Origin of the sequence: Pseudacidovorax intermedius, from assembly GCF_001476815.1 — a bacterium.
Taxonomy (GTDB): Bacteria; Pseudomonadota; Gammaproteobacteria; order Burkholderiales; family Burkholderiaceae_C; genus Xenophilus; species Xenophilus intermedius_A.
Genome location: NZ_LDSL01000108.1, coordinates 1 through 55,146 on the forward strand (window position 1 = coordinate 1; position 55,146 = coordinate 55,146).

A 55,146-nucleotide genomic window follows, 5' to 3' on the forward strand; every position below is an offset into this window, starting at 1 on the left:
CGTCGGCGCGGGCCGGGTCTTCCGCGGCCCGCTTCCGCCGGGCCGCGATGGGAGCATCGGCCGCGGACAGAGCCTGGCGCATGCGCTCGAGGTCGGCGTTGACGGCGTCCACGGACGGCAGCGTTGCGCCGGGGCCTTCCACGACCAGCACGTCGGCCGACACATAGACGTGGTCAGCGGGGGCGTCGTCGCCGGCTTCCACGAACTTGCCCAGGGCCCAGGCCGGGGCCTTGTCCTCGAACTGCACCACGTCGCCGACCTTCGCGCCGGCGACGACGCCCCCGCTGACCACGTGTATGTGTCGGCCGACGTGCTGGTCGTGGAAGGCTCCGGCGCAACGCTGCCGTCCGTGGACGCCGTCAACGCCGACCTCGAGCGCATGCGCGAGGCTATGTCCGCGGCCGATGCTGCCATCGAGGCCTGGCGGAAGCGGGCCGAGGAAGAGCAGGCCCGCGCCGACGAACTCGCCGAGAAGCTGCGGGCTGCGGAGGCCGCCCGCGACGCTGCCATGCAGGACGCCGACGCGCTGCGCGCCCAGCTGAAGCCGCCGGAAGGTGGCGCCGACCGCGCCGCGCTGGAGGCCGAAGCCACCGCGCTGGGCGTGCAGTTCCGCAGCAACATCAGCGACGAGACGCTGGCGGCCCGCATCGCCGAAGCCAAGGCCGCGAAGTGATCACAGCCACCCAGGCGCAGCAGTACCTGTCGGAAGCCCTGGGCATCTCGGTGCCCGGGTTTCTGGTGGAGGCCGCTGTCGCCAAGGTGGCCACGGCCGAGCCGGCCATGATCCTGGCGGGCTACAGCGATCAGGACCGGCAACTGGTGCAGGTTTACGCGGTCGCACTGATCGCCGCGGCCGGCGCGCCGCGGCGCATCGCATCGCAGGGAGCGCCTTCGGGCGCGTCCCGCTCCTTCAAGAACTTCGATGACGGCCTGACCCAGCTGCGCCGCTCTCTCGCCGCCCTGGACAAGGCCGGAACAGTCGCGGCTCTCGTAGGGCCGGACCCCGCCTCCGGCACGCTATTCCTTGTGGTGTGATCCGGGGATCAGGCCCGCGGTGGCCCGTAGTGCCACTCTCGATGGCAGTTTGGGCACAAAGCAATCGTGTTCTCCACTTCGTCGGTGCCGTTCTCGCTGAGCGGTAAAACGTGATGGACCTCAAGATACGGATCGCCATTCGACCTTCGAATGAATGGCGCCTTGGCTCCGCATCCCCCACAAACGCCATTGGCCAAATACAAGCGCTCGGCGATGACGTCAGGGTTGCGGTCGTACTGCACTGACTGGACGACGATCTTGCGCGGCACTTTTTCGGCTTGGGCAAGGCGAGATCTTCGCTCCTCCACAGCTGAGGCAAGCGAACGTTGCGTCTCTGCCTCCTGTTTCATCCGCAGCCTGCTCAGTTCGCAATAGTCCAACTGGAAGGCTCGCGGGGTTGCCTGCCGGTAGGGATAGCTAAGGTCGTTGCTGGGTTCAGGGTCCAGGGTTAGCCATATCGCCCCCGGATCTGTTTCCTCATCAATATCAGTGATCGTGAACAGGTGTTCCGGTGCACATTGCCTCAGCGGCTCCGACTTTAGAAATCCCACCTTCCGCATTGGTAGGCGCTTCGCTAAATAGAGCAAGTTGATCAACTTTGCTCGATTGGCTTCGACTCTGCCTTCCCAGACTCGAGGTACAGAGTAACGAAACTTCTTGTGCAGCTCGTCCCAAAGTACACCATGCTCAAAGAGCGCGATGGCAAAAATGCTCGCGCCCCCTTTTTCCGCCTCAGCTTTGCTGCAGTCGAATCCACCCCAGCGGGCATCATGAAGCTTTACGCCAAATATTTCGAAGGCAGCTCGATGAGGAGTATCAAATATCTTGTCGTGAGCGTTTGCTGAAGGTGGCATGCAGGCTGCGAGGCGTAAATTGGGGGGTCCCTAGCATAGCGGCCATGTCCTCCGCCGCATCTTGGTCCTACACCGCCGCCGCCACGCTCTGGCCGCTGCTCGGCCGCGACGACTGGACGGGCGCCGCAACTTACGGCGCACCCCAAGTCATCGCCTGCGACTACTCGGCAGAGGTCATGCGCATGACTGACGCCAAGGGCGAAGAATTCATATCCCGGCAGCAGATCTTCACCGAGCGCGCCGGCGTGGAGCCGGGAGACATGATCCTGATCGGCGTCTCGGTCAGCCTGGACCCCATCACAGCCGGCGCGGCCGAGGTGCGCGCCGTCACGCGGTGGGGCGATACGCTCGACCGCCAGGCCGACGATTACCGCATCTCCACCTGATGCCTCCCTAGCATGCCTCGGCATGGCTACGAAGGTCGTCAACAAGCTGCCCCAATTCGTCACGCGCACCGAGCAGCGTGGCGCGCGCGGTGTCGCGCAGGCGCTCGTGCTAGGGGCTGCCGAGGCATCCGTGATGACGCCCATCGACACCTCCAACCTGCTGAACTCGCAGTATCGCGACGTCAGCAAGCACGGCAAGGCCATCGTCGGCCGGGTGGGCTACACGGCCGAACACGCGCTGCCGGTCCACGATCCTGAGCACAAGCAGCAGTTCCGGCGCGCGACGGCAAAGAAAGAGTTCCTGAAGAAGGGCTTCGAGAAAGCCGAGCCCAACATCCGCGGCGTCATCACCGGGGCGATCCGCGTATGACGTCGCCAGTCGATTCTCTGCGCGCGTTCGTGCAGCTTCTACTGCCGGGTTGGCGCCTGCAGTTTGGCAAGTGGACGGACGGCACGAAGACCGACCGATACGCCGTGATCAAGCCCATGGCGGGCCTGCCCATCGAACTGGTCCGCCGGCCGCAGTTCTCGCTGATTCTGATTGCTGGCTTGAACGATCCCGCGACCCTACCCAATGAAGCGGCTGAAGCGGTCATCCAGGCCATGCTCGCAGACACCGAAGACCCCATGTTCATGCAGCCGGGCGAGCCGGTTCCCTGGTTCACCGACGACGGCCGCCCCGTCGCCGAGATTTCCATTCAAACCATCACTGACTGAGGACCACCACCATGGGCAAGTACATCGGGAAGAGCTTCGCGTTCGAGTTCGCCATCGCGGCCGAGAACTCGGTGCCCACCGCACTGACCTACGTCCCGCTCGGCGCGATGCGCGACAAGAGCATCAAGTTCAGCTGGGACACCGCGGACGCCACGGCCGACGACTCGCCGGCGGCGACGAAGGAGCAGATCGCCACCTTCAAGTCCGTTGAGATCTCGGGCTCGGGCGTCAGTCGCGGCACCGAGCGGCCCAACCAGGACACGCTCGAGGCGCACATCAACACGCCCAGCGCCGTCACCGGCGGCCAGCCCTGCGTCTGGCTGCGCCTGACCCACCCGTCGGGCAAGCGCTACTACGGCTACTTCATGGTGTCGGAGTTCAGCACCGACGCCCCCTACGCCGACGTCATCACCTGGTCGATGACCGCCAACAGCAACGGCGCCGTCACCATCACCCCGTAAGGAGCAGCACCATGGCAGTAATCGCCCCCATCGACGGCCGGCAGAACGGCAAGTTCCTGGCAACTGGCCAGACCCTCACGGCCAGCGACTCGCTAACGGTCAATCCGGACCGCAAGCAGCTGCTGGTCTTGACCAACGGCACGGCCAGCACCATCACGGCAACCCTGCTGGGCTCCACCGCGACGGCCGCGGATCTGCCGGGCTATGGCGGCTCGGTCAGCCTGTCCGCGGGCTATCCCATCGCGGTGGCGGCCAACACCGCCCAGGCCGTCGAGCTGGCGGACATTGCCCTGTTCCTGCAGGGCAACGTCACCATCACCGGCGGCACCGGCCTGAACGCCAAGCTGTTCGAGCTCTGATGCTGGTTGAGCACGGCTACGTGCGCGCGGAGGCGCCGGACGGGACGGTCTACACGTTCTGCCCGTCCTTCGCCCGCGTGGCCGCGCTCGATTCGCCAGCCGGCATCGTGGCGCTTTTCGTGGCCCTGCACGGGCCCGGGGCCGCGGACGTGGCCCGCTACGTCCTGGCCGTGCTGTGTGAGCAGGACGATCCCACGCCCCTGATCGGCTGCCTGGAGGCGGAAGAGGGCGCCGTGCTGCGCCAGGTCGACGGCGCCATGCCAGCGGCGGAGCAGGTCATCCTGGCGCGCCACCTGATGCAGCACGGGATCTGCGGCACCGCCGCGCCGGGCCAGGGCGGCGGCGAGTACAGCCAGACCTTCGACGCCGCCGAATTCGTCTCCGCCGCGCGCGTCCACCTGGGGCTGCCGGCCACCGACGCCGAAGCCCTGTCCATGACCGAGCTGCAGCACCTGATGCGCCTCAAGTTCCCTGACCCGAAGGCCGGCGAGGTGCCAGACGAAGGAGAGTACGAGGCCACGATGGCGCTGGTGAGGGGGAAGAATGGCTGAGCAGGTCGGTGGGATCTACTACGACGTCCGCCTGGAGACGGGGCAGCTGCTGCGTGATCAGCAGCAGGTCCAGCGCTCGCTGAAGGCGACCGGTGACGCGGGCGACAAGCTGGCGGCCAACTTCAATGCCATCGCGCTGGCGGCGAAGCTGCTGGCCGCGGCGCTGGCCGCCGTGAAGGCGGCAGAGGCGGCCGACGAGATGCGCCTGCTGAGCGCGCGCGTGGAGGTGGCAGCCGGCAGCGTCGAGAAGGGCACCCAGGCGATGAACCGCCTGGTGCAGATCAGCCGCACCACGCAGACGGCCGTCGAGGGCAACGTCGATGTCTTCAACCGGCTGAACCAGTCGCTCATCCAGATGGGCGGCACGCAGAACGACACGCTGAACCTGGTCGACTTGCTGGCCAAGGCCATCCGGGTGTCCGGCGCTTCGGCGGTCGAGGCCAAGAATGCCATGCTGCAATTCGGCCAGGCGCTCGGCTCGGGCAAGCTGCAGGGCGACGAACTGCGCTCGCTGCTCGAGAACGCACCGTACCTGATGCGGCAGCTGGCCGACGGCATCGGCAAGCCCGTGGGCGAGTTGAAGAAGCTGGGCGAGCAGGGCAAGCTGACTGCCGATGTGGTCGTGGCCGCCCTCACGAAGTCGGCCGAGCGCATCAATGCGGACTTCGCCAAGTTCCCGCAGACGGTGAGCGGGGCCTTCCAACTGGTCCAGGACGCCGCGGCACGCCTGAACCAGAAGATGGACGACGCGAGCGGCAAAAGCGCGGCGCTGGCTGGCGCTGCGCAGGGGCTGTCGCAGGTGCTGGACAACCTCACCGGTCAGATGGCTGGCGTCACGACCGAGGCCGACAAGCTGGGCCGGAACAAGGCCATTCAAGGGTGGTCCGAAGAGACGAAGCTCTTCCTCAGCTACGTGGTCGACGCGCTGGACGTGACGTGGCAGGCGGTCTCCGTCTTCGGCCGGAACGTGCTCTTTGCGTTTCAGGGCGTGGGCTCGGAGATCGGGGCTGTCGCCGCGCAATTGAACTTGCTGCAGGAGGCGGCCAAGGGAGGCCGCAGCATCACTGACCCCTTCGGCACCAAGGCGGCCTGGAAGGCCTTCAACAGCCCGGAGTATCAGGCGATCACTGACGCCGTGCGCGAGGACGGCGAGCGCCGGCGCAAGATCATGGATGCCGAGGACGCCAAGACCCTGGCCAGGACGGAGCTGGCGGGCGAACGGATGCGCCGCGAGTGGGCCCAGCAGGCAAAGGAGCAGCGCGGCTTCACGCCGACGGGCGATGCGCCGTCAAAGCTCAAGGCACCGAAGGACGAAGACGAGGCCCGCAAGCTGGCGGCCAAGACGGCGGCGGCCCAGGCCTATTACCAGGGGCTCGTGGCCGAGAACGCCCAAGCGCTGGCCAAGATCAATGCCGAAGAGCAGAAGGCCCTTGAAGAAAACAAGCGCCGGGCCGCCGAGGACAAGAACAACCAGGAGATCTACGCGAAGGCCCGCGTCGAGATCCAGAAGAAGTACGCGCGCGAGCGGGCCAAGCTCGAAGAGCAGACGCTGCGGCAGGTCGCCGACCTGCAGATCGAACTGACCCGCGACGCCGACCAGAAGGTCGCCATGATCGAGGCGGAGGCGCTGCGGCGTGCCGATGCATCCGAGCGGTTGGGCATCGCCACTGCGTCAGAGGCTGAGCGTGCGCGCACCAAGGCCAAGGCGCAGGCGCAGCTTGAGCGCGAGAAGCTGAGCGACCGCGAGGCGCAAGCATCCGCCGACCTCGCCATCACCGCTGCCACTGACGAGCTGACGAAGATCGACCTGATGCGGCAGGAGGCAATCCGCAAGGCCCAGGCCGACTATCAGCAGGGGGCCATTACTCGGAAGGAAATGGAGCTGCGCGAAGCCAAGGCATCGGTGGACGCGCAGATTGCAATTCGGCAGCAGCTGGCCAGCCTCAACCCGCTGGCCCAATTGGAGAGGGAGTACCAGCAGAAGCTAAGCCTCGTCCAGTATTACGAGCAGCAGATGGCCCAGGCCGGCGTGGATGGCGCCACCTTTGCCGAGCAGAAGAAGACGGAGCTGGCCAGTCAGTTCAGGCAGCAGCGCCAAGCGCTGATCGAGGCCGAATTCGTCGCCCAAGGCGCTGCCAATCAGTTCCTTATGGGCTCGCTGAACAGCCTGGCCGGCACTGCTTCTTCGGCCATCACGGGACTGTTGAACGGAACCATGTCGGCTTCGGATGCCATGAGGAACCTTGGCAATGTGGTGCTGAATGAAGCAGTCTCGGCGCTGGTGCAGGTTGGCCTGCAGTACATCAAGAATGCCCTGCTGGCAAAGACGGCCGACGCAGCCATGCTGGCAACGAAGGCGGCCAATGCAGCGGCATACACGGGCGCTGTGAGCGCGCAGGTTGCCGTGACCTCGTCGCTCGCCGCAGCCAGTGCCTTTGCTTCGACAGCAGCCATTCCGATCACAGGCCCTGGCTTGGCGCCGGCCGCTGCGGCTGCCGCCGGTGCTGCTGCGGCGGCGCTGGGCGCTCCCGCTATCGCCATGGCTCCGCTGGCCGGCGCTCGCCGTTATGGCGGCAGCGTGTCGGCGAACTCGCTGTACCGAGTCAACGAGGATGGCAGGCCGGAGATGTACACCGCCGGTAATGGCTCGCAGTACCTGCTACCCGCCAGGGGCGGCAGCGTCACGCCTTCCGATCAAGTGGGTGGCGGCATCACTGTGAACGTGATGAATGCGCCAGCGGGCACGAATCCGCAGGTCACGGTGAACGACCGCGAGGTCTGGATCGACCTTGCGGCCAAAGCGGCCGAAGCCAGGGTTGCCGAGGGGTTTGCAAGTAACACGGGCCCGGCCTGGACCGCCTTGCGGTCCAGCAGCAACGTTCGGTCTGGTGGCTTGAGCTAGCGCCTCGGCTGGTCCGAAACAGGCGCTACCGGGCCTGCGCTGGCGCCGCGGCCGGTCCCGGTCTCCGTCGCCGAGCTAGTGGTGTCGACTAGCCGCTCAGCGGCGTCAAAGCGCAGCGTCATGGTGTTGCTGCGGGAATCGGCTCCGCCTGCAAAAGCGCCCACGACGGGAATGAAGGTTGCTGGGCGCACGGCAACCTCGGCGAAGCTGTAGATCACCATGGAAGTGCCGTCCCCCATGCGCATCTGCATGGTGGGCTTGCCCAGGGCCTGCAGCACTTCGGCCTTTGTCGTCACGCCCCTCTGGAAGTGCGCAACTTGGTCGTCAGTGACGCGCACGCCTGAGGCGGCGCACCCTGCCAGGGCAGCAGCGGCCAGGGCTGCGATCAATAGTCTCATGGTGTCAGATTAGGGAAGTGATCTTGCGGGCGCTTGCGAGCGCGTTCCGAGCATCTTGGCCTGAAACCTTCGCACGAAGGCGGTAGTCGGCTTTTACACGCTGCCCATGAAGAGCTCCGAGGAACTTTCCTCGCTCGCGGGACTTTGTTTGAATTGCTGCGTCCAGGGTGGCGGCTGGATTGGATAGTTGATGTGCAAGTTTCTCGTGAAGGCCTCGGCAGTTTCCGGGGTCCCCAGGCTCCGCGAGCAACGTGTGCCAGTCCAGCGAGTCGTGATAGGCCGCGTAGTAGGCTCGACTGACGCCATTCCTGCTGACCGCTTCTACTCCCCCTGTGTTGCCGCAAACTTGAGCGGCGAGGGCCAAGAGGTCGCTCGGACTAATTGGCATCAGCTGTCTCTAAGGAGCCGTCCTCATGCAGCGCGCCGTAGAACGACACGTTGATGGGGAGCCGGTCCAAATCGGCTTCTACCAGCAGGGATATGAGTTCGCCTGTCATGTCAGCGGCATCTTCCGGGGAAACAGCAATGCGGAACTGCACCCAGTGGCAGTCCATTTCTTCATCGAAGAGCAGCCGGGGTGAGCGATCAAGCCAGAAAAGCCGTCGCTGCCGGAGCATTTCACCCGCTAGGTCAAGAACCCGAGCGTATTCCGAATCCGGAATCCCAAATTCAAACGCCTTATGAGCCATCATCTTGACATCCTCGATTTGATCAATCGCAGAAAGATCGATATTCATTTTTGCTGCTGATGCCAAAGCCTTCTGCAGCACAGAGAATGCACCAGAACTCGCGACGCCAGTTAAAAACAGATACCAATCAAGATTGTGAGTCTCAAAATCTTTGATTAGCGTTTGGACTCGGCTAAACATTCCCCAATTGTGATACGCAGCAATTCGTCCATTGAGAATGGAGTCCCAATGGGCGCCGGCGGTCTCTGCACGTGTGATGAGGCGTTCGAAATATTCGAAATCGCCGGTTAGGTGAACAACCTCGGCCATCCTTAGAAGCGAGGCACTGCGAGCGCCGCCGCCTCGCGTTCCGGGCTCTAGTCGATCCATCCATTCCATGATCAGTGGATCGCCAGCATCCAAGTAGCGGGCGACCGACCGAACGAAGGCGATCAGCTCGGACTCGATCTCGTCGGCGACGAGTTTGGGTATGCGTGCAGGCATGGTGGTACCCGCCGAGTGTAGGCCCGGTACCTGCCGCAGCAGGTCAATCCGTTTTCCCTCACCTGAGCGCGCGATCAGGCGCGGCGGCTGCGTGCATGTGGGGCGCTGGCGGCCGGGGTGGGGCGGCCCCGCTCCCTAGTATCCATCCGGTGCCCGTCGCCTACCCGCCAGACCTGCCCCCGATGCAGCGCGCCTCGAAGAGCCGCAGCCAGCCTGCGGCCTTCACCGTGGCCGAGCCCCGCCGCGGCTACGGCTACCGCCAGGCGGTGGGCACTGACACGCCGGTCATCTGGGACTGCATCTTCCGGTTTCGAGCGCAGGATGCGGTGCGCTTCCAGCTCTGGTTCACCGTGCAGCTGCAGCGCGGCCTTCTGGAGTTCACCATGCCGATCCTCACGGAATTCGGCCTGCTGGACCATGTCTGCCAGTTCCTGCCCGACGGCCTGCTGGACGCCACGGAGGAGGGGGGCGTCTGGACGTTCAAGGCCAGCATCATGGCCAGGGCTCAGGTGGTGCCCGACGCCTACACCGAGGCGGCCGACCTGATCATCGGCCTGCCCGACTGGCTGACCTGGGCCGAGATCCTGGACCTGTCCATTGCCGCGGTGCCGGAGGCCTGATGGACCGCGCCGAGTTCTGGAGCACGAAGAGCCCGCTGCCAGTCTTCGAGGCGGTGGTGTTCGAACACCCGGCCTTCGACCAGACCTTCTACCTGGTGGCGAACCAGTTCGAGGAGGTGGTGCTGGGCGGCGTGGCCCACATCCCCACGCCGATGACCGTGAAGCCGCCCGACCAGACCGGCGACGCCACGGCGAAGCTGTCCATCGCCTTCCCGCGCGCCGTGGTTGGCCGGGAGTTCAAGCGCAAGCTGGGGCTGGTCCGCGCGTCCGGCTCGCGCGAGCCCATCGTGGTCCGCTACCGCGTGTTCCTCGGCGAGACGGACGCGCCGAAGGTGACCTGGAACCTGTTCGCCGCCGATGGCCAGGGCATCACCTTCTCACCCGACACGGTGCAGGTGAACGCGACGGCGGACAACCCGATGCGGCGGCTGGCGGGCCCGATCTACGACCCGGCCTTGTTCACCGGCCTGCAACTGGTATGACGCCCGAGCAGTTCGCCGCCCGCGCCGTCGGTGTGCCCTGGGTGCGCTGGCGCTCCGACTGGCAGGCCATGGACTGCTTCGGCCTCATTGTGCTCTACCACCGCCACGTCCTCAGCATCGAGCTGGGCGAGGTGCCCCAGACCGACATCGCGGCCGGCTTCGCCGCGGCGCCGGGCTGGCGCGAATGCGGCCGCGGCGCCGGCGCCACCTGCTTCATGGCCTGGCGCGACGGCGCGCCGCAGCACTGCGGCGTCCTGCTGCCGGGCGACATGCTCCTGCACGCCGAGGCCAACGAGATCCATCCGCCGGGCAGCGTTCGCGTCACGCGCCTGGCCGTCGCCGAGCGCGCCTACGGCCTGCTGCGCTTCTACCGCTACCACCCGCCATGCTGACCATCTGCCACGACCCGGCCGGCGCGCTCGGCCGCGACCGCTACGCCCTGGACTGCACCGCCAGCCTGCAGGAGAACATCCAGCGGCACCTGCGCTCCGGCGCCGACTGCCGGCTGCTGATCAACGGCCAGGAGGTCGACCCCGCCACGGATCCGCGCCTGGACCTGCCGCCGCACGCGGCCGACGAGGTAGTGGTGGTGCGCCGGCCCGGCTTCGGCATCGACGCAATCTACTACCTGTATGCCGCCTATGCGGTGCTGACGGTCTACAGCATCGCCGCGGCGCGCCGCGCCCAGGGATCGGCCAATGCGTCGCCCACGGGCAGCGACAGCCCCAACAACTCACTGACGGCGCAGACCAACATTGCCCGGGCCTACCAGGCCATTCCCGACGTCCACGGCTACCGCCGCTGCTGGCCTGACCTGATCCAGCCCAGCATCGTGGAGTACATCGACAACATCAAGTACATCACCGAGTGGCTGTGCGTCTCGCGCGGCCGCGGCGACATCAGCGACGTGCGCTACGCAGAATCGCCCATCGGCGACATCGCCGGCGCGAGCTACGAGATCTTCGGGCCGGTGGGCGGCGGCATCCACCCCGAGAACGGCACCACGACGCTGCTGGACGTGCTGGAGACCTACGCCAGCGACGAGGTGAACGGGCAGGAGATGGCGCCGTCGGTGCCGTTTACGACCGTGGGCGGCGGCGCCACCATCACGGCCGAGGACGGGGCCACGACCTTCAGGGTGGCCATCACCGACAACCCGCCGCTGGCTGACCTGAAGAGCCTGGCGCCGACCGGCACGGCCCGTGTGCGGTTCACCATCACGCCGGCCGACACCGGCGCGGGCACGCCGGCCGTGCTGTTCGACCAGATCTGCACGGTGCTGGGGTACGTGGTCAGCGATGGCATCTGCACCTTTACCTTCTCGAGCGAGCCCTGGGACACCGGCGGCGAGACGTTCGAGGAGGTGCGCGAGGTGAACATTGCGCCCCAGGCGTCGCACTACTCGCCCATCGGGCCCTTCACGCTGCCGGTTCCCTGCGACCGCATCCGCTGGAACACGGTGTTCCTGCGAGGGCTCAAGGGCCTGATCAAGATCCGGGCCGAGTGGTGGGCCATCGACGGCGCCGGCGCGGAGATCCCCGGCACGCGGCAGAGCCAGGACCAGGACTTCACCCACAACACCTACGACCAGCGGTTCTACACCACCACGGTTGTGCCGGCGGCCGGCTTCCAGCGCTATCGGGTGCAGTTCACACGCATCACCGAGGAATTCGGGGAGGGCGGGGTGAACGTGGCCAAGCTCGAAGAGCTGTACGCCATGAAGCACTACCCCAGCAAGGTGCTGCCGGGCGTGACGGTGATCAGGGTGACGACGAAGGCCACGACCGAGGCCACGGGCTTCAGCGACCGGAAGTTCAACTGCCGCTGGTTGCGGCACTGCCGCGTGCTCTTCGACAACGTGAACATCGGGCCCACGCGGAACTTCGCCCGGTCCATGGCGCACATGTGGACGCTGGCCGGGAACGACCTGGCTGAGCTGGACGTGGACAGGCTGAACGCCATCAACGTGCAGTTGGGCGAAACATCGCCGCTCCTGCGCTTTGACGCCAGCCTGGACGACGCCGAGATGAGCCTGGGCGAGCGGATGCAGATGGCCGCCGACGCGGCGCGGTGCACGGTGTGGCGCGACGGCACGCGGTGGACCGTGACGCGCGACCAGGCGCGCAGCTACCCCGAGCTGCAGTTGGACTACCGCAACCTTGCCGCCGGCGGCGACGGCGCCATCAGCTACGCCGCGCACATGCCCGCGTCGAATGACGGCGTGGAGCTCGAATACGTGGACGAGGCGACGCAGGCCAAGAAGAGCTACGTGCGCCTCACCATCGCCGACGGCAGCGTGAGCTTCGGCGAGAGCCGCAACGCGCTCAAGGTGAAGCTGCCGGCTTGCACCACCTACGCCCAGGCGCTGAACCGGGCGCAGTTGGAGGCGCGAAAGCTGCTGTTCCAGCGAGTCACCGTGAGCGACAAGGCCATGAACGATGCGGGCGTGCTGGGCCTGGGCAGCCTGGTGCGTTGGGTGGACCCGGCCGACTTCGCTGGTGACGACGGCCTGCAGGCGGGCGAGGTCATGGCCATCGCCGGCAACGTCATCCGCACGAGCGAGCCGCTGGACTGGAAGGGCTTCGCGTCCGGCCGCATGCTCTTCACCGGCGCGAACGGGCGGCGTTTGGGCGCGCCCGTGGTGTGCACGCCGGTGGCGGGAGGCGTGCAGCTGGCCAGCGTGCCGGCCGGCCTGTACGTGCGCAGCGAGACGCGGCAGCTGGGCAGCCGCTATGCCTTCGCCGTCGGCCTGACCGAGGGCGAGATGGAGGCGGCCGGGCTGTACGTGTGCACGTCGATCCGGCCGGACGGGAAGGGCAACATGGATCTGGCGCTGGCGGAATACGACGACCGCATCTACGCCGACGACTGACCCGCGCCTTCCTAGCATCCCTGTGCAGTCCATCACACCGACTGCACATGGTCACGCCTACCCTAACCCCTATTCCAAGCCAGAAGCCGCAGGACCTTCAATTCAACGTCGAAGCGTTGGACAAGATGGTCAATTCGGACGATCTATCGTTTGTGGATCGCTTCGGCACGGAGCGCCAGACCATTGCAGGATATGAGGGATCGCTGCAGGCTGCTGTGACCTCTGTCGATGGTCAGGCGTCTGCAGCATCCGCTCAGATCGCATCTACCGCGAGCGCGGCCAGCACCTCCGTGACATCCACCGCAGCGGCAGTCAATGCCTCTCTGACCTCGGCTGCCGCCACAGCCAGCTCGCAGATCTCGGGCAAGGTGGCTGCTGTCAACACGACTGCCACACAGGCCCAAAGCGACATTGAAGGCAAGGTCGAGAACATCGATGCCATCGTGGTGGGGGCGACGGCCACCATAGCGCGCAATCTCGGCAGTTACGCATCGGCTCCGACCCAGCGGCCCAACGGCTCGCCCCTGCAGGTCGGGGACTTCTACTTCAACACGACGCTCGGTCAGGCCTTCATGTGGAACAGCGCAGCGTGGGCCTCGCTGATCGCGGCGGACACGGCCGCACTGGCCAGCGACACCGGCGCGACCATGGTGGGCACGAAGGCGCCGGGGACTGGTTCCGTTGGCCGCACCCTGGCCTCGATTGCGTCGGAGCGCCTGAGCATCCTGGACAAAGGTGGCGAGCCAACCGGCGTTGGTTCTTCGCAAATCGCCTATGAGGTTGCGACGAGCCAGTCACTGTACACGTGGACGCCCCCGGGCTTGTTCAAGCTGCCCAGCGGCCTCACCGACACGCGCGGCAGTTACCTCGATGGCCCCGGCGTGTACTACAAGCCCATCACCGGCGGCAAGCAGCGACTGAACAACACCGGCGACCGCCATCAGTGGGTCTTTGGGCGTGAGTACCTGGCGCCTTGGCACAAGTTGCTCATGCAGCAGATGCTCGCGCCGACGATGCAGCCGGCCGTGCTGTGCTCGGGCGACTCAACCACGTACGGCATCGGCGGCAACGGCGTCGACGAGGCGTACGCCATCTGGACGCTGCTCAAGAAGTACGGCCGCGCCAAGGGCCTGATCCCATCCATGGGGATGACGGTCTACAACGGGGGCCACCCGGGCATGAACACCGAGCAGTGGCGCGTCGGCGTGCTGCCGGGCGACCTGACGCTGCCCTGGCAGCTTGCCGTGCTCCGGTGGGGCATCAACGACCCCGGCTGGCTCATCAACGGCACGCCGCCGCTGCTCGACGCCGGGCAGGACTACGTGTCGCCGGACGGTTACCGCCGCCGCAATGCCAACGACACGATCGCTTCGCTGCGTGCGGCTCTCGCGACCATCCGGGCCGCCCGCCCCCTGCCCAACCTCAGCATCGTCATCATGGCGCCGAGCACGACGTTCGACACGCCGAACGCCCGCGACGCGCTGTACTACGAGGAGCTCATCCCCGGCCTGAAGAAGGCGGCCCGCGACTTCCACTGCTGCTTCATCGACACGTACCACTACCTGCAGGACTCCGAGCCCGCCGCAGGCCTGTGGATGGACAACCCGTTTGGCGACGGCCGGGCCATCCACCCGCACAACGAGATGAACGCCCAGATCGTGGACGTCCTGGGCAAGGTGGTGTTCCCCGACGGCCTCCAGGCCGCCGCGGGCAACAACCTCGTGCGCAACATCGGGGGCGTCGAACAGAACGGCGACGGAAACGCGCTGCCGAGCGCCTACGACTACGGCGTGACCCTCGGGCGGGCGCTGAACAACTTCCCGGTCAACGGCGCCCACATGACGGTCCGCACCCAGGACGAAATCGTCATGCAGACGGTGATGCCGTTTCTCGACGCAGACATGGGCTTGTTCTACACGCGCATGGGGCGGGCCGCTTCGCTGGCGGGCCAGCCTGTCGCCTGGGGGCCCTGGATCTCGTCGAGCGACAGCAGGCAGATCAACGTGACGCCGCCGAGCGACGGCAGCCTGGAGCAGCCACCCGGCGCTGGCGACGACAAGATGCGGGTAGCTTCGTCGGGCAACGCCAGCATCACGCAGGGCTACCTCCAGGTGCCGCTGGGCGCCTCCGCCTCTTTCACCGCGGGAACAATCTTCGGCAACGTGCCGGCCGGGTGGCGGGCCCCGCGCGACGGGCTGCAGGTCATCAATGGCTGCTACAGCTGGGACGGCGGCGACACCCCTGCCGCGTTCAAGCCGCTGCTGGCGGCCCTGCGCCCGAACGGCGACCTGGTCTTGCTGACCCCGACCGTCGGTGCCGTCAAGCGCATCTACGTCTACGCCACGTGGTCGCGCTTGGCCTGACGGTCGATTCAGAACAGGAAATCCCGTGAACGACAACACTGCATCGAGTCTCTTCGTGAACGAATCGCCCTACGAATATGTGCCGCTTGCCGCGCTGGCCGAGGGCGACCAGGTCGCGGTGATGGGTGACATCTTCGAGATCACGTCGCTCGGCGAATCGCCCACGGCCCGCCACATTCGCGCGGGCACGCTCCCGGCCGAGTTGGCGGCGACGTGGGCGCCTTCCACCGCTACGGGTATGCGCTTTGCGCGCCTCAAGGTCAAGGTGACCATCACGACGGACGCTGCTGCTGCAGACAGCGAGGCGTGATGGCTGAACCCACTACCACCGCAGCGGAGGCTTGATGGAACTGCCTGAACTCCCCGACGGCTGGCCGACGAAGCTGGCGGGCCTCGCTGGCAGCTTCGTCAGCATGGGCTTCGTCAAGGGCACCGTGCCCGCGCGCATCTTCATGGCCATCAGCGGCGCGCTGCTCAGCTTCTACTGCTCACCCTTCGTCTCGGCGCAGACGGGGCTGCCGGAGGGCGGCACGGGCTTCCTGGTGGGGCTGTTCGGCATGGCCGTGGTCAGCAAGCTCTGGGAATCCATGTCGACGTGGGAGGTGCAAGAGCTCTGGCAGATCGCAATGGCCTGGCTGCGCCGCCTCACAGGCACGCGGAAGGAGGACCAATGAACCCCGTCTTCGATTCGATGTGGATTGCGCTCGTCGCGGTGTGCTGGTTGATCGTCGCCATGGGCGCTTTCATCGCCGTTTTCTCACCGCGCATCAACGACACGCTGACCGAGCGCGTGTGCCTGGGCTTCGTGTGCGTGTGCGCGGTGGCCACTGCCTGGCGGGTCTATGAGACCGAGTACATGACCCTGGGCTTTCGCTTCACCTCCGTCTGCCTGGCCGCCTACGTCCTGTCGATCTTCTGGAAACACCGCCCCGCGGCCTGGAGGCGCAAGTCATGACGAACGAGACGATGCAGTCCGGCGAGGCCTGCCATGCGCTGAACCACCACTATGAGGCATGCCGGCTGTTGGCCTACCCCGACCCAGCATCCCCGCTGTTCGCCGCGCTGCGCCGCGGCGGCATTGATCCGTACAACCTCCGGACCGTACCGGCGGCCTACGCGAACCTGAGCGGCGCGCCCTGGACCATCGGCTGGGGCGACACGCTCGAGGTGCGCCCGGGTTTGGTGATCACGCAGGCCGAGGCCGACGGCCGCTACGCGCGTCGCCTGGTGCGTGACTTCGAGCCGCCCGTGCGCCAGGCTGTGACGGTGCCGCTGTCGCAGTGCCAGTGGGACGCGACTGTCTCCACGGTCTACAACACCGGCCCAGGCGGGCGAGGGCGGGACGGCATCCTCTACCTGGCCGATGGCCGGCCCAGCACCTTCCTGCGCAAGCTCAACGCCGGCGACTACCAGGGCGCCGCCGACGAACTGCCGAAGTGGGTGCGGGCGGGCGGCCAGGTGCTCAAGGGCCTGCAGCGACGCCGCCACGCCACGCGGCTGGTGTTCCTGGGCGGCGATGTGGGCGCGGCGATTGCGGCCGGCGAGCGGGCCTTTCCATGACCCGCCTGCTCGACCTGGTGCCGCGCTGGCTCCTGCTGGCGCTGCTGGCCATCGCCCTGGCCGTTGCCGGCGTGGAGCGCGCCCAGGTGCTGAAGGCCCGGGCGGACACCGCGAACGCGCAGCGCGACTATGCCGCCTTCCGGTCGACCCAGGCCGAGGCCGGCCGCCTGGCCGAGCGCGCCGCACGAGCCCAGGAAGCCACCTGGCGCACCGCATTCGAGAAGGAGGCCCGCGATGGGCAAGCACGCATCGACCTGGCCCGCGCTGACGCTGACCGCGCTGGCGCTGCTCTTGACGGCCTGCGCCGCCAGCTCTCCGCCGTCCTCGCCGCCGAGCGTGGCACCGCCGGCGGTGCCCAGCCTGCCGCCGCAGGCCCTGCAGCCGGATCCGCCCTCGATCTGCTTGCCGACATGCTCAGCGGGGGTGGAACGGCTCTTGTCGACCTGGCGCGATTCGCTGATGCAGCCCACGCGGCCGGGCTCACCTGCCAACGGTCAGTAGAGGCGTTGAGGTAGTATTGAGCTGCTCCGGCACCGCGCCGGACCGCGTTCTGAGTGATTCAGACGCACAGCTGAACGCCGTGTGGCACAGCGCCCGATTCGTCGCCGTGATGGCGCACGGGGACCCAGGTTCAACCCTCGGAGCTCCCTCGTGACCAGACTCCAAAGACATCGCCAAGCAGCGCTATCAGCTCAGTGCGGCCGCTGCATTTATTGCCTTCGCCCCCTCGGATCCAAAGCTACCGCTGAGCACCTGCGGGCGCGGCAAGATGGAGGAACTGACCGGCGCGAGAACATCGCAGCCGCGTGCAGCAGTTGCAATCACGGGCGGCATGCGGATCCAACTCGCGCATGCCTCACTCCTTGGGCCTACGGTTTTCTCGTGCTACTAGAGCGCCAGGCTGGGCTGCGCTCCGTAGGGCATCGTTAGACAGCCACTACAAAGGTTAGACGGCGAAGCCAAAGAAAATGGCGCCACTCACTCGCGTAAGTTGGCGCCATCACTGAGAAAAAAATGGTCGGAACGGCGGGATTCGAACTCGCGACCCTCTGCTCCCAAAGCAGATGCGCTACCAGGCTGCGCTACGCTCCGACAAGCCGGCGATTCTAGCGCCTCTCGTACTGGCTCTTGCCGAACAGGATGTCGCGCGACTTGTCATCGGTGATCGGCTTGCGCCGGTCGGCCAGGACCTGGACGCCGCGCTGCACCGCCGGCCGTGCGGCAATGCCGTCGAACCAGGCCTTGAGGGCCGGGTAGTCGTCGAGCACCACGCCCTGGTTCTGCCAGCTGCGCAGCCAGGGAAAGATGGCGATGTCGGCAATCGAGTAGTCGTCGCCGCCGACGAAGGCGCACTTCTCCAGCCGGCGGTCGATCACGCCATAGAGCCGCCTGGCCTCGTTGGTGTAGCGGTCGATGGCATAGGGCAGCTTCTCCGGCGCGTACATGCGGAAGTGGTGTGCCTGGCCGAGCATGGGGCCGACGCCGCCCATCTGGAACATCAGCCACTGCAGCACCTCGAAGCGCGCCCGGTCGGTCTTGGGCAGCAACTGGCCCGTCTTGCCGGCCAGGTAGACCAGGATGGCGCCTGACTCGAAGAGCGAGATCGGCTGGCCGTCCGGCCCGGCCGGGTCGGTGATCGCCGGGATCTTGTTGTTGGGGCTGATGGCCAGGAACTCGGGCGCGAACTGGTCGCCGCGGCCGATGTCCACCGCATGCGCGCGGTAGGGCAGGCCGGTCTCCTCCAGCATGATGTGCACCTTGTGGCCATTGGGCGTGGGCCAGGTGTAGACGTCGATGGGCGCTTGGTCGGGCATGGTCGGGTGAGGAATGGAAAGGCGGCAGGCAGCATAGCGCCGGCGCCTCGGGCGTGCAGCGCCGTCACGCAATTGCCACGGCGCGGACACGCACCCTTCATCGGGCTGGCACAGACTGCACGGCACTCCGAATACACAGAAACGACGAGCGCCCATGAAAGAACTGCCGACGCCCACCCTGGCCCTGTCCCGCCTCGGCCTGCGTGACACGCTGTGGCCCCAGCCGCCGCAACTGCCCCAGCCCACCGTGGCCGGCGGCGTGGTGGCTGCCTGGGCCCGGCACCAGGATGAAGTGCGCGAGGCGCAGCGCCTGCGCTGGCGCGTCTTCGTCGAGGAGATGGGCGCCCGCCTGCCGACCTCGCTGCCTGGCCACGATGTGGACCTGTTCGACGACTTCTGCGAGCACCTGCTGGTGCGGGCCGAGCCCGGCGGCGACGTGGTGGGCACCTACCGCGTGCTGACGCCGGCCCAGGCCCGCCGCGTGGGCGGCACCTACAGCGACACCGAATTCGACCTGACCCGCCTGCGCGGCCTGCGCGAGCGCATGGTCGAGCTCGGCCGCAGCTGCGTGCACCCGGACCATCGCCAGGGCGGCGTCATCCTCGCGCTGTGGGGCGCCCTGGCCGCCTTCATGCACCGCAACCGGCTGGACACCATGATCGGCTGCGCCAGCATCCCCATGCTGCAGAACGGCGTGAACGGCGGCGATGCGGCGGCCAGCATCTGGCGCCAGCTGTCGGCCACGCACATGGCGCCCATCCAGTACCACGTGCAGCCGCGCCTGCCGCTGCCGGTCGAGCAGCTCGACGGCTCGCTCGACGTGGAGCCGCCCGCGCTCATCAAGGGCTACCTGCGACTGGGTGCCAAGGTGCTGGGCGCGCCGGCCTGGGACCCGGACTTCAACACCGCCGACCTGCCGATGATGATGCGCCTGGCCGACCTGCCGCCGCGCTACCGCCGGCACTTCCTGGGCGCCTGAGAAGGCGGTGGCCGCTCTTGTGACAGTGTCATGAGGGCGTCACATTCAAACATGACAATCGCATGACAGACTTGCCACTGCTCATCGACCCCCACGTCATGCCCTTTCCCGACGAGTCGCTGCCGGCACCCTACGCGCCGGTGGTTCCGCGCCTACTGGACCGCGACCACAGCATCCTCGCCTTCAACCGACGCGTCCTCAACTGGGCCGAGCGGCCCGAAGTCCCGCTGGTGGAGCGGCTGCGCTACCTGTGCATCGTGTCGTCCAACCTGGACGAGTTCTTCGAGGTGCGGGCCGAGCCCCATGTGCGCGCCTGCCTGGAAGGGCAGGGCAGCGGCCCCTACACCGCCGAGTCCTTCGATGCGCTGTCCGAGGCGGCCCACGACCTGGTGGCCCGCCAGTACGCGCTCTACAACGACGAACTGTTGCCCGCCTTCGCCGAGCACGGCATCCACGTCATCTCGCACGGCAAGCGCAACCCCGCCCAGCGCAAGTGGGTGCACGAGTACTTCGAGCGCGAGGTGCGGCCGCTGCTGATTCCGGTCGCGCTCGATCCGGCGCACCCCTTCCCGCAGGTGGCCAACAAGTCGCTCAACTTCATCGTCAAGCTCTCGGGCAAGGACGCCTTCGGCCGCGAGAACCCCATCGCCATCCTGAAGGTGCCGCGCGTGCTGCCGCGGCTGATCCGCATGCCGGCCAAGGTGTCGGACGGCAAGACGCTGGTGGTGGCCCTGTCGAGCATCGTGCGGGCCCACCTGCATGCCATGTTCCCGGGCCGCGAAGTGGGCCAGTTCTCGCAGTTCCGTGTCACGCGCCACTCCGACCTGGCGGTGGACGAGGAGGACGTCAAGAACCTGCGCACCGCCCTGCGCCAGGGCCTGCAGCACCGCAACTACGGCCAGGCCGTGCGGCTGGAGGTGTCGGCGGACTGCGACGAATCGCTGTCCAGCTTCCTGCTGGCGCAGTTCAACCTTCCGGCGGGCGCCCTCTACCGCGTGCCCGGGCCCGTGAACCTGGCGCGTTTCTCGCAGATGGTCGACCTGATCGACGAGCCGCGCTTCAAGGACCTGCGCTTCACGCCCTACCAGGCCTCCTACCCGATCAACCTGTCGCCCGGCCAGTCCTTCTTCGACCGGCTGCAGCGCAGCGACGTGCTGATCCACCAGCCCTTCGAGAGCTTCGACGGCGTCATCGAATTCCTGCGCGAGGCCGTGGCCGATCCGCAGGTGCTGGCCATCAAGCAGACCATCTACCGCACCGGCGCCGATTCGGTGCTGATGGACCTGCTGCGCGAGGCCGTGCGCCGCGGCAAGGAAGTGATGGCCGTGGTGGAGCTCAAGGCCCGCTTCGACGAAGAGGCCAACATCAACTGGGCCGAGGTGCTCGAATCCATCGGCGCGCAGGTGGTGTATGGCGTGGTGGGCCTCAAGACCCACGCCAAGATGCTGCTGGTCACTCGCCGAGAAGGCCGCCACATCCGGCGCTACGGCCACCTGTCCACCGGCAACTACAACCCGCGCACCGCACGGCTGTACACCGACATCAGCCACCTGACGGCCGATCCGCAGCTCACGGCCGACATGGACGCGCTCTTCGTGCACCTGGCCGGCCAGAGCCGCCTGCCCAAGCTGCAGCGGCTGTGGGTGGCGCCCTTCGACCTGCACAAGAACCTGGTGGCGCGCATCGATGCACTGGCCGATGCCGCCGGGGCCGGCAAGCCCACGCGCATCGTCGCCAAGATGAATGCGCTGACCGACGAGGCGCTCATCGCCGCGCTGCTGCAGGCCGGCCGCCAGGGCGTGAAGATCGACCTCATCGTGCGTGGCGCCTGCATGCTGCCGGCGCAGGTGCCGGGCGTGAGCGAGAACATCCGCGTGCGCTCGATCATCGGCCGCTTCCTGGAGCATTCGCGCGTCTTCTACTTCCGCGAGGACGAGGACGAGCAGCTCTACCTGTCCAGCGCCGACTGGATGAACCGCAACATGATGCGCCGCGTGGAAGTCGCCTGGCCCGTCACCCATCCGGTGCTGCGCCAGCGCCTGATCGACGAATGCCTGGTGGCCTACCTGCACGACGGCCGCGACGCCTGGGAGCTGGCCGCCGACGGCCGCTACGCGCGCGTGGACGGCAACCTGCATGCCGGCGAGCCCGGCGCCTCCCGCACGATCGAGGCGCACGGCGCGCAGACCGCCCTCATGGGACGCTATGCCTTCCGCGGACGCAGCGCCGGCGGCTGAGTCCGCCCCACACGGGAAAGACAAGACCATGGACCTGATCCTGTGGCGCCATGCCGAGGCCGAAGACTGGCAGGAGGGCTGCGACGACCTGGCCCGCTCCCTCACGCCGCGCGGCGAGAAGCAGGCCAGGCGCATGGCCGCCTGGCTGGACCGCCAGCTGCCCGAAGGCACCCGCATCCTGTGCAGCCCGGCGCGGCGCTGCGAGCAGACGGTGCTGGCGCTGGGCCGCAAGTACAAGCTGCGCGAAGAGATCGCGCCGCACGCCACCGGCGACGAGGTGCTGGCCGCCGCCGGCTGGCCGCACGGCCGCTCGGTGGTGGTGCTGGTGGGCCATCAGCCCAGCCTGGGGCAGGCGGTGGCACGGCTGCTCGGCCTTCGGCAGGACAGCTGCTCGGTGCGCAAGGGCTCGGTGTGGTGGCTGCGCACCCGCGAGCGCGATGGCGAGGTGCAGACGGTGATGGTGACGGTGCAGGCGCCGGAGCTGCTCTGAGCTTCTTCTTGCGCCGAGGCTTCGACAGGCTCAGCCCGAACGGGCTGTGGTGAACCGAGTCGCCCTCAGCCCGAACGGTCGTCGGTGAACTGAGTCGCCCTGCGCCGCGATGGCGGCTCGTCAGTCCAGATGGAGTGCCAGCTGCCAGCTGGTCTTCTGCCAGGCCAGCACTTCCTCGCGCAGGAGGTGCGCGGACTGCGGATAGCGCTCCGCCCAGTCCTGCCGGGCCCGAACGGTGAAACCGCGGGCGCCGGCGGGTGCCAGGGCCAGCACGTCCGGTTCCGGGTCGCGCCGGGCGTGGCACAGGATCACGGCCAGACGGATGGCCAGCAACTGGGCCGTGAAGGTCTCGTCGGCCATCGAGGCCTCCACCTTGCGCAGCTTGCCGCGGTGGCCCAGCACCAGCTGGCTGAGGGCGTGGGTCTCGTTGACGGCGAAGCCGGGCACGTCCACGTTGTCCAGGATGTAGGCGCCGTGCTTGTGGTAGTCGCTGTGCGAGATGTGCATGCCCACCTCGTGCAGCCGTGCGGCCCAGTGCAGCTTGCGCAGGGCGCGCTCGGCCCGGCTGCCGGCGCCGCCGCGGGCGGCCGGCGCGAGCTGGACGAAGAGGGCGGCGGCCGTGTCGGCCACGCGCCGGGCCTGTGCCGGCTCGGCGGCGAAGCGCTGGGCCAGGCGCTCGACGGTGGCATCGCGCAGGTCGGCCACGCCGTCGTCGCGCTCCAGCAGTTCGTAGAGCACGCCGTGGCGCAGTGCGCCCTGCGCCACCTGCATTTCGTCGATGGCCAGCAGGTCGAACAGCGCGCGCAGCACGCTGAGGCCGCCGCCGATCACCGGCTTTCGGTCCTCGCGCAGCCCGTCCAGCCGAAGCCGGTCGGCGCTGCCGGCCTTGAGCAGCCGCTCCTGCAGCCAGTCCAGGTCGGCGCGGGTGACCACGCCCGGCCGTCCGCCGGCGGCGGCCACGAGGTCGCCGACGGCGCCGATGGTGCCGGACGCGCCATAGGCGGTGTCCCACTGGTCGCGGGTGTAGTTGGTCAGCGCATCATCCATCACCGCCTTGGCGGCGATCTCGGCGATGCGGAAGGCGCCCGGGGTGAACTGGCCGTCCGCGAAATGCTTCATCGACCAGGCGACGCTGCCGACGCGGTACGACTCGGTGGTGTGCGCCTGCAGGCCCGAGCCGATGATCATTTCGGTGGAGCGGCCGCCGATGTCGACCACCAGCCGGCGTTCGCGGTCGGCCGTCTCGTTGCGCGGCAGCAGGTGGGCCACGCCCTGGTAGATCAGGCGCGCTTCCTCGCGGCCCGGAATGACGTCGATGCCGAAGCCGAGCACGGTGCGGGCGCGCAGCAGGAATTCCTCGCGGTTGCGTGCTTCGCGCAGCGTCTGCGTGGCCACCGCGCGGACCTGCGACGGCTCGAAGCCGGCCAGCCGCTCGCCGAAACGGGCCAGGGCGTCCCAGCCGCGCTGCATGGCCTCGTGCGTCAGGTTGCGGGCGCTGTCCAGGCCGTTGCCCAGGCGCACCGTCTCCTTGAAGTATTCGGACCGATGGATCTGCCCATGGTCGACGCGGCCGATTTCGAGCCGAAAACTGTTGGAGCCGAGATCGACTGCGGCCAGGCGCGTACCGTTGTGCATCAGGAACAAAAGGGGGCAAGGGGCGGCCCCGATGGTAGCGGCGCCGGTCGGCAGATCGTCGTCCGGGCCTGTGACGAATTGATGACGGTGTCACGGTGCCGCGGGCGGCGCGCAGGCCCGTTCCCTCTGAAAAGGGGTGTCACATGGCTGTCACATGGCCTTCCTACAGTCCGCCGCAGACCCCCCGGACCCGGGGAAGGTGACCCTTCGGAAAGGAAGACCATGAAGTCCAAGTTTCAAATCGCCGCCGCCGGCCTGACCCTGGCCGCTTTCGCGCACGTTCCCGCCTTCGCCCAGGAAGCCACCGGCGCCGGCGCCAGCTTCCCGGCGCCGCTGTACGCCAAGTGGGCCGCCGACTTCAACAAGGCCACCGGCATCAAGATCAACTACCAGTCGGTCGGTTCCGGCGCCGGCATCAAGCAGATCGAGGCCAAGACCGTCGATTTCGGCGCCTCCGACGCGCCCCTGAAGGACGCCGACCTGGAAGCCAAGGGCCTGCTGCAGTTCCCCACCGTGATCGGCGGCGTGATCCCCGTCGTGAACATCCAGGGCATCAAGGCCGGCGAACTCAAGCTGAACGGCCAGGTGCTGGGCGACATCTACCTGGGCAAGATCGCCAAGTGGAACGACCCCGCCATCAAGGCCCTGAACCCCTCGCTGAACCTGCCCGACGCCGCCATTGCCCCGGTGCGCCGTGCCGACGGCTCGGGCACCAGCTTCCTGTTCACCAACTACCTGTCGAAGGTGAACGCCGAGTGGAAGGACAAGGTCGGTGAAGGCACCGCCGTGAACTGGCCCACCGGTGCCGGCGGCAAGGGCAACGAAGGCGTGGCCGCGTTCGTGGGCCGCCTGCCCAACTCGATCGGCTACGTCGAGTACGCCTACGTCAAGCAGAACAAGATGACCTACGCCCTGCTGCAGAACGCCGCCGGCAAGTTTGTCGCTCCCGAAGACACCGCCTTCAAGGCCGCCGCCGCCGGTGCCGACTGGAGCAAGAGCTTCTACCAGATCCTCACCAACCAGGCCGGCGACGGCGCCTGGCCCATCACCGGCGCCACCTTCATCCTGATGCACAAGGCGCAGGACAAGCCGGCCCAGGCCACCACCGTGCTCAAGTTCTTCGACTGGGCCTACAAGAACGGCGACAAGACCGCCGACGACCTCGACTACGTGCCGATGCCCGACGCCGTCAAGGCCACCATCCACAAGTCCTGGGCCAACATCAAGGACGCCTCGGGCAAGGCCGTCGCCTACTGAAGCCGGGCCCCCTGAGCGGGGCCTTTCGATTCCCACAACAACAAACACGACCCAAGGGCGCACATGACCCGCATCGCCGAAGAGGGGGCGCGGGCCGGTGCGCCCGTGACGGAGCTTCACACCGTGTCTTCCACACTCACTGCCGGCGCCCAGACGCTCGAGTCCGCCTCGGACCGCGTGCGTCCCGCCGCCCCGCCGCCGGCCAAGCGGGCCCGCTCGGGCCCCCTGGCCGACCTGCTGTTCGGCTGGGCCGCCAAGGGCGCGGCGCTGCTGACCCTGGCGCTGCTCATCGGCATCCTGGTCTCGCTCGTCATTGGCGCCTGGCCGGCCATCGCCAAATACGGCCTCGGCTTCCTGACCAGCAGCGTCTGGGATCCGGTGCAGGAGGAGTTCGGCGGCCTGGTGATGATCTACGGCACGCTGGCGACGTCCATCATTGCGCTTCTGATCGCGGTGCCGGTGAGCTTCGGCATCGCGCTCTTCCTCACCGAACTCTCGCCCGGCTGGCTCAAGCGCCCGCTGGGCACGGCCATCGAGCTGCTGGCCGCCGTGCCCTCGATCGTGTACGGCATGTGGGGCCTGCTGGTCTTCGGGCCCATCCTGGCCACCTACGTGCAGCAGCCGCTGCAGAAGCTGCTGGCCGGCGTGCCCTACCTGGGCGCGCTGGTGGCCGGCCCGCCGGTGGGCATCGGCATCCTGTCGGCCGGCATCATCCTGGCCATCATGATCATCCCGTTCATCGCCTCGGTGATGCGCGACGTGTTCGAAGTCACGCCGCCGCTGCTGAAGGAGTCGGCCTACGGCCTGGGCGCCACCACCTGGGAGGTGGTGAGCAAAGTCGTGCTGCCCTACACCAAGGCCGGCGTCGTCGGCGGCATCATGCTCGGCCTGGGCCGTGCGCTCGGCGAGACCATGGCCGTGACCTTCGTCATCGGCAACATGAACCAGCTCGATTCGCTGTCGCTGTTCCAGGCGGCCAACAGCATCACCTCCGCGCTGGCCAACGAATTCGCCGAAGCCGGCGCCGGCCTGCACCAGGCGGCGCTGATGTACCTCGGCCTGGTCCTGTTCTTCATTACCTTCGTCGTGCTGTCGCTGTCCAAGCTGCTGCTGGCCCGCATGAAGAAAAGCGAAGGAGCCCGTTCGTGAGCACCACCAGTCCCACCAGCCCCACCAGCACTTCCCAGCAACTTCTCGCCGCCCAGGCGCTGGCCCGCACCCGCGAGGCCAAGTTCGCCCGCCGCGCGCGCATCAACCAGGTGGCCCTGACCCTGTCGCTGGCCGCCATGGCCTTCGGCGTGTTCTGGCTCGTCTGGATCCTCTGGCAGACGCTGTACCTCGGCATCGGCGGCCTGTCGGTGGCCACCTTCACCGAGATGACGCCGCCGCCCAACGAGGCCGGCGGCATCCTGAACGCCATCTTCGGCTCGCTGGTGATGGTGGGCGTCGCCACCTTCATCGGCACGCCCATCGGCATCATGGCCGGCATCTACCTGGCGGAATACAACCCGCACGGCTGGCTGTCGTCGGTGATCCGCTTCGTCAACGACATCCTGCTGTCGGCGCCCTCGATCGTGATCGGCCTGTTCGTCTACTCGCTGGTGGTGGCGCAGTTCAAGTCCTTCTCGGGCCTGGCCGGTTCCATCGCGCTGGCGCTGATCACTATCCCGGTGGTGATCCGCACCACCGAGAACATGCTGCAGCTGGTGCCGCCCGGCCTGCGCGAGGCGGCCTACGCCCTGGGCTCGCCCAAGTGGAAGGTGATCCTGTCGATCACGCTGCGCGCTGCCCGCGCCGGCGTCGTCACCGGCGTGCTGCTGGCCGTGGCCCGCATCGCCGGCGAGACCGCACCGCTGCTGTTCACCGCGCTGAACAACCAGTTCTGGACCGCCGACGTCACGCAGCCGATGGCCAGCCTGCCGGTCACCATCTTCAAGTTCGCGATGAGCCCGTACGAGAACTGGCAGCAGCTGGCCTGGGCCGGCGTGTTCCTGATCACCGTCGCCGTCCTCGCCCTCAACATCCTGGCCCGCGTCCTGACGCGCGCAAAGATGTGACCACCCCCGTTTCTTGCTCACTTCGTGTAGCCGAATCCCCCCTCAAGGGGGCGACACCGGCGGCCCGGCCAAGCCGGTTCCGCGGTGTCACTGGGTCGGGTCACTGCACATTCGCGGTTCGTTGAGTCTTCATAGACATTGAAAGACAGAAAAATGGTTGCCACCGTCTCTGCGCCCCCGCGCGCCAAGATCGCCGTCAAGGACCTGAACTTCTACTATGGCAAGTTCCACGCGCTCAAGGGCATCAACCTCGAGATTCCCGAGAACAAGGTCACTGCCTTCATCGGCCCCTCGGGCTGCGGCAAGTCCACGCTGCTGCGCACCTTCAACCGCATGTTCGAGCTCTATCCCGAGCAGCGCGCCGAAGGCGCCATCGAGCTGGACGGCGAGAACCTGCTGACCTCGAAGCAGGACGTCGCCCTGGTGCGCGCCAAGGTCGGCATGGTGTTCCAGAAGCCCACGCCCTTCCCGATGTCGATCTACGACAACATCGCCTTCGGCGTGAAGCTGTTCGAGAACCTGTCGGCCTCCGACATGGACGACCGCGTCGAATGGGCGCTGAAGAAGGCGGCGCTGTGGAACGAGGTGCGCGACAAGCTGCACCAGAGCGGCTCCGGCCTGTCCGGCGGCCAGCAGCAGCGCCTGTGCATCGCCCGCGGCATCGCCATCAAGCCCGAAGTGCTGCTGCTGGACGAGCCGTGCTCGGCGCTGGACCCGATCTCCACCGCCAAGATCGAGGAACTGATCGCCGAACTGAAGGACGAGTACACGGTGGTCATCGTGACGCACAACATGCAGCAGGCCGCCCGCTGCAGCGACTACACGGCCTACATGTACCTGGGTGACCTGATCGAATTCGGCGCCACCGAGCAGATGTTCTTCAAGCCGCAGCGCAAGGAGACCGAGGACTACATCACCGGACGATTCGGCTGATGCCGCACGGAGACACAGCGATGGCCGACAAGCATCTTTCCACCCAGTTCGACAGCGAACTCAACGGCGTTTCCTCCCGCGTGATGGAACTCGGCGGCATGGTCGAGTCGCAGATCCGCCAGGCGATCTACGCCCTTCTGCAGTTCGACACCGACGCCGCCGAGCGCGTGATCGAGACCGAGCCGCGCGTCAACGCGATGGAAATCGAGATCGACCGCGAGCTCTCGTCCATCATCGCTCGGCGCCAGCCGACCGCGCGCGACCTGCGCCTCCTGATCGCCATTTCCAAGACCACCGCCAACCTGGAGCGCGTGGGCGACGAAGCGAACAAGATCGCGCGCATGGTCAAGTCGATCATCGAGAGCGGCTCGGCGCGGGCGCTGCCCTGCACCGAACTGCGCATCGCGGCCGACCTGGCCTCGGGCCTGCTGCGCAAGGCGCTGGACGCCTTTGCCCGGCTGGACACCGCGGGCGCCCTGTCGATCCTCAAGGAGGACGACCTGATCGACCAGGAGTTCGACGGCTTCGTGCGCAAGCTGGTCACCTACATGATGGAAGACCCGCGCACCATCTCGCCCAGCCTGGACCTGCTGTTCCTGGCCAAGGCCATCGAGCGCATCGGCGACCATGCGAAGAACATCGCCGAGTTCATCATCTACATCGTCAAGGGTGCGGACGTGCGGCACACTTCGATGCAGGAAATCGAGAGCGCGTTGAAGTGACGGCCCCCCAGGCTGCGCGCTTCGCGCTTCGCCAACCCCCCGGAGGGGGGCGCACCCGGCGGCCTGGCAAAGCCAGTTCCGCGGGTGCTCTGGCGTGGCCTGCTCCGCGGCCGTTCGCGCAGTGGCTGGCTGAGCGGCTGTCGGCGATGGCTGCGTTGCCCGGGACTGGACAAACAACATGAAGAAACCTCGTGTACTGATCGTGGAGGACGAGTCCTCCATCGCCGAGCTGCTGGCGGTGAACCTGCGGCACAACGGCTTCGAGCCCATCTGGGCCGAGGACGGTGCGAGCGCGCAGCGCGAGATCGACGCGGTGCTGCCCGACCTGATCCTGCTGGACTGGATGCTGCCCGGCCAGAGCGGCCTGCAGCTGGCCCGCCAGTGGCGGCGGGATGCGCGCACGAAGCAGGTGCCGATCCTGATGCTCACGGCCCGCGGCGACGAGCCCGACAAGGTGGCCGGCCTGGACGCCGGCGCCGACGACTACATCACCAAGCCCTTCTCCACGCAGGAAATGCTGGCGCGCATCCGCGCCGTGCTGCGCCGCCGCGCGCCCGAGGCCGTGGTCGAACGGCTGGAAGCCGGCGAGCTGGTGCTCGACACCGCCACCCACCGCGTGACCTGGCAGGGCGCCGCCCTCAAGATGGGCCCGACCGAATTCAAGCTGCTGGCCTACCTGATGCAGAACGCCGAGCGCGTGCACAGCCGCTCGCAGTTGCTCGACAAGGTGTGGGGCGACCACGTCTTCATCGAGGAGCGCACGGTGGACGTGCACGTCAAGCGCCTGCGCGAATCGCTGGGCGCCGCCGCCAGCATGGTCGAGACGGTCCGCGGCGCGGGCTACCGCTTCACCGTCCAGGCGACGGTCTGACCGTCAGCTGCCTCGCGCGGCTGCCGCGGGGCGCGCGATGCCCTTTTCGCGCGGCGACGACGTTCCCCGGCGGACTGCCCGCCGCCATTCCATTCCGTGACCGCGGGCCTGCCGAGCGCAGCGCCTGCCGATAATCCATGGCCATGCCCGGTCGTCTCGCTGCTTTTCTTCTCCTGTCCGGCATCGGCGCCGCCGTGGCCGTTGCGCTGTTCGGCTGGCGCCTGGCCTGGGCCGGCGCATGGGCCGGCGGCTGTGTCTGGCTGGTGGTCGACATGCTGCGGGCGCAGCGGCTCATCCAGGCGATGCGCAACGACGCGGTGGGCCTGCCCGCCAGCCGCTTCGGCATGTGGGGCGAACTGGCCGACCGCATCCGCCGCGCCATGCGGCTGCGCGAGCAGCAGACCCAGCAGGCCGAGTTGCGCCTGCAGGAGTTCCTGGCCGCGATCCAGGCCTCGCCCAACGGCGTGGTGCTGGTGGACGAGGCGGGCCGCATCGAATGGTGCAACCAGACGGCCGGCAGCCACCTGGGCCTGGATGTGGAGCGCGACCTGCAGCAGCTCATCGCCAACCTCGTGCGGGACCCGGCCTTCATCGGCTACCTGGCCTCGTGGCACTACAGCCGGGAGGTCGTCATCGACGCGCCCGTGGCCGCGCGTTCCTCCTCGGGCCAGCCGATGCGGCTGTCGGTGCAGGCGCATCCCTATGCCGGCAACCGGCGCATGCTGCTCACCCGCGACATCACCGCGCTGGAGAAGGCGGAGGAGATGCGGCGCGACTTCGTGGCCAACGTGTCGCACGAGATCCGCACGCCGCTCACGGTGCTCACCGGCTTCGTCGAGACGCTGCAGACCCTGCCGCTGGAGGCCGACGAGCGCTCGCGCTACCTGGGCCTGATGGGCCAGCAGGCGCAGCGCATGGGCACGCTGGTGGCGGACCTGCTGACGCTGTCGCGCCTGGAAGGCAGCGCCGCGCCGCCGCTCAACCAGTGGACACGCATGCGGGCCCTGATGGCCCACTGCGAGGACGAGGCGCGTGGCCTGTCCGGCCGCATCGCCACCCAGCCGCACCGCCTGCAGTTCGCGCTGGAGGCCGATTCCGAAGTGGCGGGCATCGCCACCGAGCTGCAGAGCGCCATGTCCAACCTGGTGACGAACGCGGTGCGCTACACGCCGGGCGGCGGCGAGGTGACGGCGACCTGGCGCCTGCTGTCCGATGGCCGCGGCGAATTCACGGTGCGCGACACCGGCCCCGGCGTGGCGGCGGAACACATTCCCCGGCTCACCGAGCGCTTCTACCGCGTGGACCGCAGCCGCTCGCGCGAGACCGGTGGGACCGGCCTGGGCCTGGCCATCGTCAAGCACATCGTGCAGCGCCATGGCGGGCAGTTGCGCATCGAGAGCGAGCTGGGCAAGGGCTCGCGCTTCGCCATCACCTTCCCGGCGTCGCGCGTGCGCGAGGTGCGCACGCGGCTGGCGGCGCAGGCCCCGGCCGCGTGAGGTGCGCCCGGGCGGCCCGCGGCTGCCCCGGTCAGTCGATGGGCCAGCGCTCGCGCACCTGCGCCAGCCGCGGGGCGATGGCCCGGAAGATCTGCGCCAGCGCCGGGTCGAAATGCCGGCCGGCTTCGTCGCCGATGAAGCCCAGCGCACGCTCCACCGGCCAGGCCTCCTTGTAGGCCCGGCGCGAGGTGAGGGCGTCGAAGACGTCGGCAATCGCCACGATGCGCGCCGCCAGGGGAATCTGCTCACCGCGCAGGCCCTGCGGATAGCCGCTGCCGTCCCATTTCTCGTGGTGCGAGAGCGCGATGGCGCGCGCCATGGCCAGGATGTCGGACTCGTCGCCGCCGATGATCTCGGCGCCGATCAGCGGATGCCGGCGCATCACGTCCCATTCGGCGGCGTCCAGCGGACCGCGCTTGCGCAGCAGCGCGTCGGGAATGCCGATCTTGCCCACGTCGTGCATGGGCGCGGCATGCAGCAGGTCGTCGGCCCATTCGGGGCGGCAGCCGGCCGCCAGCGCCAGCGCATGCGCGTACTGGCTCATGCGGATGACGTGCATGCCCGTCTCGTTGTCGCGGTACTCCGCCGCCCGCGCCAGGCGCTGCACGATCTGCAGCCGGGTGCTGCGCAGCTCCTCCGCGCGCACCAGCGACAGGTGGGTGCGCACGCGGGCGCGCACGACGGGCGGATACAGCGGCTTGGTGATGTAGTCCACCGCGCCCGCTTCCAGGCCCTGCGCTTCGCCCTGGCTGTCGGCGCGCGCGGTGCAGAAGATGATGGGAATGCGCGCGGTGGCCGGGTCGTCCTGCAAGGCCCGGCACACGGCGTAGCCGTCGAGCTCCGGCATCATGATGTCGAGCAGGATCAGGTCGGGCCGGTGCTCGCGCGCCAGTTGCAGGGCGCGCCGGCCGTCGGTGGCAAACACCAGCCGGTGGTCGGCCTGCAGCGCCAGGCGCAGCACCTGGAGGTTGGCGGGCTCGTCGTCCACCAGCAGCAGGCAGGGCCGTCGGGCAGCCTCGGCCGGCAGGCGCTGGCCCCCGGGCACCGCGCCGGCGGGCAGCGCGGGCGGCATGGAAGCCGGGCGCGTCGCATCGTCGGGCGCTGGTGCATCGCCGTGCGCCGGGGCGAGCGGCTGGCCGACGAGCTGCTCGGCCGGCAACGGGCGCAGAAACTCTTCGCGCTCCTGGCCGCGGGCCTCCAGCCAGGCGCGCACCAGGCCGCGCGGCAGCAGCACCGGCATCCGGTGCTCGCCACCCGGCGGGCCGTAGCGGGCCATCAGCGGGTGGCCGTCGGCGTTCACGGTGATCAGCGCAAAGCTCAGGCGGCGCACGCCGTCGTCGTCCAGCCAGCTGCTCCACAGCCCTGCCATGCACAGCGCGTGGCCATCGCGCCGGCTGACCTGGCTGGGCTGCGGCGCGGCGGGGTCGACCCGGTGGTCCATCAACAGCAGCGCCGCAGCCGGCACCACGCAGAGCTGGTCCTTGCTCCAGGCCGAGGCGAAAGGCGACTTGCGCACCTCGTCGTCGCGCACGAAGGCGGTACGCAGGCGCATCGCGCTCTCCAGTCCGTGGCGCCGGCTTTCCGCGGTGATCAGGCCCCAGCGCCCCCTGCCCACCGCCGGCGCGCCGCCGACCTTGTGGATGAAGGTGCCCATACCGCCAGGCAGCACGTCGGCGCCAAGCGGCACGTCCTCGCCGGCCGCACCGGGACCGCGCAGCGCCTTGCTCTGGCGCAGGTCGCGCGAGAGCACGTCCCAATGGCGGTCCAGTGCCGGAAGGAATCTGGAAAACATTTGCAACCAGCATAGCCGCGGGCCCTGCAGCCGTGCGGCAGGTCGGACAGGGGTCGTTTGAATGAAGGAGGGCGCCACGGCATGGCCCCGTGCCGCTGACGGGGTGACCGGTACTGGGCGAGGCCTGTGGCGCGGCACACCGGCCCAGGGGCCACTGGCACACCGATGGGCTTCAGGACGACACCGGCAAGCGCATGAGCCGAACATCCATCCAGGATCAATAGCCGAGTGATTTACTTGGCTTTCCAGGACGACCGGAAAAGCGCCGCTATACTCTAAGGCTTCCTTCCCCGATAGCTCAGTCGGTAGAGCGCCGGACTGTTAATCCGTAGGTCCCTGGTTCGAGCCCAGGTCGGGGAGCCAAACGAAGCGCTTGATGGGTTCATCAAGCTGCTCAGAGAGCCCGCCTTAGTGCGGGCTTTTTGCTTTGGCGCGGCGAAAAAAGGCCGCATTGTAGGCGGCTGGGTGTGTCAGGCGGCTTCAGGCGAGGTGCGATTCGGCCAGCGCGCCCGTGCCAGTGGTCGCGGCATGCTCCGGGCGATCTGGCGCGCGGCATGCCGAGCACGCGTGCCCTGGGGTTAATGCCCATCGTGGCCGGCTGCGGCCGGGAGTATCTTTTTGTTTCAGGACGGACCGCTGCGGCAAGAACGCCTTGCCCGCGGTCCGGGGGCAACCCGCGATGGAGACGAAATGATGATGGTGATTGCAGGCTTCATGTTGGGCGTGATCTGCGGCACGGTGCTGGTCGGCTTCATGGTGGGCCGAAGCCGCGGGGTGGAAGAGGGCGTGAGCCTGACCACCTACTGAGCGGCGCGGCCGGCGCGCCTCAGCGCCGCGTCTTCGCGCCGAAGATGCCGCCCAACACGCCGCGCAGGATTTCCTTGCCCACGCTGGTGCCCATGGTGCGCACCGCCGACTTGGCCATGGTCTGCACCAGGCCGTCCTTGTGCCCGCCGCGCGGGCCGGTGGTGCCGAAGAGCAGGTCGTTGAGGAAGCCGCCTGCCGGGTTGGCGGCGCCACCGGCGCCAGGCGTCGACGGGGGCAGGCCGGCCCCCGATGGCGCCGCCGGTGCGGTGTCTGTGCGTGCTTCGTTGCCGGGCGTCGCCCGCCCGGACGCCTGCGGCGCATCGGGCGCCGACGCCGCACGGCCCTTGAGCTTCTCGTAGGCCGATTCCCGATCCACCGGCGTGTCGTACACGCCCGCCACCAGCGACTGCGCCATCAGCGCCTTGCGCTGCTCGGGCGTGATCGGCCCGAGCTGGCTGGCCGGCGGCAGCACGAACACCCGCTCGGTCACGCCCGGGCGGCCCTTCTCGTCGAGCAGGCTCACCAGCGCCTCGCCCACGGCCAGTTCGGTGATGGCCTGGCCGATGTCCAGGCCCGGCTTGGGCCGCATGGTGCTGGCGGCCGACTGCACCGCCTTCTGGTCGCGCGGCGTGAAGGCGCGCAGGGCATGTTGCACCCGGTTGCCCAGTTGGGCCAGCACCGAGTCGGGGATGTCCACCGGGTTCTGCGTCACGAAGTACACGCCCACGCCCTTGGAGCGCACCAGCCGTACCACCAGCTCGATGCGCTCGACCAGCGCCTTGGGCGCATCCTTGAACAGCAGGTGCGCCTCGTCGAAGAAGAAGGCCAGCTTGGGCTTGTCCAGGTCACCCACCTCGGGCAACTGCTCGAACAGCTCCGACAGCATCCACAGCAGGAAAGTGGCGTACAGGCGCGGCGCATTCATCAGCTTGTCGGACGCCAGGATGTTGACCACCCCGCGGCCGTCCACCGTCTGCATGAAGTCCTGGATGTCGAGCATCGGCTCGCCGAAGAAGCGGTCGCCGCCCTGCGACTCGATGGCCAGCAGCCCGCGCTGGATGGCGCCCACGCTGGCGGCGCTGACGTTGCCGTAGGTGGTGGTGTACTGCCTGGCGTTCTCGCCCACGTGGGCCAGCATGGCCCGCAGGTCCTTCAGGTCCAGCAGCAGCAGGCCGCTGTCGTCGGCGATCTTGAACACAAGGTTCAGCACGCCGGCCTGGGTGTCATTCAGGTCCAGCATGCGGCCCAGCAGCAGCGGCCCCATGTCGGAGATGGTGGCGCGCACCGGGTGGCCCTGTTCGCCGAAGACGTCCCACAGCGTGACGGGGCAGGCCTGCGGCGCGGGCGGCTCGATGCCGCGCTCTTTCAGCGTGGCGGCCAGCTTGTCGCCGATGCGGCCGGGCTGGCTGATGCCGCCCAGGTCGCCCTTCACGTCGGCCATGAAGACCGGCACGCCGATGCCGGACAGGCGCTCGGCCAGGGTCTGCAGCGTCACGGTCTTGCCGGTGCCGGTGGCCCCGGTGACGAGGCCGTGGCGGTTGGCCAGGGCGGGCAGCAGGAAGCATTCGGTGGCGCCGTGGCGCGCCAGCAGCAGAGGATCGGCCATTCGGACCTCCCGGGGTCGGCATGAAAAACGGCGGCAGTCTACCGAAGGGCGGGCCGGGCGGCCCCGTGGATTCCACAGCGGCGGCCCGCGCCCCGACTCCTATAATTTTTGCCTTCGCCGCGGCCGTGCGCCGCCGCCTTTCCTCTTACCTGCCGGGAGCTTCTTTTTGTCTTCGACCGCCTCCTTTGACCGCACGCCGCTCGAGAACGAGCTGGCCGAACTGCTGGTGAGCGCCCTCAACCTCGAAGTGGCGCCCGAGGCCATCGACCCCGAGGCGCCGCTGTACGGCGACGGGCTGGGGCTGGACTCCATCGACATCCTGGAAGTGGCGCTGGAGATCTCCCGCCGCTATGGCTTCCAGCTGCGTTCGGACGACGAGCGCAACCAGCAGATCTTCGCCTCGCTGCGCGCGCTGGCGGCGCACGTCGACGCGCACAAGGCGGGCTGAGCGGCATGCCCGCCTGGCGCATCGCGCTGCTGCTGCTGGCGGGCGTGGCCTATGCCGGCGCGTCGCACTGGATGATGCTCTACCACCCGGCCGCCCCCTGGGCCGTGGTGGTGCTGCTGGCGCCGCTGTGGCTCACGGCCATGGGACTGGCCGGCCAGTACCTGGGGCGTGCCGCGGTGGCGGTGACGGCCGTGGCCGGCCTTGCCGGGCTGGCGCTGGTCTTCAGCGGCCATGCCGGTGACCCGAATCCGCTGTACGTGCTGCAGCACGTCGGCATCAATGCGGTGCTGGCCCTGTGGTTCGGCGGCACGCTGCGGCCCGGGCAGCTGTCGCTGATCGGCCAGTTCGCGCAGCGCATCCATGCGCTCACGCCCGACATGCGGCGCTACACGGCGCGCGTCACGGCCGTGTGGACGGCCTACTTCTGCGCGGTGTGCGTGCTGTCGCTGGCGGTGTATGGCCTGCGTCCCTTCGAGGACTGGTCGCTGTTCTCGAACGTGGTCACGCCCATCGGCGTGGGCGCGCTGTTCGTGGGCGAGTACCTGGTCCGCTACCGCCTGCATCCCGAATTCGAGCGCGTGCGGCTGATCGACGCGGTGCGCGCCTTCTACGCGCCGGCCAAGCAATGAGCGCCGTTCCGGACCTTCCCGTCGGCATGCGGCCCGACGACGCGCCCGCGCGTCTCGCGCCGCTGCTCGGCCCGCGCGACCTGCACGCCCCGCTGGCCTGGCGGCAGGGGCGGCCGATCAGCGGCCTGGCCTGGCTGGCCGACGTCGAGGCCGTGGCGCGCCAGCTGCCCGCCGAGGGGCCGGCCGTCAACCTGTGCGGCGACCGCTACCGTTTCAGCGTCGGCCTGGCGGCGGCGCTGGTCCGCGGCCACGCCAGCCTGCTGCCGCCCGATGCGCGGGAGGACACGCTGGCCCGCGTCTGCGCCGAGCATCCCGCCGCCTTCGCGCTGGTCGACCCCGGCGAGACGCACGGCGCCAGCCTGGCGCTGCGCGTGGCGGTCGATGCCGACGGCAGCCGGCCGCCGCTGAACGCCATGCCCGACTGGGCCGCCATCGACAGCGCCCGCCACGCCGCCAGCCTGCTCACCTCGGGCTCCACCGGCACACCGCAGCCGCATGCCAAGACCTGGGGCACGCTGGTGGGCGACGTGGCCGCCGCGGCGCCACGGCTGTGCCAGTTGCTGGGCCTGCCCTCGCTGGCCGGCCTGACGCTGGTGGCCACCGTGCCGGTGCAGCACAGCTACGGGCTGGAATCGTCGGCGCTGCTCGCCATGCTGGGCGGCGCCGCCTTCGAGGCCGGCCGGCCCTTCTACCCGGCCGACATCGTGCAGGCGCTCGAGGCCGTGCCGCGGCCGCGGGCGCTGGTCACCACGCCTTTCCACCTCAAGACGCTGCTGCAGTCGGGCCTGCCCATTCCGCCCGTGGACCTGCTGCTGTCGGCCACCGCGCCGCTGTCGCCGCAGCTGGCGGCCCAGGCCGAGCGCGCCACCGGCGGCGTGATGGCCGAGATCTACGGCAGCACCGAGACCGGCCAGGTCGCCCTGCGCTGCCCCGTGCGCAGCGAGGTGTGGGCGGTGCTGGGCGACATCCGCGTGCAGGCCGAGCCCGCGCCCGACGGCGGCGAGCGCTTCGTCTTCTCCGGCGACTTCATTCCCGCGCCCACGCCCATGGCCGACCTGCTCGAGCTGCTGGGCGACGGGCGCTTCCGCCTGCTCGGCCGCGCCAACGACCTGGTGCACGTGGCGGGCCGCCGCACCTCGCTGGGCCATCTGGACTTCCACCTCAACAGCATTCCCGGCGTGGAGGACGGCGCCTTCTGGCTGCCCGACGACGTGGCCGACGGCGTGGTGCGCACCGTGGCCTTCGTGGTGGCGCCGCAGCTGGATGCGGCCGCCGTCATCGCCGGCCTGCGCGAGCGCATCGAGCCGGTGTTCGTGCCGCGCCGCGTGGTGCACGTGCAGGCCCTGCCGCGCGTGGGCACCGGCAAGCTGACGCGGCGCGAGCTGCGCGAATTCGCCCTGGCGCAGCTGGCGGCTGACGGCAGCCCGGTGCGGCTGTCGCACCGCGTGCCGGCCGACCATCCCGCCTTCGCCGGCCATTTCCCGGGCCGTCCGCTGCTGCCCGGCGCGCTGCTGCTGGCCGAACTGCTGGAGGCGATGCGCGGCGTGCCGGCGTTGCGCGCCCGGCTGGGCGAGGCGCCGACGCTGGCCGCGGCCAAGTTCCTGGCGCCCGTGCGCCCCGGCGCCGACCTGGTGTTCGATCTGCAGCCCGAATCGGGCGCCGCCGGCGGCGTGCGCTTCGAGGTGCGCAGCGGCGACACCGTGGCCGCCAGCGGGCGCTGGCTGCCGGGGGAGGGCGCCCGCGGCGCCGCCGCCGGAGGCGCCCCATGAGTGCCGTCGGCGACGACGTGCGCCCCGCGGGCACCGACTGGGTCAAGGCGCCCGAGCGCAGCAACATGCTGGCGCTGCGCGTCATCTGCGCGCTGGCGCTGTGGTGCGGCCGGCCGCTCACGCGCCTGATCCTGCATCCGATCACGCTGTACTTCCTGCTGTTCTCGCCGACGCAGCGGCGCCACGTGCGGCGCTACCTGGCGCGGGCCATCGGCCCGCGGGCCGGCTGGCGCGACGGCTACCGGCTGCTGCACAACTTTGCCTCCATCGTGCTGGACCGCGTCTACTTCCTGCGCGGGCGCATGGGCCTGTTCGACGTGCAGGTGCAGGGCGGCGAGGCGGTGGAGGCCGAGGTGCGGGCGGGCCGCGGCGCCTTCCTGGTCGGCGCGCACATCGGCAGCTTCGAAGCGCTGTCGGCCTGCCGCCAGCAGGCCGAGGCGCCGGTGGACCTGCGCCTGGCCATGCTCATGTACCCGGACAACGCCCGGCGCATCAATGCCGTGCTCGAGGCCATCAGCCTGCCCGAGTACCGGCCGCACGTCATCGCGCTCGGCCGCCCGGCCGCCATGCTGGAGCTGCGCGACTGGCTCGACAGCGGCCGCATGGCCGGCATGCTGGGCGACCGCACCCTGGCCATCGGCGAGGACGACGGCGCCCAGCGCGGCAACCGCGTGCAGATCGACTTCCTGGGCCAGCCGGCGTGGTTCAACGACGGGCCCTTCCGGCTCGCCGCCCTGCTGCGCCGGCCGGCCGTGTTCATGGCCGGCCTGTACCTGGGCGGCAACCGCTACCAGGTGGTGTTCGAGCCGCTGGCCGACTTCTCCGCGCCGGCCGCCGCCACGGCCCCGGCGCCGGGCGGCGCCGACGCGCCCGCACCGCGCCGCGCCCGCGGCCTCGATCCCGCCGAGCGGGAACGCCGCATCCGCGAGGCCCTCGAAACCTACGTGCGGCGCCTGGAAGACCTGTGCCGCGCCCATCCCCACAACTGGTTCAATTTCCATGACTTCTGGCTCGAAGATTCGCCCCGCGGCTGAGGCCGTGGCGGCCGCGCTCGCGGCGGCCCTGCGCCCGTGGCTGCGCCCGCGCGCCGCGCTCCTGCTTGCACTGGCGGCGCTGATCGCCGCGCCGGCCTGGGCCTTCGACCTCAACGACCTGATGTACCTGCTGGCCCAGCGCCGCAGCGGCGAGGCGCGCTTCACCGAGCAGCGCTTCGTGCGCGGCCTGGACGGGCCGCTCGATTCCGCCGGTACGCTCAGCTTCACGGCGCCCGACAAGCTGGTGCGCCGCACCCTCACGCCGCGGCCGGAGTCGATGGAGGTGCAGGGCAACGTGCTGATCCTGTCGCGCGGCGGCCGCACCCGCACGCTGAGCCTGGACGCCATGCCCGAGCTGCAGGGCATGATCGAAGCCATGCGCGGCACCCTGAGCGGCAACGCGCCCGCGCTGCAGCGCTACTTCAAGACCGAGGTCAAGGGCGACGCCAAGGCCTGGACGCTGGACCTGGTGCCCAGCCTGCCGGCCCTGGCCGCCCAGGTGCGCAGCCTGCGCCTGTCGGGCAGCGGCAGCGACGTGCGCGGCGTCGACATGGAATTCATCGGCGGCGACCGCTCGGTGATGACGATCGTGCCGGGGCCCGCCGGTTCATGAGCCGCGCCCAACGCCCCGCGCCCGCACCCGCCGGCGACGCCGGCCTGCCGCGCGGCCGCCGGCTGGTGGTGGTGCTCCTGTGGCTGCTGGTGCTGGCCGCCGGCGTGGGCGTGATCGCCCGCTCCAAGTTCGACGCCGACCTGTCCGCCTTCCTGCCCGCCAGCCCCGACGCGCGCCAGCGCATGCTGATCGAGCAGCTGCAAAGCGGCGTCGCCTCGCGCACGCTGTTCATCGGCATCGAGGGCGGGCGCGACGAGGCGCAGCGCGCCGCCCTGTCGCGCGACCTGGGCCAGCGCCTGCGCAAGAGCGGCCTGTTCGACCAGGTGCAGAACGGCGACCAGAGCGAATGGCGCGACGCCGGCAGCTGGGTCTTCGACCGCCGCTACCAGCTCTCGCCCGCGGTCACGCCCGCGCACTTCACGGTGGAGGGGCTGCGCAACGCCATCCTCGACACGCTCTCGCTGCTGGGCACGCCGGCGGGCAATGCCTTCAAGCCGCTGCTCGACCGCGACCCGACGGGCGAGTCGGCCCGCATGGCCGAGACGCTGATTCCCGCCTCCGCCCCCCGCAGCGTGGACGGCGTGTGGGCCGCCCGCCAGGCGCCGCGTGCCGTGCTGCTGGCCAGCACCCGCGCCGCCGGCGGCGACCTGGATGCGCAGGCGCAGGCCATCGCCACCATCCAAGCCGACTTCGCCCAGGCCGCCGCCAGGCTGGAGGCGCCCGATGCGCGCCTGCTGCTGAGCGGCACTGCCGTCTTCTCGGTGCAGAGCCGCGACAGCATCAAGCGCGAGGCGATCCACCTGGCGGTGGTGGGCGCCATCGTGGTCAGCGGACTGCTGCTGCTGGCCTTCGGCTCGCTGCGGGCGCTGGTCATCGCCATGCTGCCGGTGGCCACCGGCGTGGTGGTCGGCACCGCGGCCGTCAGCCTGGTGTTCGGCGGCGTGCACGGCCTGACGCTGGGCTTCGGCAGCACGCTGATCGGCGAGACGGTGGACTACGCCATCTACTACCTCATCCAGGCCCGCCAGGTGGCGGGAGAGGGTCCCGCGCAGGCCGGCTGGCAGCGTTGGCGCGACCTGCACTGGCCGACCGTGCGGCTGGGTCTGCTGACCTCGGTGGCCGGCTTCGCGGCGCTGGTGTTCTCGGGCTTTCCGGGGCTGGCGCAGCTGGGCGTGTTCTCCATCGCCGGCCTGGTGGCGGCCGCGCTCGCCACGCGCTTCCTGCTGCCGGTGCTGGCGCCGCAGGGCGCCACCGGCCGCGGCCTGCGCCGCTACATGGCCCATGCGGCCGGGGCCATCGTGCGCGGCCTGCCGCGGCTGCGCCTGCCGCTCATGGCGCTGGCCGCCGCCGGCCTGGCGCTGGTGCTGTGGCAAGGCGACCAGCTCTGGCGGGCCGGCCTCAGCTCGATGAGCCCGGTCTCGCGCGAATCGCAGGCGCTGGACGAGCAACTGCGCGGCGACGTCGGCGCCAGCGAGGGCGCCACGCTGGTGGTGGCCTACGGCGACACCGTCGACGCCGCGCTGCGCCAGGCCGAGGTGGCCGGCATGCGGCTCGATCCGCTGATGGAGCGCGGCGTGCTGCTGGGCTACGACAGCGTGGCCCGCCTGCTGCCCAGCCGCGAGACGCAGATGCAGCGGCGCGAGGCCCTGCCCGACGCGACGACGCTGCGCGCCCGGCTGGAGGAGGCGACCGCCGGCCTGCCGCTGCCCGCCGACCGGCTGGCGCCCTTCGTGGCGCAGGTCGAGGCCGCGCGCTCGGCACCGCTGATCGGCCTGGACGATGCGCGCAAGAGCCCGCTCGGCCCGGTGGTGGACGCACTGCTGTTCCAACGCCCCGGCGGCGGCTGGGCCGCGATGATCTCGCTGCACGCCGGGCCGCAGTTCCAGCATGCCGAGGTGGTGAAGGCGCTGCAGGGCCTGCCCAACGTGGCGGTGGCCGAGGTGGGCGAGGAACTGGGCGCGCTCTACAAGCGCTACCTGCACGAGGCCTTCGTGCAGGTCGGCCTGGGCGCGCTGGCCGTGGTGCTGCTGCTGGGCGCCTGGCTGCACTCCGGCCGCCGTCTGCTGGCCGTGTGCCAGCCGCTGGCCGCCGCGGTGGCGCTCACGCTGGGCACCATGGCCGCCATGGGGATGGCGCTGTCGATCCTGCACCTGGTGGGGCTGCTGCTGGTGGTGGCCGTGGGCTCCAACTACGCGCTTTTCTTCGACCAACTGCGCGAGACCGGCCACGCCGACGAGGACACGCTGGCCTCGCTCATGCTGGCCAACCTGACGACGGTGATCTCCTTCACGCTGATCGCCATCTCCGACATTCCGTCGCTGGCCTCCATCGGCCAGGTGGTGGCACCGGGGGCGCTGCTGGCGCTGCTGCTGTCGGCGGCCTTCGCACGGACGGTTCGGGCATGAGCGCCACGGCAGGCCGCTGGCAGCCCACCCCCTTCCTCAAGGGGAGCGCGGTGCTGCATGCCGGCGCGCTCGGCGCCAGCCTGGCCGTGCCCGGTGCATGGCCCTGGGCGCTGGGCGCGGTCGTGCTCAACCATGCCGCCATCACCGCCATCGGCCTCACGCCGCGCAGCCACTGGCTGGGCCAGAACACGCTGCGCCTGCCCGCGACCGCCGAGGCGCGCAGCGAGGTGGCACTGACCATCGACGACGGCCCCGAGCCGGAGGTCACGCCGGCCGTGCTCGACCTGCTCGATGCCCACGGCCAGAAGGCCACCTTCTTCTGCATCGCCGACCGGGTGCAGGCCCATGCGGCGCTGGCGCGGGAGATCGTGGCGCGCGGCCACAGCATCCAGAACCACACGGCGCGGCATCGGCACAACTTCTCGGTGCTGGGGCCGCGCGGCTTCCATGCCGAGATCGCGCGGGCGCAGCAGGCGATCGAAGACGTCACCGGCCAGCGTCCCACCTGCTTCCGCGCGCCCGCCGGCCTGCGCAACCCGTTCCTGGCCCCGGTGCTGCATCGCCTGGGCCTGGAACTGGTGAGCTGGACCCGCCGCGGCTTCGACACCCGCGAGCGCGACCCGGCCCGCGTGCTGGCCCGCCTGACCCGCGGCCTGCGGGCCGGCGACATCCTGCTGCTGCACGACGGCCATGCGGCGCGCACCGCCGACGGCCGGCCGGTCATCCTGGAAGTGCTGCCGCCGCTGCTCGACCGGTTCTCGCGCCAGGGCCTGCGCGCCGTGACCTTGCCGCAGGCGCTCGGCCATGCCTGACGCGCGCAGTGCGCTGCACCGACCCCGCATGAGCCCCTCTCCCCTCGCGGGAGAGGGGTTGGGGAGAGGGGGCTGCGCCGCCACCGCCTCCCGCTTTACATCCGCTGCCGCCCCCTCTCCCCAGCCCTCTCCCGCGAGGGGAGAGGGAGCCCAGACTCCAATACGCCCGTGACCTCGACCTCGCCCAATTCCGACGCCGCCTGGCGCGAACTTCACGCCCGCGCCACCGCGCCCTACCGCCAGGGCGGCAACTTCGCCTGGCATTTCGCCCGCGGCAAGCTGGGCCACGACCCGGTGTTCCGCGGCATCGTCGAACGCGGCCTGATCGGCGAAGGCCGGCCGCGCATGCTGGACATCGGCTCGGGCCAGAGCCTGTTCGCCAACGTGCTGCACAGTGCCCAGGCCATGCGGGCCGAGGGCGCCTGGCCCGTCGCCTGGGCGCCGCTGCCCGGCGAGGCGCGCTACACCGGCATCGAGCTGATGCCGCGCGACGTCGAGCGGGCGCAGCGCTCCGTCGGCCACATCCGGCCGCTGCCGACCATCGTCTGCGGCAACATGTGCGAGGCGGCCTTTGCGCCGTGCGACGTGGTCGTCATCCTCGACGTGCTGCACTACGTGGACCATGCCGCGCAGGAGGGCGTGCTGCGCCGCGTGCGCGACGCGCTGGCCGCCGGCGCGCCCGAGCGCGGCCCCGTGCCCGGCCGGCTGCTGCTGCGCGTGGGCGACGCCGCCAGCCGCCGCGGCTTCGCCATCAGCCAGTGGGTGGACCGCACCGTGACGCGCATCCGCGGCCACAAGGTGTCGCCGACCTGGGGCCGCACGCTGGACGAATGGATCGCGCTGCTGCAGCGGCTGGGCTTCGCCGTGCAGCCCATGCCGATGAGCCAGGGCACGCCCTTCGCCAACGTGCTGCTGGTGTCGGACCTGCCATGAGCGCGCCCGCCACCCTCGAGCGCGACGGCATCGCCGCCCGCATCCCGCACGCCGGCGACATGTGCCTGCTCGACCGGCTGGAGGCCTGGGATGCGCAGGCCATCCACTGCACCACAGCCCGCCATGCCGACCCGGCCAACCCGATGCGCACGGCATCCGGCCTGCTCGCACCCTGCGCCATCGAGTTCGCGGCCCAGGCCATGGCGCTGCACGGCGGCCTGCTCGCCAGCGGCGACGGCCCACCCTCGGCCGGCTACCTGGCCAGCACGCGCAACGTGCGGCTGCACCGCGCCCGCTTCGACGATGCGCCCGCGCCGCTGCACCTGCATGCCGAGCGCCTGTCGGGCGATGCGCAGCAGGTGATGTACGCCTTCCGCGTGCTCGACGCCGAGGGCGCGCCCGTGGCCGACGGCCGGGCCGTGGTCGTCCTCAACACGCCGCTGCCGGATTCCGCCCCCTAGCCGCCCTGGCCGCACCCCGTCACCAACGCCGCCCGTACCCCATGACCCTCCAGAACAAACGAGCCCTCGTCACCGGCGCCAGTGGCGCCCTGGGCAGTGCCATCGCCGAGCGCCTGGCGCGCGACGGCGCCACCGTGCTGCTGCATGCCAATGGCCGGCGCGAGGCCATCGAGGCCCTGGCCGCGCGCATCGCCGCGGCCGGCGGCCAGGCCGAATGCCATGTCTTCGACCTGACCGACGACGCCGCCTGCGCCGCCGCCTGCGCCCGCATGCTGGAAGCCGGCCCGGTGCAGGTGCTGGTCAACAACGCGGGCATCCACGACGACGCGGTGATGCCCGGCATGCGCGCCGAGCAGTGGCACCGCGTGATCGACGTGTCGCTCAACGGCTTCTTCCGCGTCACCCAGCCGCTGCTGCTGCCCATGCTGCGCACGCGCTGGGGCCGCATCCTCAACATCTCGTCGGTGGCCGCCATCATGGGCAACCGCGGCCAGGTCAACTATGCGGCGGCCAAGGGCGCACTCAACAGCGCGACCAAGGCACTGTCGATGGAAGTGGCCTCGCGCGGCGTCACCGTGAACGCCATCGCGCCGGGCATCATCGCCTCGCCCATGGCCGACAAGGCCTTCGACCCGGCCATGGTCAAGCAGATGGTGCCCGCCCAGCGCGCCGGCACGCCGGAAGAGGTCGCGGCGCTGGCCGGCTTCCTGGCGAGCGCGGAGGCGGGGTACATCACGGGGCAGGTGATTTCGGTCAATGGCGGGATGGCCTGAGCCCGTGGCGTGAACGAACCGGGCGTGCCTGCTCGTTCTTTCTGAACATGCCTGCGCCAGGCTGCAGATGCGCGCTCATCGCCCGAGCCAGCGGCTGCGCCGTGTGTGAGCATGGGCCGCGCTCACCCGGTCTGCATGGCCGCGGCGGAGTCAGTCAACCCTCCTGAGGCCTGTGCCCAGGGCGTCCGTGCATTGGTCGCCACTCACTGACGGTACCGAGCAAGGCCGGCATGGCGTGCTTCCGCCAATGCGGTGGCGATTGGCCGGGACTTGAACATCTTCGACTGCGCGCCTTTCCGGACGGCGGGTGGGCGCCCTGCGGCCAAGTCTGACCAAAGCGCTTCACCAATGGGGGCGTCGCGCGGCGCACGCCTGCCGTTTGCCGCGCTCGGAGACCGTTCAATGATTCAGAAAAATTTCCAAATTGTTTAGCAGACGGTTGGCGCCGACACGGCGAGTCGGAAAAAGAAATCGATGGCTAATCCAGCTTTTCAAGGGAAATTAATAAGTCATGATTTTCATTGTTGACATATTCAGGCGATCAAGAAGAGGCGCGGGTCAGTTGCATGTCAGAAATAGCTCTCGAAAATGCTGGAACTGCGTTACAAAATAATTCAGTCGCTGATCGGTTAATTGTTAGAAGAATGTATTCAAAATGAAAAAGCATCTCCTTTGCGCAAAAGCGTCGTCTTGAAACCATCGAATCCTCCCCTCTGCCGCCCATGTGGCTACGCACTTCTCTTGGCTATCGGGGTGCTCGGCGCCGTGGCAGGCATGGCGGCGTGCGGTGAGATGCCCGGGACGCGCCCCGCCGCCAATTCCCCACTGGCATACCGCCTGTGGTGCGACACCCCGCAGGGCTATTACCCCGCCATCCCCGAATGCCCAAGTGGATGGCAAGAGAAAAGCGACCATCCGAAGCCCAACGAGGCCAAACCGCCGCTGCTCGTCATCCCCGTGCCGACACCCATGTCAGAAAACCCAGGAGGAAATCGATGATGCCGACTTTGCCGACCGCGCTCAGAGCGTCAGGCGTTTTGCTGGCCGCGGCGGTGCTGGCCAGTTGTGGCGGCGGCGGTGGTAACGGCGACCAGGCGGTCATGCCGACCCCCTCGTCGTCCCAGTCCAGCGCTCCTGCCACGCCGGCCACGGGCGCGACGCAGGCCGACACCGCTGCCCCGCCATCCACCGTCACCAGCATCACCCTGGCCCCCTTACCCGAGGACGTCGCGGCCACGATGGTTACGCCCAGCTTCGCGCTCGTGCCCGTGACGCTGCCGGCGCCGGCCGACACCGACGCGCAAAGCGGCAGTGCCTCGGCCTCCCAGGCGCCGAGCAAGGTCTTCGTCGCCTCGGCGTCGATGGCGCTGTCGGCCGCGCAGCTCAAGCCCGGCATGGGCGGCGGCACGAGCGTGTCGCCGGCCGCGGGCGCGAGCACCGCCGTCACCACCTACACCCCGGCGCAGATCCGCGCGGCTTACGGGCTGCCGGCGCTGCCCGGCAACTGGAGCGGCATCGATGCCACGCAGGCCGCCCGCATGGGCGCGGGGCAGACCATCTACGTGGTCGATGCCATGAGCGATCCGAACGTGGCCGCCGAACTGGCGGCGTTCAGCCAGAAGTTCGGCCTGCCCGGCTGCAGCACCTTGTCCGTCGCGCCGGGCGCGGCCCTGCCGCTGGCGGCGGCCAAGGCGACGGACGGCTGCCAGCTGGCATTGGTCAACAGCACGGGCGGGGGCGGCATGACGGCCACCGCGCCCGCCTACGACTCGGGCTGGGCCACCGAGATCGCGCTCGACGTGCAGTGGGCGCATGCCACGGCGCCGCTCGCGCGCATCGTCCTCATCCAGGCCGCCAGCGCATCGCTGGGCGACCTGGTGGGCGCCGTCAACCTGGCCAACGCCATGGGCCCCGGCATCGTGTCGATGAGCTTCGGCGCGCCCGAGGGCGCCTGGACGTCCTCGGTCGACTCGGCCTTCGCCCATGCCGGCATGACCTATGTGGCCGCAACGGGCGACAGCGGTGCCGGCGTGCAGTGGCCGTCGGTGTCCAACTACGTGCTCGGTGTCGGGGGTACCAGCCTCACGGCCAGTGGCACGGCCCGCTCCGAGGTGGTCTGGTCCGGCACAGGTGGTGGCATCAGCCAGTATGTGCCGCTGCCCTCGTACCAGAAGACCACCGTGCCCGGCATGGCGTCCCTGCGCATGCGCTCGGTGGCGGACGTGGCCTTCAACGCCGACCCCTACACGGGCCAGTACGTCGCCGTGATCCCGCCGGGCAGCAGCAGCCCGGCGTGGTACAGCGTGGGCGGCACCAGCCTGGCGACGCCGCAATGGGCCGCCATCTCCGCGCTGGCCAATGCGGTGCGGGCGCAAGGCAACAAGGCCGCGCTGGGGCTGATGCAGTCCTCGCTCTACGGCACCGTGGGCGTCGATCCGAAGCTCTACGCCGCCTCGTTCGCCGACGTGACGCAGGGCAACGACGGCAGTTGCGCCAACTGCTCGGCCGGCGTGGGCTACGACCAGCCGACGGGCCTGGGCACGCCCAACGTCTCGAGCCTGCTGTCGGCGCTGACGGCGGACGCACCCGTGGCCGCCGCGCCGGTCGTCACGCCGATGACGGTCAGCGGCACGGTGGGTCAGCCCCTGAGCTTCACGGCCGCCGCCAGCGGCGCCAGCAACGTGAGCTGGTCCTTGACCAACGCACCCGCCGGCATGACCATCGGCGCCGCAGGCCTGGTCACCTGGCCGCAGCCGGTGGCAGGCCACTACGTCGTGACGATGATGGCCACCGTGGCCGCAACGGGCGCGTCGGGTTCGGCTGCCGCCACCATTGACATCGCGGCGCCGACCGCCCCGGTGATCCAGGCGGCCACGCTGACGGGTCGCTCGGGTGTGCCGTTGCGCTACCAGGTGCAGGCGAGCGCAGCCAACCCGGTGACCTTCGCCCTCGGCGCTGCGCCCGCAGGCGTGAGCCTGACGGGCAACGGCATCCTGAGCTGGAACGCGCCCGTCGCAGGCCAGCACAGCGTCAACGTCACGGCGCGCGACACGGTGACGGGCCAGACCGGCAGCGCCGTGCTCAAGCTGCAGATCTCGGCGACACCGACGGGGCCCGTATTCAGCATCACGCCGCTGAGCGGCACGGCGGGCCAGCCGCTCGCCGGCGTGGTCGGCCTGACGGACCCCGGCGCGCGCTTCGTCGTGCTGTCCATCAGCGGCGCACCCGCGGGCATGTCGTTCAGCAGCAGCGGCCAGCAGGTCTTCGTCAAGTGGCGCAACCCGGCCGCCGGGCGCTACAACGTGACGTTCACGGCCTTCGACTCCTTCGGCCTCAGCAGCCAGGCGACGTTGAAGGTGACGGTCAACCCGTCCTGATCGGACGGGCGCTCGCTGGCGCGGCGGCCTGTGGGACCGCCGCCCCGACGCCCTGGCTGGCGTCAGCGCACTGGCGCCAGCGACATCAGCGTCAGCTGGCCGTCGACCATCTGCGCCGTGATGCGCACCTTGTCGCCGGGCTTCAGGTCCTGCAGCAGGGCGGGCTCGCGGGCGCGGAAGACCATGGTCATGGCACCCATGTCGAGGTTGGGAATGTCGCCGTGGCGCAGCGTGATGCGGCCCTGGGCCGTGTCGACGCGGCGGACTTCGGCGTCCACCTCCGGCAGGGCCTTGCCGCTTTGTGCGAGGGCGGCCGGGGCGATGGCGGCCGTGGCCGATGCCTGAAGCAGGCGGGCCAGAAAATTTCTCTTGTTCATGGGTTCGGGTGGGCTGTGAAAAAAGGCGCGGGGCCTGGGATTCGTTGAAAGCGGGTCAGTGCTGGTGGCCATGGCCGGCGGGCTTGCGCACGGAGGCAGGCGCGGCATCGGGCGCACCTGGCACTGCGCTGCCGCCGGCCGAACCACCGGCCGGGGGCGCAGCACCGGCACCGTTGCCGGTCGCTGCCGCACCATCGCCATCGACGCGCCGCGAGACCGCAGGCGCCTGGCCCGCCTCCACCTCGTGCGCCACGCTGCCCGCCGGATGCCGGAACCAGCCCGGATCGCGAAAGTCCCCCGGCGCCTGATCGCGCCGCACTTTCAGCAGCGTGAACATGCCGCCCATCTCCGCCGGGCCGAAGGGGCCGCGGCCGGTCATCATGGGCAGGGTGTTGTCGGGCAGGGGCATTGCCATCGATCCCATCTCGGCCATGCCCTTGTCGCCCATCACCATGTAGTCGGGCACCAGCCGGCGGATGGTGTCGGCGACGCCGGTCTGGTCCACGCCGATCATGGTCGGCACGTCGTGGCCCATGGCGCCCATGGTGTGGTGGCTCTTGTGGCAGTGCAGGGCCCAGTCGCCTTCCTCGTCGGCGATGAACTCGAGCTGGCGCATCTGCCCGACGGCGATGTCCGTCGTCACCTCGGGCCAGCGGGCGCCACGGGGCACGGGGCCGCCGTCGGTGCCCGTCACTTCGAATTCGTGGCCGTGCACGTGGATCGGGTGGTTGGTCATGGTGAGGTTGCCGACGCGGATGCGCACCCGGTCGTTCTGGCGCACGCACAGCGGGTCGATGCCGGGGAACACGCGGCTGTTGAAGGCCCAGGTGTTGAAGTCGGTCATGGTGTTGACCTTGGGCGTGGCGCTGCCGGGCTCGACGTCGAAGCTGCCGAGCAGGAAGCAGAAGTCGCGCTGCACGCGGGCGATCTGCGGATGGTTGCGCACCTTGGGGTGCGTGACCCAGAAGCCCATCATGCCCATGGCCATCTGCACCATCTCGTCGGCATGCGGGTGGTACATGAAGGTGCCGGGCCGCCGCGCGGTGAACTCGTAGACGAAGGTCTTGCCGGCCGGAATGTGCGGCTGCGTGATGCCGCCGACGCCATCCATGCCGTTGGGCAGGCGCTGGCCGTGCCAGTGCACGGTGGTGTGTTCGGGCAGCCGGTTGGTGACGAAGAGGCGCACGCGGTCGCCCTCGACCACCTCGATGGTGGGGCCGGGCGACTGGCCGTTGTAGCCCCACATGTTGACCTGGAAGCCCGGCGCCATCTCGCGAACGACGGGCTCGGCGACGAGGTGGAATTCCTTGACGCCGTCCTTCATGCGCCAGGGCAGGCTCCAGCCGTTGAGGGTGACGACGGGGTCGTAGGGCCGGCCATCGGGCGGCACGAGCGGCGGGGCCGTGGCGGGGCCGGACTGCTGCACGGTCTCGGGCAGGGCGGCGAGGGCGACGCGGCTGACGGCACCGGCCGCCGCGCCGGCGAGCATGCCGGAGAAGAAATGGCGGCGGTCCATCAGTGGCCTCCTTCGGTGGCGGTGCCGGCCAGGGCGGGCGCGGCCTCGGCGCTGCGCAGGGCGGCCAGGCCGGCCGGCGAGCTGCCGGTCAGCGCCATCTGCAGGTCCACCTCGGCGAGCCAGAAGTCGCGCTGGGCCTGCATGGCGGCGTCGACCGTGCGCGCGCTGGCGCGGGCCTCGGCCAGCAACTGCCACACGCTGGCGCTCATGGCGTTGTAGCGCAGCACCATTTCGTCGTTGACCTGGCGCTGCAGCGGCAGCACCTCGGCCTGGTAGCGGTGCGCGACCCGCCAGGCCTGCCGGCGGGCCGATTCGGCCTCGCGCACCTCGCTGATGGCCGCCAGCGCCACGCCGCGCACGCGGGCGGCGGACTGCAGGTACAGCGCCTCGGCCCGCGCGCCGCGGGCCTGGCCAAGGTCGAAGAGCGGGATCGGCAGGCCGATCTCCGCGCCGCGCTGCGTGCTGCGGTCCGAGGCGCCGTCGTTGGCGAAGGTGGTGTTGCGGGTGATGCCGAGCTCCACCGCATCGACAAAGCGTGTGGCACGGGTCAGGCCCTGGGCCTCGGCCGTGGCGGCGGCGTCGGCGCGGGCTGCGCGCAGGTCCAGGCGGTCGCGCAGGGCCTGGGCCTGCAGCTCGGCCGAATCGGGCAGCGCGTCGGGCAGGGCCGGCAGGCGGTCGGGCAGCGTGAGCCGGGCCGCCTGCGCGGCGTCCAGGCCGAGCAGCCGGACCAGCGCCTCGCGGCTGGCGGTGGCGGCCTGCTCGGCGCGGGCGAGCTGGGCGTCGGTGTCGGCCTGCTGCAACTGCTCGCGCGCGGCCTGCAGGGCGCTCCAGTTGCCGGCCTGGTGCATGCGCCGCGCCAGTTCGGCACCGGCCTGCGCGGCGTCGCGGGCATCGCGCAGGTACACCGCGGCCTGCCGCGCGGCCACGGCGCGCAGCCAGGCACGGCGGGTGTCGGCGGCCAGCTGAAGCACGGCCTGGGCGGCGTCGAGCCGGGCGACCTCCTGCCGCTGGCCGGCCCAGCGGGCGCGCCAGGGCAGGGTGAGCAGGCCCACCACGTTCACGCTGAGCAGGCGGTCCAGTTCCAGCTCGCGGCCCTCGCGCAGGCGGCCGAAGGTGAATACCGGGTTGGGCAGCGAGGCCGCCTGCGCCCGGTCGGCGTCGGACAGTTGCAGGGCCGCGAAGGCGGCCTGCATGCGCGGCGACCGGGCCAGCGCGATGCGCACCGCACCCTCCTGGTCGAGCGGATGGGTCAGCAGCGCCTCGGCCTGGGCCGCGCTGGCGGCATCGGGCTGGCGCTGCGCCTGGGCATCGCCCAGCAGGGGCTGGCCGTGCAGGAGCGCACGCACGGGCGGCGCGTCGCCATCGGGCGCGACGCTGGCGCAGCCGGCGAGCAGGACGAGGCTGCCGAGCAGCGCGGCGCCTGGCAGCAGGCGGCGGCCGGCTGGGTGGCGACGAGAGACGGCGAGGAAGGATGCGGCGTCGGAGCGAGGGCGCCGCGGTGTCCGGCGCGCGGCGCGCCGGTCCGTTGGGATGGACAAGAGAACTCTCCTTGGAAGCAATGCATTGGCACCGCCGCGCGTCGGAACGGCGGCGGTGGACGGACCACGGGCAGGGAGTTCAGGAAATGGGCGGCTTGTCGGCCTGGGCGAGCGGCGCGCTCGCGAACTGAAGGGCCGGGCCTTGCGGCCGGACGCGCGGGAGCGGCGCCACGGGCGCGACCTGGCCGGCTTCGGCCATGGCGGCCGAATGGCAGATCTGGCACAGGCCGCAATGGCCATGGTCGTGGCTGGGGGCATTGCCCCCGCCGGTGCCGTGGTGCGCGGTGGGGATGGCCGTGGCGACGGCCGGGAGGGCATGCGACGCTTCCAGCGGCCCACTGGCCACGGACTCGTGGCCATGCGGGGCGGGGCGGAGCGCATCGTCATCGTCTGCCAGGTCGGCCGCGTCGGCGGGCGGCTGCACCGCATGCATTCCATGGACCGGGCTGGGCGTCGGGGCCAGCAGGCTCGCCGGATGACCATCCCAAGCCTGCGCGTGCCCCACCGCTGGGGCCGCATGCCCGGCCGCCGCCGGCGCAACGGCCACCGTGGCCTCCACCCCCATGGCCCCGCCAAGCCAGCCGCGCAGCGGCAGCAGGACCAGGGCGAGGATCAGGACGAAGAGGCGCACGGGCCGCATTCTAGGGAGGGGCTTGTTCTGCCGAGGGCGCGCCCAGCCGCCTGGGTGCGGCCAGATTCGGCGGCCAGCCGCCGACTGGCCCTGCAGAGGGCAAGTGTCCGACAACGCCTGCCCCCGCGAGGCGCAGCGTCGGGTTGTCGCGCCTGACACCGTCCGGCGGCCGTTTCCACTTTTTCAGGAGTTCTCCCATGCCCCGCCTCGACCACACCGACTGCATCGATGCCTGCAACGCCTGCGCCGTGGCCTGCAACCACTGCGCGGCGTCCTGCCTGCGCGAGCCCGACCCCGGGGCCATGGCCGGTTGCATCCGCCTCGACATGGACTGCGCCGCGGTCTGCCAACTCGCCGCGGCGGCCATGGCCCGCGGCAGCGAGCACGCCGCCGCCATCTGCACCCTGTGTGCCCGGATCTGCGAGGCGTGCGCCGCCGAGTGCGCGCAGCACGACATGGACCACTGCCAGGCCTGCGCCCAGGCCTGCCGTGACTGCGCCCAGGCCTGCCGCGCGATGGCCGGCGGCTGAGAGCCATCGCGCTGCTGTCAGCGGTCCGAGCCCGCCCGCAGCAGCCGCAGCCCGTTGGCCACCACCAGCAGGCTGGCGCCCATGTCGGCGAACACGGCCATCCACATGGTGGCCTGGCCGGCCAGGGCCAGCGCGAAGAACACCGCCTTGATGCCCAGCGCCAGCGCGATGTTCTGCCACAGCAGCGCATGCGTCCGGCGCGACAGCGCCACGGTGTCGGCGATGCGCCCCAGGTCGTCGTTCATGATGACCACGTCGGCCGTTTCCATGGCGATGTCCGTGCCGGCGGCGCCCATGGCGAAGCCGATGTCGGCCTGGGCCATGGCGGGGGCGTCGTTGATGCCGTCGCCGGCCATGGCGGTGGCGCCGTGGCGCTGACGCAGGGCGTCGATGGCGGCCAGCTTGTCCTGCGGCAGCAGGCCGCCGCGCGCATCGTCGATGCCCACCTGCGCCGCCACCGCGCGCGCCGTGCTGGGGTTGTCGCCCGTCAGCATCACCGGCACCACGCCCAGGCGCTTCAGGCGCGCCACCGCGTCCTGCGAGCCGGGCTTGAGCGTGTCGGCCACCGCGAAGACCGCCAGCACGGCCCGGTCGTCGGCCAGCAGCGTGAGCGTGCGGCCCTGCGCTTCGTGGCCGGCCAGCAGGCTTTCCAGTTCGGGGCTGCACAGGCCGCGCTCCTCGATCAGTCGGTGGTTGGCCAGCACCAGCCGGCGCCCGCCGACGCGGCCCTGCACGCCGCGGCCGGCCAGGGCTTCGAAGTCCTCGACCGCCGGCGCCGCGCCCGCCTCGTCCGCCAGCCCCAGGCCCTGCGCGATGGCGCGGGAGACCGGATGGTCCGAGCGCCCCGCCAGTGCGGCGGCGACGCGCTGCGCGTCGGCCGCATCCGCGGCGCCCCAGGCCTGCCAGTGCACCAGCTTCGGCTTGCCCTCGGTGAGCGTGCCCGTCTTGTCCAGCGCGATGGCCTTGAGCCGGCGGGCGCCTTCCAGGTGCGTGCCGCCCTTGATGAGGATGCCGCGCCGCGCCGCGGCCGTGAGGCCGCTGACCACCGTGACCGGCGTCGAGATGACCAGCGCGCAGGGGCAGGCGATGACCAGCATCACCAGCGCCTTGTAGACCGCGTCCAGCCAGGTCCAGCCCATCAGCAGCGGCGGCAGCACCGCGACGACGATGGCGGCGATGAACACCGCGGGCGTGTAGACGGCGGCGAAGCGCTCGACGAAGCGCTGGGTGGGCGCGCGCGACTCCTGCGCCTGCTCCACGGCCTCGATGATGCGGTCCAGCGTGGTCTGGCCGGCCACGGCCGTCACCCGCATCTGCAGCTCGCCGCCCTGGTTGACGGTGGCGGCGAACACCGCATCGCCCACCGTCTTGTCGACGGGAATGCTTTCGCCGGTCACGCTGGACTGGTCGATGCTGCTGCGGCCGGCGGTCACGCGGCCGTCCAGCGGCACGCGCTCGCCGGGGCGGATGCGGACGATGGCGTCCAGCGCCACGCTGGCGGCCGGCATGCGCTGCCAGCGGCCATCGGCGGCCTGCACCTCGGCCTCGTCCGGCGCCAGCGCCATCAGCCCCGAGATGGCATGGCGGGCCCGGTCGGCGGCCTTGTGCTCGATCAGCTCGGCCAGCGCGTACAGGGCCATCACCATGGCGGCCTCGGGCCACTGGCCGATCAGGAAGGCGCCGGTCACGGCGACGGCCATCAGCGTGTCGATGCCCAGGCGGCCACGCAGCAGGGCGCGCAGGCCGCTCAGGTAGATGCCGGTGCCGGCCAGCGCGATGGCGACGGCCGCCAGCGCCATGCCCACGGCCTCCCAGGCCAGCGTGTCGGGCAGCAGCAGATGGCTGAGTTCGGCGGCCAGGGCCACGGCCAGC

Annotated in this window: 56 protein-coding genes, 2 tRNA genes and 1 pseudogene (1 of these 59 only partly in view); 43 read left to right on the forward strand and 16 right to left on the reverse strand. The window is 69.9% G+C overall.

Annotated elements, in window-relative coordinates; all coding sequences use genetic code 11:
- The coding region (locus NS331_RS16470; protein ID WP_206597343.1) for a hypothetical protein at positions 1 to 292 on the reverse strand (292 nt) is incomplete at its 3' end.
- On the opposite strand from NS331_RS16470, the gene NS331_RS16475 reads away from it, so the two are divergent.
- Both NS331_RS16475 and NS331_RS16480 read left to right on the forward strand, forming a co-directional pair.
- The gene (locus tag NS331_RS16475; RefSeq protein WP_058643054.1) at positions 293 to 673 is read left to right on the forward strand and encodes a hypothetical protein; all 381 of its coding nucleotides are present in this window, start codon (positions 293 to 295) and stop codon (positions 671 to 673) included.
- On the forward strand, positions 670 to 1,035 hold the full coding sequence (locus NS331_RS16480) for a DUF7370 family protein (protein ID WP_058643055.1): 366 nt from the start codon (positions 670 to 672) through the stop codon (positions 1,033 to 1,035). Before NS331_RS16475 ends, NS331_RS16480 begins: the two co-directional genes overlap by 4 nt.
- A gap of 8 nt (positions 1,036 to 1,043) precedes the next feature.
- On the opposite strand, the gene NS331_RS25650 is transcribed toward NS331_RS16480, so the two are convergent.
- Positions 1,044 to 1,889, reverse strand: coding sequence for an HNH endonuclease (locus tag NS331_RS25650; protein ID WP_082702554.1), 846 nt, complete (start codon positions 1,887 to 1,889; stop codon positions 1,044 to 1,046).
- A 44-nt stretch (positions 1,890 to 1,933) separates the two neighbouring features.
- Between NS331_RS25650 and NS331_RS16485 the strand changes: the two genes are divergently transcribed.
- Genes NS331_RS16485 through NS331_RS16515 form a run of 7 tightly spaced genes read left to right on the forward strand, consistent with a single transcriptional unit; the run spans position 1,934 to position 7,265 of the window.
- On the forward strand, positions 1,934 to 2,275 hold the full coding sequence (locus NS331_RS16485; RefSeq protein WP_058643056.1) for a hypothetical protein: 342 nt from the start codon (positions 1,934 to 1,936) through the stop codon (positions 2,273 to 2,275).
- A gap of 22 nt (positions 2,276 to 2,297) precedes the next feature.
- Complete coding sequence (locus tag NS331_RS16490; RefSeq protein WP_058643057.1) at positions 2,298 to 2,645, forward strand: hypothetical protein; 348 nt, start codon at positions 2,298 to 2,300, stop codon at positions 2,643 to 2,645.
- A 29-nt stretch (positions 2,646 to 2,674) separates the two neighbouring features.
- Positions 2,675 to 2,992, forward strand: a complete 318-nt coding sequence (locus NS331_RS16495; protein WP_242873788.1) for a phage tail termination protein — start codon at positions 2,675 to 2,677, stop codon at positions 2,990 to 2,992.
- Positions 2,993 to 3,003: 11 nt separating this feature from the next.
- Positions 3,004 to 3,453 (forward strand): phage tail tube protein, encoded by a 450-nt coding sequence (locus NS331_RS16500; protein ID WP_058643059.1) that lies wholly within the window; start codon positions 3,004 to 3,006, stop codon positions 3,451 to 3,453.
- An 11-nt stretch (positions 3,454 to 3,464) separates the two neighbouring features.
- Positions 3,465 to 3,812 (forward strand): hypothetical protein, encoded by a 348-nt coding sequence (locus NS331_RS16505; protein ID WP_058643060.1) that lies wholly within the window; start codon positions 3,465 to 3,467, stop codon positions 3,810 to 3,812.
- Complete coding sequence (locus NS331_RS16510) at positions 3,812 to 4,363, forward strand: DUF6246 family protein (protein WP_058643061.1); 552 nt, start codon at positions 3,812 to 3,814, stop codon at positions 4,361 to 4,363. The genes NS331_RS16505 and NS331_RS16510 overlap by 1 nt, the downstream gene beginning before the upstream one ends.
- The gene (locus tag NS331_RS16515; RefSeq protein ID WP_058643062.1) at positions 4,356 to 7,265 is read left to right on the forward strand and encodes a tape measure protein; all 2,910 of its coding nucleotides are present in this window, start codon (positions 4,356 to 4,358) and stop codon (positions 7,263 to 7,265) included. The genes NS331_RS16510 and NS331_RS16515 overlap by 8 nt, the downstream gene beginning before the upstream one ends.
- Here NS331_RS16515 and NS331_RS16520 read toward each other — a convergent pair.
- Together NS331_RS16520 and NS331_RS26225 are read right to left on the reverse strand one after the other, a co-directional pair.
- Complete coding sequence (locus tag NS331_RS16520; RefSeq protein ID WP_153012897.1) at positions 7,262 to 7,663, reverse strand: hypothetical protein; 402 nt, start codon at positions 7,661 to 7,663, stop codon at positions 7,262 to 7,264. The two genes, NS331_RS16515 and NS331_RS16520, sit on opposite strands and share 4 nt — an antisense overlap.
- A gap of 377 nt (positions 7,664 to 8,040) precedes the next feature.
- Positions 8,041 to 8,835: a hypothetical protein gene (locus tag NS331_RS26225; RefSeq protein ID WP_153012898.1), complete on the reverse strand. Its 795-nt coding sequence runs from the start codon at positions 8,833 to 8,835 to the stop codon at positions 8,041 to 8,043.
- Positions 8,836 to 9,017: 182 nt separating this feature from the next.
- On the opposite strand from NS331_RS26225, the gene NS331_RS16530 reads away from it, so the two are divergent.
- The 11 genes from NS331_RS16530 to NS331_RS27450 all read left to right on the forward strand — a co-directional run bounded on the left by NS331_RS16530 (position 9,018) and on the right by NS331_RS27450 (position 17,662).
- Entirely contained in the window at positions 9,018 to 9,455 is a 438-nt protein-coding gene (locus NS331_RS16530) for a hypothetical protein (RefSeq protein WP_058643065.1), read from the forward strand.
- Positions 9,455 to 9,937, forward strand: coding sequence for a hypothetical protein (locus NS331_RS16535; protein WP_058643066.1), 483 nt, complete (start codon positions 9,455 to 9,457; stop codon positions 9,935 to 9,937). The genes NS331_RS16530 and NS331_RS16535 overlap by 1 nt, the downstream gene beginning before the upstream one ends.
- A complete protein-coding gene (locus NS331_RS26765; RefSeq protein ID WP_058643067.1) occupies positions 9,934 to 10,329 on the forward strand; it encodes an NlpC/P60 family protein in 396 nt (131 codons plus the stop codon). Before NS331_RS16535 ends, NS331_RS26765 begins: the two co-directional genes overlap by 4 nt.
- A complete protein-coding gene (locus NS331_RS16545) occupies positions 10,323 to 12,809 on the forward strand; it encodes a host specificity factor TipJ family phage tail protein (RefSeq protein WP_058643068.1) in 2,487 nt (828 codons plus the stop codon). The genes NS331_RS26765 and NS331_RS16545 overlap by 7 nt, the downstream gene beginning before the upstream one ends.
- A 47-nt stretch (positions 12,810 to 12,856) precedes the next feature.
- Positions 12,857 to 15,172 carry an SGNH/GDSL hydrolase family protein gene (locus NS331_RS16555; RefSeq protein WP_082702555.1) on the forward strand — a complete coding sequence of 772 codons (2,316 nt, stop codon included), beginning with the start codon at positions 12,857 to 12,859 and terminating at the stop codon, positions 15,170 to 15,172.
- 25 nt (positions 15,173 to 15,197) lie between these two features.
- A complete protein-coding gene (locus NS331_RS16560) occupies positions 15,198 to 15,482 on the forward strand; it encodes a hypothetical protein (protein ID WP_058643071.1) in 285 nt (94 codons plus the stop codon).
- A gap of 34 nt (positions 15,483 to 15,516) precedes the next feature.
- Complete coding sequence (locus tag NS331_RS16565; protein WP_058643072.1) at positions 15,517 to 15,846, forward strand: hypothetical protein; 330 nt, start codon at positions 15,517 to 15,519, stop codon at positions 15,844 to 15,846.
- Complete coding sequence (locus NS331_RS16570; RefSeq protein WP_058643073.1) at positions 15,843 to 16,127, forward strand: hypothetical protein; 285 nt, start codon at positions 15,843 to 15,845, stop codon at positions 16,125 to 16,127. The genes NS331_RS16565 and NS331_RS16570 overlap by 4 nt, the downstream gene beginning before the upstream one ends.
- Positions 16,124 to 16,732, forward strand: coding sequence for a lysozyme (locus tag NS331_RS16575; protein ID WP_058643074.1), 609 nt, complete (start codon positions 16,124 to 16,126; stop codon positions 16,730 to 16,732). The genes NS331_RS16570 and NS331_RS16575 overlap by 4 nt, the downstream gene beginning before the upstream one ends.
- A complete protein-coding gene (locus NS331_RS16580) occupies positions 16,729 to 17,247 on the forward strand; it encodes a DUF2514 family protein (RefSeq protein ID WP_058643075.1) in 519 nt (172 codons plus the stop codon). The genes NS331_RS16575 and NS331_RS16580 overlap by 4 nt, the downstream gene beginning before the upstream one ends.
- Before the next feature lie 136 nt (positions 17,248 to 17,383).
- Entirely contained in the window at positions 17,384 to 17,662 is a 279-nt protein-coding gene (locus NS331_RS27450; RefSeq protein WP_206597344.1) for an HNH endonuclease, read from the forward strand.
- Positions 17,663 to 17,747: 85 nt separating this feature from the next.
- Here NS331_RS27450 and NS331_RS16585 read toward each other — a convergent pair.
- Together NS331_RS16585 and NS331_RS16590 are read right to left on the reverse strand one after the other, a co-directional pair.
- Positions 17,748 to 17,824, reverse strand: a tRNA-Pro gene (locus NS331_RS16585).
- Positions 17,825 to 17,838: 14 nt separating this feature from the next.
- Positions 17,839 to 18,546 carry a glutathione binding-like protein gene (locus NS331_RS16590; RefSeq protein WP_058643076.1) on the reverse strand — a complete coding sequence of 236 codons (708 nt, stop codon included), beginning with the start codon at positions 18,544 to 18,546 and terminating at the stop codon, positions 17,839 to 17,841.
- Positions 18,547 to 18,700: 154 nt separating this feature from the next.
- Here NS331_RS16590 and NS331_RS16595 point away from each other — a divergent pair, with 154 nt between their 5' ends.
- The 3 genes from NS331_RS16595 (at position 18,701) to NS331_RS16605 (ending at position 22,252) form a co-directional block, all read left to right on the forward strand.
- Positions 18,701 to 19,525, forward strand: a complete 825-nt coding sequence (locus NS331_RS16595; protein WP_058643077.1) for a GNAT family N-acetyltransferase — start codon at positions 18,701 to 18,703, stop codon at positions 19,523 to 19,525.
- 98 nt (positions 19,526 to 19,623) lie between these two features.
- Positions 19,624 to 21,762 (forward strand): polyphosphate kinase 1, encoded by a 2,139-nt coding sequence (gene ppk1, locus NS331_RS16600; RefSeq protein WP_058643107.1) that lies wholly within the window; start codon positions 19,624 to 19,626, stop codon positions 21,760 to 21,762.
- Between the two features lie 28 nt (positions 21,763 to 21,790).
- Complete coding sequence (locus NS331_RS16605; protein ID WP_058643078.1) at positions 21,791 to 22,252, forward strand: SixA phosphatase family protein; 462 nt, start codon at positions 21,791 to 21,793, stop codon at positions 22,250 to 22,252.
- A gap of 120 nt (positions 22,253 to 22,372) precedes the next feature.
- On the opposite strand, the gene NS331_RS16610 is transcribed toward NS331_RS16605, so the two are convergent.
- Complete coding sequence (locus tag NS331_RS16610; RefSeq protein WP_058643108.1) at positions 22,373 to 23,887, reverse strand: Ppx/GppA phosphatase family protein; 1,515 nt, start codon at positions 23,885 to 23,887, stop codon at positions 22,373 to 22,375.
- A gap of 222 nt (positions 23,888 to 24,109) precedes the next feature.
- Between NS331_RS16610 and pstS the strand changes: the two genes are divergently transcribed.
- The 7 genes from pstS to phoR all read left to right on the forward strand — a co-directional run bounded on the left by pstS (position 24,110) and on the right by phoR (position 31,223).
- Positions 24,110 to 25,144, forward strand: coding sequence for a phosphate ABC transporter substrate-binding protein PstS (gene pstS, locus NS331_RS16615; protein WP_058643079.1), 1,035 nt, complete (start codon positions 24,110 to 24,112; stop codon positions 25,142 to 25,144).
- A gap of 63 nt (positions 25,145 to 25,207) precedes the next feature.
- Positions 25,208 to 26,293: a phosphate ABC transporter permease PstC gene (gene pstC / locus NS331_RS16620; RefSeq protein ID WP_082702558.1), complete on the forward strand. Its 1,086-nt coding sequence runs from the start codon at positions 25,208 to 25,210 to the stop codon at positions 26,291 to 26,293.
- The gene (pstA, locus tag NS331_RS16625; protein WP_082702559.1) at positions 26,290 to 27,201 is read left to right on the forward strand and encodes a phosphate ABC transporter permease PstA; all 912 of its coding nucleotides are present in this window, start codon (positions 26,290 to 26,292) and stop codon (positions 27,199 to 27,201) included. Before pstC ends, pstA begins: the two co-directional genes overlap by 4 nt.
- 153 nt (positions 27,202 to 27,354) lie before the next feature.
- Complete coding sequence (gene pstB / locus NS331_RS16630) at positions 27,355 to 28,134, forward strand: phosphate ABC transporter ATP-binding protein PstB (RefSeq protein ID WP_058643080.1); 780 nt, start codon at positions 27,355 to 27,357, stop codon at positions 28,132 to 28,134.
- Between the two features lie 20 nt (positions 28,135 to 28,154).
- Positions 28,155 to 28,856: a phosphate signaling complex protein PhoU gene (gene phoU / locus NS331_RS16635; protein ID WP_058643081.1), complete on the forward strand. Its 702-nt coding sequence runs from the start codon at positions 28,155 to 28,157 to the stop codon at positions 28,854 to 28,856.
- Between the two features lie 178 nt (positions 28,857 to 29,034).
- Positions 29,035 to 29,727 (forward strand): phosphate regulon transcriptional regulator PhoB, encoded by a 693-nt coding sequence (phoB, locus tag NS331_RS16640; RefSeq protein ID WP_058643082.1) that lies wholly within the window; start codon positions 29,035 to 29,037, stop codon positions 29,725 to 29,727.
- 143 nt (positions 29,728 to 29,870) lie between these two features.
- On the forward strand, positions 29,871 to 31,223 hold the full coding sequence (gene phoR / locus NS331_RS16645) for a phosphate regulon sensor histidine kinase PhoR (protein WP_058643111.1): 1,353 nt from the start codon (positions 29,871 to 29,873) through the stop codon (positions 31,221 to 31,223).
- Between the two features lie 31 nt (positions 31,224 to 31,254).
- Here the strand turns inward: phoR and NS331_RS27170 are convergent, their stop codons facing one another.
- Together NS331_RS27170 and NS331_RS27435 are read right to left on the reverse strand one after the other, a co-directional pair.
- Positions 31,255 to 32,250 (reverse strand): HD-GYP domain-containing protein, encoded by a 996-nt coding sequence (locus tag NS331_RS27170; protein WP_058643112.1) that lies wholly within the window; start codon positions 32,248 to 32,250, stop codon positions 31,255 to 31,257.
- Positions 32,251 to 32,364: 114 nt separating this feature from the next.
- A pseudogene (locus NS331_RS27435) lies at positions 32,365 to 33,222 on the reverse strand (SOS response-associated peptidase family protein); the annotation flags it as partial.
- A gap of 80 nt (positions 33,223 to 33,302) precedes the next feature.
- On the opposite strand from NS331_RS27435, the gene NS331_RS16655 reads away from it, so the two are divergent.
- Positions 33,303 to 33,378: transfer RNA gene (locus NS331_RS16655), tRNA-Asn, on the forward strand.
- A gap of 463 nt (positions 33,379 to 33,841) precedes the next feature.
- Here the strand turns inward: NS331_RS16655 and NS331_RS16660 are convergent.
- On the reverse strand, positions 33,842 to 35,428 hold the full coding sequence (locus NS331_RS16660; RefSeq protein ID WP_058643083.1) for a helicase HerA-like domain-containing protein: 1,587 nt from the start codon (positions 35,426 to 35,428) through the stop codon (positions 33,842 to 33,844).
- A 166-nt stretch (positions 35,429 to 35,594) separates the two neighbouring features.
- Between NS331_RS16660 and NS331_RS16665 the strand changes: the two genes are divergently transcribed.
- The 10 genes from NS331_RS16665 to fabG all read left to right on the forward strand — a co-directional run bounded on the left by NS331_RS16665 (position 35,595) and on the right by fabG (position 45,305).
- Positions 35,595 to 35,876: a phosphopantetheine-binding protein gene (locus NS331_RS16665; RefSeq protein WP_058643084.1), complete on the forward strand. Its 282-nt coding sequence runs from the start codon at positions 35,595 to 35,597 to the stop codon at positions 35,874 to 35,876.
- Between the two features lie 5 nt (positions 35,877 to 35,881).
- Positions 35,882 to 36,505, forward strand: a complete 624-nt coding sequence (locus NS331_RS16670) for a COG4648 family protein (RefSeq protein WP_058643085.1) — start codon at positions 35,882 to 35,884, stop codon at positions 36,503 to 36,505.
- A complete protein-coding gene (locus NS331_RS16675; protein ID WP_242873789.1) occupies positions 36,502 to 38,274 on the forward strand; it encodes an AMP-binding protein in 1,773 nt (590 codons plus the stop codon). The genes NS331_RS16670 and NS331_RS16675 overlap by 4 nt, the downstream gene beginning before the upstream one ends.
- Positions 38,271 to 39,308: a lysophospholipid acyltransferase family protein gene (locus NS331_RS16680; RefSeq protein ID WP_058643087.1), complete on the forward strand. Its 1,038-nt coding sequence runs from the start codon at positions 38,271 to 38,273 to the stop codon at positions 39,306 to 39,308. The genes NS331_RS16675 and NS331_RS16680 overlap by 4 nt, the downstream gene beginning before the upstream one ends.
- Positions 39,274 to 39,921 (forward strand): LolA-related protein, encoded by a 648-nt coding sequence (locus tag NS331_RS16685; RefSeq protein ID WP_242873790.1) that lies wholly within the window; start codon positions 39,274 to 39,276, stop codon positions 39,919 to 39,921. The genes NS331_RS16680 and NS331_RS16685 overlap by 35 nt, the downstream gene beginning before the upstream one ends.
- A complete protein-coding gene (locus NS331_RS16690; RefSeq protein WP_058643088.1) occupies positions 39,918 to 42,326 on the forward strand; it encodes an MMPL family transporter in 2,409 nt (802 codons plus the stop codon). Before NS331_RS16685 ends, NS331_RS16690 begins: the two co-directional genes overlap by 4 nt.
- Positions 42,323 to 43,138 carry a polysaccharide deacetylase family protein gene (locus tag NS331_RS16695; RefSeq protein WP_058643089.1) on the forward strand — a complete coding sequence of 272 codons (816 nt, stop codon included), beginning with the start codon at positions 42,323 to 42,325 and terminating at the stop codon, positions 43,136 to 43,138. Before NS331_RS16690 ends, NS331_RS16695 begins: the two co-directional genes overlap by 4 nt.
- A 168-nt stretch (positions 43,139 to 43,306) precedes the next feature.
- Complete coding sequence (locus NS331_RS16700) at positions 43,307 to 44,071, forward strand: class I SAM-dependent methyltransferase (protein WP_058643090.1); 765 nt, start codon at positions 43,307 to 43,309, stop codon at positions 44,069 to 44,071.
- On the forward strand, positions 44,068 to 44,532 hold the full coding sequence (locus NS331_RS16705) for an ApeP family dehydratase (protein ID WP_058643091.1): 465 nt from the start codon (positions 44,068 to 44,070) through the stop codon (positions 44,530 to 44,532). Before NS331_RS16700 ends, NS331_RS16705 begins: the two co-directional genes overlap by 4 nt.
- A 41-nt stretch (positions 44,533 to 44,573) precedes the next feature.
- The gene (gene fabG / locus NS331_RS16710) at positions 44,574 to 45,305 is read left to right on the forward strand and encodes a 3-oxoacyl-ACP reductase FabG (protein WP_058643092.1); all 732 of its coding nucleotides are present in this window, start codon (positions 44,574 to 44,576) and stop codon (positions 45,303 to 45,305) included.
- Positions 45,306 to 46,254: 949 nt separating this feature from the next.
- On the opposite strand, the gene NS331_RS27180 is transcribed toward fabG, so the two are convergent.
- The gene (locus NS331_RS27180; protein ID WP_242873791.1) at positions 46,255 to 46,506 is read right to left on the reverse strand and encodes a hypothetical protein; all 252 of its coding nucleotides are present in this window, start codon (positions 46,504 to 46,506) and stop codon (positions 46,255 to 46,257) included.
- Positions 46,507 to 46,543: 37 nt separating this feature from the next.
- Between NS331_RS27180 and NS331_RS16715 the strand changes: the two genes are divergently transcribed.
- Positions 46,544 to 48,682 (forward strand): S53 family peptidase, encoded by a 2,139-nt coding sequence (locus tag NS331_RS16715; RefSeq protein WP_242873792.1) that lies wholly within the window; start codon positions 46,544 to 46,546, stop codon positions 48,680 to 48,682.
- A 62-nt stretch (positions 48,683 to 48,744) separates the two neighbouring features.
- On the opposite strand, the gene NS331_RS16720 is transcribed toward NS331_RS16715, so the two are convergent.
- The 4 genes from NS331_RS16720 to NS331_RS27185 form a co-directional block, all read right to left on the reverse strand.
- A complete protein-coding gene (locus NS331_RS16720) occupies positions 48,745 to 49,059 on the reverse strand; it encodes a copper-binding protein (protein WP_242873793.1) in 315 nt (104 codons plus the stop codon).
- A gap of 55 nt (positions 49,060 to 49,114) precedes the next feature.
- On the reverse strand, positions 49,115 to 50,575 hold the full coding sequence (locus NS331_RS16725; RefSeq protein ID WP_058643094.1) for a multicopper oxidase family protein: 1,461 nt from the start codon (positions 50,573 to 50,575) through the stop codon (positions 49,115 to 49,117).
- Positions 50,575 to 52,113, reverse strand: coding sequence for a TolC family protein (locus tag NS331_RS16730; protein WP_345940356.1), 1,539 nt, complete (start codon positions 52,111 to 52,113; stop codon positions 50,575 to 50,577). Before NS331_RS16730 ends, NS331_RS16725 begins: the two co-directional genes overlap by 1 nt.
- A 79-nt stretch (positions 52,114 to 52,192) precedes the next feature.
- Positions 52,193 to 52,744 carry a hypothetical protein gene (locus NS331_RS27185; RefSeq protein ID WP_242873794.1) on the reverse strand — a complete coding sequence of 184 codons (552 nt, stop codon included), beginning with the start codon at positions 52,742 to 52,744 and terminating at the stop codon, positions 52,193 to 52,195.
- A 197-nt stretch (positions 52,745 to 52,941) separates the two neighbouring features.
- On the opposite strand from NS331_RS27185, the gene NS331_RS16740 reads away from it, so the two are divergent.
- The gene (locus tag NS331_RS16740; protein WP_058643096.1) at positions 52,942 to 53,274 is read left to right on the forward strand and encodes a four-helix bundle copper-binding protein; all 333 of its coding nucleotides are present in this window, start codon (positions 52,942 to 52,944) and stop codon (positions 53,272 to 53,274) included.
- 17 nt (positions 53,275 to 53,291) lie between these two features.
- Here the strand turns inward: NS331_RS16740 and NS331_RS16745 are convergent, their stop codons facing one another.
- On the reverse strand, positions 53,292 to 55,146 hold the 3' portion of the coding sequence (locus NS331_RS16745) for a heavy metal translocating P-type ATPase (RefSeq protein WP_082702562.1). It continues 383 nt past the right edge of the window; 1,855 of the gene's 2,238 nt are visible here — the last part of the coding sequence; its start codon lies off the right edge, out of view; its stop codon occupies positions 53,292 to 53,294.

Bases quoted from the DNA above. Each gene is read 5' to 3' on its own strand.
- NS331_RS25650 (WP_082702554.1), bottom strand. From the start codon at position 1,889: ATGCCACCTTCAGCAAACGCTCACGACAAGATATTTGATACTCCTCAT.
- NS331_RS16485 (WP_058643056.1), top strand. From the start codon at position 1,934: ATGTCCTCCGCCGCATCTTGGTCCTACACCGCCGCCGCCACGCTCTGG.
- NS331_RS16490 (WP_058643057.1), top strand. From the start codon at position 2,298: ATGGCTACGAAGGTCGTCAACAAGCTGCCCCAATTCGTCACGCGCACC.
- NS331_RS16500 (WP_058643059.1), top strand. From the start codon at position 3,004: ATGGGCAAGTACATCGGGAAGAGCTTCGCGTTCGAGTTCGCCATCGCG.
- NS331_RS16505 (WP_058643060.1), top strand. From the start codon at position 3,465: ATGGCAGTAATCGCCCCCATCGACGGCCGGCAGAACGGCAAGTTCCTG.
- NS331_RS16510 (WP_058643061.1), top strand. From the start codon at position 3,812: ATGCTGGTTGAGCACGGCTACGTGCGCGCGGAGGCGCCGGACGGGACG.
- NS331_RS16515 (WP_058643062.1), top strand. From the start codon at position 4,356: ATGGCTGAGCAGGTCGGTGGGATCTACTACGACGTCCGCCTGGAGACG.
- NS331_RS16520 (WP_153012897.1), bottom strand. From the start codon at position 7,663: ATGAGACTATTGATCGCAGCCCTGGCCGCTGCTGCCCTGGCAGGGTGC.
- NS331_RS26225 (WP_153012898.1), bottom strand. From the start codon at position 8,835: ATGCCTGCACGCATACCCAAACTCGTCGCCGACGAGATCGAGTCCGAG.
- NS331_RS16530 (WP_058643065.1), top strand. From the start codon at position 9,018: ATGCAGCGCGCCTCGAAGAGCCGCAGCCAGCCTGCGGCCTTCACCGTG.
- NS331_RS16535 (WP_058643066.1), top strand. From the start codon at position 9,455: ATGGACCGCGCCGAGTTCTGGAGCACGAAGAGCCCGCTGCCAGTCTTC.
- NS331_RS26765 (WP_058643067.1), top strand. From the start codon at position 9,934: ATGACGCCCGAGCAGTTCGCCGCCCGCGCCGTCGGTGTGCCCTGGGTG.
- NS331_RS16545 (WP_058643068.1), top strand. From the start codon at position 10,323: ATGCTGACCATCTGCCACGACCCGGCCGGCGCGCTCGGCCGCGACCGC.
- NS331_RS16555 (WP_082702555.1), top strand. From the start codon at position 12,857: ATGGTCACGCCTACCCTAACCCCTATTCCAAGCCAGAAGCCGCAGGAC.
- NS331_RS16565 (WP_058643072.1), top strand. From the start codon at position 15,517: ATGGAACTGCCTGAACTCCCCGACGGCTGGCCGACGAAGCTGGCGGGC.
- NS331_RS16570 (WP_058643073.1), top strand. From the start codon at position 15,843: ATGAACCCCGTCTTCGATTCGATGTGGATTGCGCTCGTCGCGGTGTGC.
- NS331_RS16575 (WP_058643074.1), top strand. From the start codon at position 16,124: ATGACGAACGAGACGATGCAGTCCGGCGAGGCCTGCCATGCGCTGAAC.
- NS331_RS16580 (WP_058643075.1), top strand. From the start codon at position 16,729: ATGACCCGCCTGCTCGACCTGGTGCCGCGCTGGCTCCTGCTGGCGCTG.
- NS331_RS16590 (WP_058643076.1), bottom strand. From the start codon at position 18,546: ATGCCCGACCAAGCGCCCATCGACGTCTACACCTGGCCCACGCCCAAT.
- NS331_RS16595 (WP_058643077.1), top strand. From the start codon at position 18,701: ATGAAAGAACTGCCGACGCCCACCCTGGCCCTGTCCCGCCTCGGCCTG.
- ppk1 (WP_058643107.1), top strand. From the start codon at position 19,624: ATGCCCTTTCCCGACGAGTCGCTGCCGGCACCCTACGCGCCGGTGGTT.
- NS331_RS16605 (WP_058643078.1), top strand. From the start codon at position 21,791: ATGGACCTGATCCTGTGGCGCCATGCCGAGGCCGAAGACTGGCAGGAG.
- NS331_RS16610 (WP_058643108.1), bottom strand. From the start codon at position 23,887: ATGCACAACGGTACGCGCCTGGCCGCAGTCGATCTCGGCTCCAACAGT.
- pstS (WP_058643079.1), top strand. From the start codon at position 24,110: ATGAAGTCCAAGTTTCAAATCGCCGCCGCCGGCCTGACCCTGGCCGCT.
- pstC (WP_082702558.1), top strand. From the start codon at position 25,208: ATGACCCGCATCGCCGAAGAGGGGGCGCGGGCCGGTGCGCCCGTGACG.
- pstB (WP_058643080.1), top strand. From the start codon at position 27,355: ATGGTTGCCACCGTCTCTGCGCCCCCGCGCGCCAAGATCGCCGTCAAG.
- phoU (WP_058643081.1), top strand. From the start codon at position 28,155: ATGGCCGACAAGCATCTTTCCACCCAGTTCGACAGCGAACTCAACGGC.
- phoB (WP_058643082.1), top strand. From the start codon at position 29,035: ATGAAGAAACCTCGTGTACTGATCGTGGAGGACGAGTCCTCCATCGCC.
- phoR (WP_058643111.1), top strand. From the start codon at position 29,871: ATGCCCGGTCGTCTCGCTGCTTTTCTTCTCCTGTCCGGCATCGGCGCC.
- NS331_RS16660 (WP_058643083.1), bottom strand. From the start codon at position 35,428: ATGGCCGATCCTCTGCTGCTGGCGCGCCACGGCGCCACCGAATGCTTC.
- NS331_RS16670 (WP_058643085.1), top strand. From the start codon at position 35,882: ATGCCCGCCTGGCGCATCGCGCTGCTGCTGCTGGCGGGCGTGGCCTAT.
- NS331_RS16675 (WP_242873789.1), top strand. From the start codon at position 36,502: ATGAGCGCCGTTCCGGACCTTCCCGTCGGCATGCGGCCCGACGACGCG.
- NS331_RS16680 (WP_058643087.1), top strand. From the start codon at position 38,271: ATGAGTGCCGTCGGCGACGACGTGCGCCCCGCGGGCACCGACTGGGTC.
- NS331_RS16685 (WP_242873790.1), top strand. From the start codon at position 39,274: ATGACTTCTGGCTCGAAGATTCGCCCCGCGGCTGAGGCCGTGGCGGCC.
- NS331_RS16690 (WP_058643088.1), top strand. From the start codon at position 39,918: ATGAGCCGCGCCCAACGCCCCGCGCCCGCACCCGCCGGCGACGCCGGC.
- NS331_RS16695 (WP_058643089.1), top strand. From the start codon at position 42,323: ATGAGCGCCACGGCAGGCCGCTGGCAGCCCACCCCCTTCCTCAAGGGG.
- NS331_RS16705 (WP_058643091.1), top strand. From the start codon at position 44,068: ATGAGCGCGCCCGCCACCCTCGAGCGCGACGGCATCGCCGCCCGCATC.
- fabG (WP_058643092.1), top strand. From the start codon at position 44,574: ATGACCCTCCAGAACAAACGAGCCCTCGTCACCGGCGCCAGTGGCGCC.
- NS331_RS27180 (WP_242873791.1), bottom strand. From the start codon at position 46,506: ATGCTGGTGACGGTGGATGGCGGGGCAGCGGTGTCGGCCTGCGTCGCG.
- NS331_RS16715 (WP_242873792.1), top strand. From the start codon at position 46,544: ATGGTTACGCCCAGCTTCGCGCTCGTGCCCGTGACGCTGCCGGCGCCG.
- NS331_RS16720 (WP_242873793.1), bottom strand. From the start codon at position 49,059: ATGAACAAGAGAAATTTTCTGGCCCGCCTGCTTCAGGCATCGGCCACG.
- NS331_RS16725 (WP_058643094.1), bottom strand. From the start codon at position 50,575: ATGGACCGCCGCCATTTCTTCTCCGGCATGCTCGCCGGCGCGGCGGCC.
- NS331_RS16740 (WP_058643096.1), top strand. From the start codon at position 52,942: ATGCCCCGCCTCGACCACACCGACTGCATCGATGCCTGCAACGCCTGC.